The organism is Bacillus sp. TH22 (genome assembly GCF_016651015.1).
GTDB lineage: Bacteria > Bacillota > Bacilli > Bacillales > Bacillaceae_G > Bacillus_A > Bacillus_A mycoides.
The window spans coordinates 2940130-2997800 of sequence record NZ_JAEKER010000001.1 but is presented as its reverse complement, the minus strand read 5'-3'; the positions used below and the strand labels follow the sequence as shown (position 1 = coordinate 2997800).

The 57671-nt window shown below is 41.1% G+C and carries 56 protein-coding genes, 9 tRNA genes, 6 rRNA genes and 2 other annotated features (2 of these 73 only partly in view); all 71 genes read left to right on the top strand.

The window, feature by feature from the left end; all coding sequences use genetic code 11:
* Positions 1 to 294 carry the final stretch of an aminodeoxychorismate/anthranilate synthase component II gene (pabA, locus tag JFU18_RS15225; RefSeq protein WP_002029312.1) on the top strand. Its footprint begins 294 nt before the window's first position, so only the last 294 of its 588 coding nucleotides appear in the window; its start codon lies off the left edge, out of view; its stop codon occupies positions 292 to 294.
* Positions 288 to 1160 (top strand): aminodeoxychorismate lyase, encoded by an 873-nt coding sequence (gene pabC / locus JFU18_RS15220; protein WP_002091560.1) that lies wholly within the window; start codon positions 288 to 290, stop codon positions 1158 to 1160. The genes pabA and pabC overlap by 7 nt, the downstream gene beginning before the upstream one ends.
* Positions 1135 to 1995: a dihydropteroate synthase gene (gene folP / locus JFU18_RS15215; RefSeq protein WP_061689485.1), complete on the top strand. Its 861-nt coding sequence runs from the start codon at positions 1135 to 1137 to the stop codon at positions 1993 to 1995. The genes pabC and folP overlap by 26 nt, the downstream gene beginning before the upstream one ends.
* Positions 1996 to 2358: a dihydroneopterin aldolase gene (folB, locus tag JFU18_RS15210; protein WP_000358063.1), complete on the top strand. Its 363-nt coding sequence runs from the start codon at positions 1996 to 1998 to the stop codon at positions 2356 to 2358.
* Positions 2355 to 2870 (top strand): 2-amino-4-hydroxy-6-hydroxymethyldihydropteridine diphosphokinase, encoded by a 516-nt coding sequence (gene folK / locus JFU18_RS15205; protein WP_002138868.1) that lies wholly within the window; start codon positions 2355 to 2357, stop codon positions 2868 to 2870. The genes folB and folK overlap by 4 nt, the downstream gene beginning before the upstream one ends.
* The gene (locus JFU18_RS15200; protein WP_002009706.1) at positions 2822 to 3025 is read left to right on the top strand and encodes a helix-turn-helix domain-containing protein; all 204 of its coding nucleotides are present in this window, start codon (positions 2822 to 2824) and stop codon (positions 3023 to 3025) included. The genes folK and JFU18_RS15200 overlap by 49 nt, the downstream gene beginning before the upstream one ends.
* Before the next feature lie 23 nt (positions 3026 to 3048).
* The gene (dusB, locus tag JFU18_RS15195; RefSeq protein ID WP_002009708.1) at positions 3049 to 4047 is read left to right on the top strand and encodes a tRNA dihydrouridine synthase DusB; all 999 of its coding nucleotides are present in this window, start codon (positions 3049 to 3051) and stop codon (positions 4045 to 4047) included.
* Positions 4048 to 4207: 160 nt separating this feature from the next.
* Positions 4208 to 5707: a lysine--tRNA ligase gene (gene lysS / locus JFU18_RS15190; RefSeq protein ID WP_002009709.1), complete on the top strand. Its 1500-nt coding sequence runs from the start codon at positions 4208 to 4210 to the stop codon at positions 5705 to 5707.
* A 401-nt stretch (positions 5708 to 6108) separates the two neighbouring features.
* Positions 6109 to 7660 (top strand): 16S ribosomal RNA (locus JFU18_RS15185).
* A gap of 146 nt (positions 7661 to 7806) precedes the next feature.
* Positions 7807 to 10728 (top strand): 23S ribosomal RNA (locus JFU18_RS15180).
* A gap of 101 nt (positions 10729 to 10829) precedes the next feature.
* Positions 10830 to 10945 (top strand): 5S ribosomal RNA (gene rrf, locus JFU18_RS15175).
* 5 nt (positions 10946 to 10950) lie between these two features.
* A tRNA-Val gene (locus tag JFU18_RS15170) sits at positions 10951 to 11026 on the top strand.
* Between the two features lie 4 nt (positions 11027 to 11030).
* Positions 11031 to 11106: transfer RNA gene (locus JFU18_RS15165), tRNA-Thr, on the top strand.
* 13 nt (positions 11107 to 11119) lie between these two features.
* Positions 11120 to 11195 (top strand) — tRNA-Lys (locus JFU18_RS15160).
* Between the two features lie 14 nt (positions 11196 to 11209).
* Positions 11210 to 11290: transfer RNA gene (locus JFU18_RS15155), tRNA-Leu, on the top strand.
* Between the two features lie 29 nt (positions 11291 to 11319).
* A tRNA-Gly gene (locus tag JFU18_RS15150) sits at positions 11320 to 11394 on the top strand.
* Between the two features lie 16 nt (positions 11395 to 11410).
* Positions 11411 to 11499, top strand: a tRNA-Leu gene (locus JFU18_RS15145).
* Positions 11500 to 11502: 3 nt separating this feature from the next.
* Positions 11503 to 11576 (top strand) — tRNA-Arg (locus JFU18_RS15140).
* An 8-nt stretch (positions 11577 to 11584) separates the two neighbouring features.
* Positions 11585 to 11658: transfer RNA gene (locus JFU18_RS15135), tRNA-Pro, on the top strand.
* Between the two features lie 9 nt (positions 11659 to 11667).
* Positions 11668 to 11743, top strand: a tRNA-Ala gene (locus JFU18_RS15130).
* Between the two features lie 77 nt (positions 11744 to 11820).
* Positions 11821 to 13373 (top strand): 16S ribosomal RNA (locus JFU18_RS15125).
* Positions 13374 to 13519: 146 nt separating this feature from the next.
* Positions 13520 to 16442, top strand: a 23S ribosomal RNA gene (locus tag JFU18_RS15120).
* Between the two features lie 49 nt (positions 16443 to 16491).
* Positions 16492 to 16607 (top strand): 5S ribosomal RNA (gene rrf / locus JFU18_RS15115).
* Together the 16S, 23S and 5S rRNA genes with 9 tRNA genes alongside form the textbook arrangement of a ribosomal RNA operon.
* Before the next feature lie 213 nt (positions 16608 to 16820).
* Positions 16821 to 17282: a transcriptional regulator CtsR gene (gene ctsR, locus JFU18_RS15110; RefSeq protein ID WP_002029353.1), complete on the top strand. Its 462-nt coding sequence runs from the start codon at positions 16821 to 16823 to the stop codon at positions 17280 to 17282.
* Between the two features lie 169 nt (positions 17283 to 17451).
* Positions 17452 to 18000 (top strand): protein-arginine kinase activator protein McsA, encoded by a 549-nt coding sequence (gene mcsA, locus JFU18_RS15105; protein WP_085308579.1) that lies wholly within the window; start codon positions 17452 to 17454, stop codon positions 17998 to 18000.
* A 4-nt stretch (positions 18001 to 18004) separates the two neighbouring features.
* Positions 18005 to 19069, top strand: a complete 1065-nt coding sequence (mcsB, locus tag JFU18_RS15100) for a protein-arginine kinase McsB (RefSeq protein ID WP_002167152.1) — start codon at positions 18005 to 18007, stop codon at positions 19067 to 19069.
* Between the two features lie 22 nt (positions 19070 to 19091).
* Complete coding sequence (gene clpC / locus JFU18_RS15095) at positions 19092 to 21527, top strand: ATP-dependent protease ATP-binding subunit ClpC (RefSeq protein WP_002009819.1); 2436 nt, start codon at positions 19092 to 19094, stop codon at positions 21525 to 21527.
* Positions 21528 to 21621: 94 nt separating this feature from the next.
* Positions 21622 to 22998, top strand: a complete 1377-nt coding sequence (radA, locus tag JFU18_RS15090) for a DNA repair protein RadA (protein ID WP_002169331.1) — start codon at positions 21622 to 21624, stop codon at positions 22996 to 22998.
* A 3-nt stretch (positions 22999 to 23001) separates the two neighbouring features.
* Entirely contained in the window at positions 23002 to 24075 is a 1074-nt protein-coding gene (disA, locus tag JFU18_RS15085; RefSeq protein WP_000392162.1) for a DNA integrity scanning diadenylate cyclase DisA, read from the top strand.
* Between the two features lie 160 nt (positions 24076 to 24235).
* Positions 24236 to 25339 (top strand): PIN/TRAM domain-containing protein, encoded by a 1104-nt coding sequence (locus JFU18_RS15080; protein ID WP_002063406.1) that lies wholly within the window; start codon positions 24236 to 24238, stop codon positions 25337 to 25339.
* Between the two features lie 16 nt (positions 25340 to 25355).
* Entirely contained in the window at positions 25356 to 26036 is a 681-nt protein-coding gene (gene ispD / locus JFU18_RS15075; RefSeq protein WP_201032301.1) for a 2-C-methyl-D-erythritol 4-phosphate cytidylyltransferase, read from the top strand.
* Positions 26037 to 26149: 113 nt separating this feature from the next.
* Positions 26150 to 26626: a 2-C-methyl-D-erythritol 2,4-cyclodiphosphate synthase gene (ispF, locus tag JFU18_RS15070; protein ID WP_201033559.1), complete on the top strand. Its 477-nt coding sequence runs from the start codon at positions 26150 to 26152 to the stop codon at positions 26624 to 26626.
* An 89-nt stretch (positions 26627 to 26715) separates the two neighbouring features.
* Positions 26716 to 28173 (top strand): glutamate--tRNA ligase, encoded by a 1458-nt coding sequence (gene gltX, locus JFU18_RS15065; protein WP_002091496.1) that lies wholly within the window; start codon positions 26716 to 26718, stop codon positions 28171 to 28173.
* 47 nt (positions 28174 to 28220) lie between these two features.
* Positions 28221 to 28466: a binding site (T-box leader), on the top strand.
* A gap of 137 nt (positions 28467 to 28603) precedes the next feature.
* Positions 28604 to 29269, top strand: a complete 666-nt coding sequence (gene cysE, locus JFU18_RS15060; RefSeq protein WP_002091498.1) for a serine O-acetyltransferase — start codon at positions 28604 to 28606, stop codon at positions 29267 to 29269.
* Entirely contained in the window at positions 29250 to 30647 is a 1398-nt protein-coding gene (gene cysS, locus JFU18_RS15055) for a cysteine--tRNA ligase (RefSeq protein WP_002091500.1), read from the top strand. Before cysE ends, cysS begins: the two co-directional genes overlap by 20 nt.
* A gap of 2 nt (positions 30648 to 30649) precedes the next feature.
* Positions 30650 to 31057: a Mini-ribonuclease 3 gene (locus JFU18_RS15050; RefSeq protein ID WP_002009804.1), complete on the top strand. Its 408-nt coding sequence runs from the start codon at positions 30650 to 30652 to the stop codon at positions 31055 to 31057.
* On the top strand, positions 31054 to 31797 hold the full coding sequence (gene rlmB, locus JFU18_RS15045; protein WP_002091503.1) for a 23S rRNA (guanosine(2251)-2'-O)-methyltransferase RlmB: 744 nt from the start codon (positions 31054 to 31056) through the stop codon (positions 31795 to 31797). Before JFU18_RS15050 ends, rlmB begins: the two co-directional genes overlap by 4 nt.
* A gap of 3 nt (positions 31798 to 31800) precedes the next feature.
* A complete protein-coding gene (locus tag JFU18_RS15040; protein WP_002009801.1) occupies positions 31801 to 32313 on the top strand; it encodes an NYN domain-containing protein in 513 nt (170 codons plus the stop codon).
* A gap of 67 nt (positions 32314 to 32380) precedes the next feature.
* Positions 32381 to 33040: an RNA polymerase factor sigma-70 gene (locus JFU18_RS15035; RefSeq protein WP_002009799.1), complete on the top strand. Its 660-nt coding sequence runs from the start codon at positions 32381 to 32383 to the stop codon at positions 33038 to 33040.
* A 128-nt stretch (positions 33041 to 33168) separates the two neighbouring features.
* Positions 33169 to 33315 (top strand): 50S ribosomal protein L33, encoded by a 147-nt coding sequence (gene rpmG / locus JFU18_RS15030; protein ID WP_012260172.1) that lies wholly within the window; start codon positions 33169 to 33171, stop codon positions 33313 to 33315.
* Positions 33316 to 33347: 32 nt separating this feature from the next.
* Positions 33348 to 33527 (top strand): preprotein translocase subunit SecE, encoded by a 180-nt coding sequence (gene secE, locus JFU18_RS15025; RefSeq protein ID WP_002009797.1) that lies wholly within the window; start codon positions 33348 to 33350, stop codon positions 33525 to 33527.
* A 131-nt stretch (positions 33528 to 33658) separates the two neighbouring features.
* Positions 33659 to 34192, top strand: a complete 534-nt coding sequence (gene nusG, locus JFU18_RS15020) for a transcription termination/antitermination protein NusG (protein ID WP_002009795.1) — start codon at positions 33659 to 33661, stop codon at positions 34190 to 34192.
* A 168-nt stretch (positions 34193 to 34360) separates the two neighbouring features.
* Complete coding sequence (gene rplK, locus JFU18_RS15015; RefSeq protein WP_001085872.1) at positions 34361 to 34786, top strand: 50S ribosomal protein L11; 426 nt, start codon at positions 34361 to 34363, stop codon at positions 34784 to 34786.
* A 180-nt stretch (positions 34787 to 34966) separates the two neighbouring features.
* Positions 34967 to 35659 carry a 50S ribosomal protein L1 gene (gene rplA, locus JFU18_RS15010; RefSeq protein ID WP_002009792.1) on the top strand — a complete coding sequence of 231 codons (693 nt, stop codon included), beginning with the start codon at positions 34967 to 34969 and terminating at the stop codon, positions 35657 to 35659.
* 49 nt (positions 35660 to 35708) lie between these two features.
* Positions 35709 to 35854, top strand: a sequence feature (ribosomal protein L10 leader region).
* Positions 35855 to 35893: 39 nt separating this feature from the next.
* The gene (gene rplJ / locus JFU18_RS15005) at positions 35894 to 36394 is read left to right on the top strand and encodes a 50S ribosomal protein L10 (RefSeq protein ID WP_002009790.1); all 501 of its coding nucleotides are present in this window, start codon (positions 35894 to 35896) and stop codon (positions 36392 to 36394) included.
* Between the two features lie 67 nt (positions 36395 to 36461).
* Positions 36462 to 36821 carry a 50S ribosomal protein L7/L12 gene (rplL, locus tag JFU18_RS15000; protein WP_002009788.1) on the top strand — a complete coding sequence of 120 codons (360 nt, stop codon included), beginning with the start codon at positions 36462 to 36464 and terminating at the stop codon, positions 36819 to 36821.
* A gap of 76 nt (positions 36822 to 36897) precedes the next feature.
* Positions 36898 to 37497 (top strand): class I SAM-dependent methyltransferase, encoded by a 600-nt coding sequence (locus JFU18_RS14995; RefSeq protein ID WP_201032303.1) that lies wholly within the window; start codon positions 36898 to 36900, stop codon positions 37495 to 37497.
* A 291-nt stretch (positions 37498 to 37788) separates the two neighbouring features.
* Positions 37789 to 41322 (top strand): DNA-directed RNA polymerase subunit beta, encoded by a 3534-nt coding sequence (gene rpoB, locus JFU18_RS14990; RefSeq protein ID WP_002113316.1) that lies wholly within the window; start codon positions 37789 to 37791, stop codon positions 41320 to 41322.
* Positions 41323 to 41359: 37 nt separating this feature from the next.
* A complete protein-coding gene (gene rpoC, locus JFU18_RS14985) occupies positions 41360 to 44971 on the top strand; it encodes a DNA-directed RNA polymerase subunit beta' (RefSeq protein ID WP_002063415.1) in 3612 nt (1203 codons plus the stop codon).
* Between the two features lie 113 nt (positions 44972 to 45084).
* A complete protein-coding gene (locus tag JFU18_RS14980) occupies positions 45085 to 45333 on the top strand; it encodes a 50S ribosomal protein L7ae-like protein (RefSeq protein WP_000121833.1) in 249 nt (82 codons plus the stop codon).
* 114 nt (positions 45334 to 45447) lie between these two features.
* On the top strand, positions 45448 to 45870 hold the full coding sequence (gene rpsL, locus JFU18_RS14975; RefSeq protein WP_001142341.1) for a 30S ribosomal protein S12: 423 nt from the start codon (positions 45448 to 45450) through the stop codon (positions 45868 to 45870).
* 29 nt (positions 45871 to 45899) lie between these two features.
* Positions 45900 to 46370, top strand: a complete 471-nt coding sequence (rpsG, locus tag JFU18_RS14970) for a 30S ribosomal protein S7 (RefSeq protein ID WP_002063416.1) — start codon at positions 45900 to 45902, stop codon at positions 46368 to 46370.
* A 206-nt stretch (positions 46371 to 46576) separates the two neighbouring features.
* Positions 46577 to 48655 carry an elongation factor G gene (gene fusA / locus JFU18_RS14965; RefSeq protein ID WP_002139943.1) on the top strand — a complete coding sequence of 693 codons (2079 nt, stop codon included), beginning with the start codon at positions 46577 to 46579 and terminating at the stop codon, positions 48653 to 48655.
* Positions 48656 to 48772: 117 nt separating this feature from the next.
* Positions 48773 to 49963 carry an elongation factor Tu gene (gene tuf, locus JFU18_RS14960; RefSeq protein WP_002009778.1) on the top strand — a complete coding sequence of 397 codons (1191 nt, stop codon included), beginning with the start codon at positions 48773 to 48775 and terminating at the stop codon, positions 49961 to 49963.
* 400 nt (positions 49964 to 50363) lie between these two features.
* On the top strand, positions 50364 to 50672 hold the full coding sequence (gene rpsJ, locus JFU18_RS14955) for a 30S ribosomal protein S10 (protein WP_001040595.1): 309 nt from the start codon (positions 50364 to 50366) through the stop codon (positions 50670 to 50672).
* Between the two features lie 34 nt (positions 50673 to 50706).
* Positions 50707 to 51339 (top strand): 50S ribosomal protein L3, encoded by a 633-nt coding sequence (rplC, locus tag JFU18_RS14950; protein WP_000160209.1) that lies wholly within the window; start codon positions 50707 to 50709, stop codon positions 51337 to 51339.
* 25 nt (positions 51340 to 51364) lie between these two features.
* A complete protein-coding gene (gene rplD, locus JFU18_RS14945) occupies positions 51365 to 51988 on the top strand; it encodes a 50S ribosomal protein L4 (protein ID WP_001127261.1) in 624 nt (207 codons plus the stop codon).
* The gene (rplW, locus tag JFU18_RS14940; RefSeq protein ID WP_001205557.1) at positions 51988 to 52278 is read left to right on the top strand and encodes a 50S ribosomal protein L23; all 291 of its coding nucleotides are present in this window, start codon (positions 51988 to 51990) and stop codon (positions 52276 to 52278) included. Before rplD ends, rplW begins: the two co-directional genes overlap by 1 nt.
* Before the next feature lie 28 nt (positions 52279 to 52306).
* Positions 52307 to 53137 (top strand): 50S ribosomal protein L2, encoded by an 831-nt coding sequence (gene rplB / locus JFU18_RS14935; RefSeq protein WP_002063418.1) that lies wholly within the window; start codon positions 52307 to 52309, stop codon positions 53135 to 53137.
* Between the two features lie 60 nt (positions 53138 to 53197).
* Positions 53198 to 53476 (top strand): 30S ribosomal protein S19, encoded by a 279-nt coding sequence (gene rpsS / locus JFU18_RS14930; protein ID WP_000124452.1) that lies wholly within the window; start codon positions 53198 to 53200, stop codon positions 53474 to 53476.
* Positions 53477 to 53493: 17 nt separating this feature from the next.
* Positions 53494 to 53835, top strand: coding sequence for a 50S ribosomal protein L22 (rplV, locus tag JFU18_RS14925; protein WP_002009773.1), 342 nt, complete (start codon positions 53494 to 53496; stop codon positions 53833 to 53835).
* Between the two features lie 3 nt (positions 53836 to 53838).
* Positions 53839 to 54498, top strand: a complete 660-nt coding sequence (gene rpsC / locus JFU18_RS14920) for a 30S ribosomal protein S3 (protein WP_002009771.1) — start codon at positions 53839 to 53841, stop codon at positions 54496 to 54498.
* Position 54499: 1 nt separating this feature from the next.
* Complete coding sequence (gene rplP / locus JFU18_RS14915; protein ID WP_002063419.1) at positions 54500 to 54934, top strand: 50S ribosomal protein L16; 435 nt, start codon at positions 54500 to 54502, stop codon at positions 54932 to 54934.
* A complete protein-coding gene (gene rpmC / locus JFU18_RS14910) occupies positions 54924 to 55124 on the top strand; it encodes a 50S ribosomal protein L29 (RefSeq protein WP_002091523.1) in 201 nt (66 codons plus the stop codon). Before rplP ends, rpmC begins: the two co-directional genes overlap by 11 nt.
* Positions 55125 to 55144: 20 nt before the next feature.
* Positions 55145 to 55408, top strand: a complete 264-nt coding sequence (gene rpsQ / locus JFU18_RS14905) for a 30S ribosomal protein S17 (protein WP_002091526.1) — start codon at positions 55145 to 55147, stop codon at positions 55406 to 55408.
* A gap of 43 nt (positions 55409 to 55451) precedes the next feature.
* A complete protein-coding gene (gene rplN, locus JFU18_RS14900; protein ID WP_002063420.1) occupies positions 55452 to 55820 on the top strand; it encodes a 50S ribosomal protein L14 in 369 nt (122 codons plus the stop codon).
* A gap of 38 nt (positions 55821 to 55858) precedes the next feature.
* Positions 55859 to 56170 carry a 50S ribosomal protein L24 gene (gene rplX, locus JFU18_RS14895; RefSeq protein ID WP_000558201.1) on the top strand — a complete coding sequence of 104 codons (312 nt, stop codon included), beginning with the start codon at positions 55859 to 55861 and terminating at the stop codon, positions 56168 to 56170.
* Between the two features lie 26 nt (positions 56171 to 56196).
* Positions 56197 to 56736 carry a 50S ribosomal protein L5 gene (rplE, locus tag JFU18_RS14890; protein WP_002091528.1) on the top strand — a complete coding sequence of 180 codons (540 nt, stop codon included), beginning with the start codon at positions 56197 to 56199 and terminating at the stop codon, positions 56734 to 56736.
* A 33-nt stretch (positions 56737 to 56769) separates the two neighbouring features.
* Entirely contained in the window at positions 56770 to 56955 is a 186-nt protein-coding gene (gene rpsN, locus JFU18_RS14885; protein ID WP_001085700.1) for a 30S ribosomal protein S14, read from the top strand.
* A 29-nt stretch (positions 56956 to 56984) separates the two neighbouring features.
* Positions 56985 to 57383: a 30S ribosomal protein S8 gene (rpsH, locus tag JFU18_RS14880; protein ID WP_002091529.1), complete on the top strand. Its 399-nt coding sequence runs from the start codon at positions 56985 to 56987 to the stop codon at positions 57381 to 57383.
* Positions 57384 to 57415: 32 nt separating this feature from the next.
* On the top strand, positions 57416 to 57671 hold the start of the coding sequence (rplF, locus tag JFU18_RS14875; RefSeq protein ID WP_002063425.1) for a 50S ribosomal protein L6. The gene runs 284 nt beyond the window's last position; only the first 256 of its 540 coding nucleotides appear in the window; its start codon is at positions 57416 to 57418; the stop codon falls past the right edge of the window.

Below are 57671 nucleotides of genomic sequence, written 5' to 3'. Positions count from 1 at the left end.
TTGATGCATGGAAAAACATCTTTAATGCATCATGATGGGCAGACGATTTTTTCTGATATCCCAAATCCATTTACCGCGACACGTTATCACTCTCTTATCGTTAAAAAAGAGACGTTACCGAATTGTTTAGAGATAACATCTTGGACTGAAGAAGGTGAAATTATGGCGCTTCGTCATAAAACGTTGCCGATTGAAGGGGTACAATTCCATCCGGAATCTATTATGACTTCTCACGGGAAAGAATTGCTACAGAATTTCATTCGCAAATATAGCCCAAGTGTGACATCGTGTTAATTTACGTAAATGGCGCGTATGTAGAAGCGAGTGAAGCGAAAATTTCTCCTTATGACCACGGTTACCTATATGGACTTGGGGTTTTTGAGACATTTCGTATTTATAATGGTCATCTCTTTTTATTGGATGATCATTATGAACGCTTAATGGATGCGCTCGATATATTGCAAATCAAATGGACAATGACAAAAGATGAAGTGATGCTTATTTTAAAGAATCTACTTGTTAAGAATGGGTTAAAGCATGCATATGTGCGCTTAAATGTATCGGCGGGTATAGATGAAATAGGATTACAAACGGAAGTATATGAAGAACCGTCTGTTATTGTTTTTATAAAACCTTTAGCAGCTCCAGGGAATGTAGTGGAAAAAGAAGGAGTTATTTTAAAGCAAGTGAGAAATACACCAGAGGGTGCATTTCGCTTGAAGTCCCATCATTATTTAAATAATATTTTAGGGAAACGCGAAATTGGAAATGTTGTGAATAAGGAAGGTATTTTTCTTACCGAAACAGGTTATGTTGCAGAGGGTATTGTTTCGAATCTCTTTTTTGTTAAAGGAGATATTTTATATACTCCTTCATTAGAAACAGGGATTTTAAACGGAATCACTCGTGCGTTTATTATAAAGGCTGCTGAAGAGCTAGATATAGAAGTAAAGGAAGGTTTCTTTACAAAAGATGAATTGCTTTCAGCGGATGAAGTGTTCGTAACGAACTCTATTCAAGAGATTGTCCCCCTTTATCGTATAGAGGAGAAAGATTTCCCGGGTAAAGTGGGAGTGGTTACAAAAAGACTTATGGATCTTTATGGAGTGCAGAGAGAGAAATTGTGGAGCAGAAATGAATTGCGAAGAGGAGATGTGTAGTTTGAAGTGGGATTATGATTTGCGCTGCGGCGAATATACATTGAACTTAAATGAAAAGACATTAATTATGGGGATTTTAAATGTAACGCCAGATTCATTTTCTGATGGTGGGAGTTACAACGAAGTAGATGCTGCGGTGCGACATGCGAAAGAAATGAAAAGTGAAGGTGTCCATATTATTGATATTGGCGGCGAATCTACCCGTCCGGGTTTCGCTAAAGTTTCAGTAGAAGAGGAAATAAAGCGAGTTGTTCCAATGATTCAGGCAGTGTCAAAAGAAGTAAAGCTACCTATTTCTATTGATACGTATAAAGCTGAGGTTGCGAAACAAGCGATTGAAGCTGGTGCTCATATTATTAATGATATTTGGGGAGCGAAGGCGGAACCGAGGATTGCTGAAGTTGCAGCCTATTATGATGTGCCTATTATCTTAATGCATAACCGAGATAATATGAATTACCGCAATTTAATGGCCGATATGATTGCTGATTTGTATGAAAGTATTAAAATTGCTAAAGATGCTGGTGTGCGAGATGAGAATATTATTTTAGACCCAGGTATCGGTTTTGCGAAAACACCTGAGCAAAATTTAGAAGCGATGCGCAATTTAGAACAGTTAAATGTACTGGGTTACCCAGTTCTCTTAGGTACTTCAAGAAAGTCCTTTATTGGCCATGTGTTAGATTTACCAGTGGAGGAACGTCTTGAAGGAACGGGAGCTACCGTTTGTCTTGGTATTGAAAAGGGCTGTGAGTTTATCCGTGTTCATGATGTGAAAGAAATGGCGCGTATGGCTAAGATGATGGACGCGATGATTGGTAAGGGGGTAAAGTAATTGGATAAAATTTATATCCATGATATGGAGTTTTACGGTTATCATGGTGTATTCCCAGAAGAGAATAAATTAGGTCAGAGATTTAAAGTAGATTTAACGGTGGAGTTGGATTTAAAACGCGCAGGAGAAAGTGACGACTTAGAGCATTCTGTCAATTACGGGGAACTTTTTGAGCTGTGTAGAAAAGTTGTTGAAGATAGAACGTATAAGCTTGTAGAGAGTATCGCTGAAAATATCGCTACAGATATATTGAAACAATATGAGAGTATTTCACGGTGTACAATTAAGGTAATTAAACCGGATCCGCCAATACCAGGACATTATCGTGCTGTAGCGGTAGAAATTACGAGAGAGCGTCCATGAATAATATAGCGTACATTGCATTAGGTTCCAATATTGGGGAGCGTTATACTTATTTAACTGAAGCAATTCAGTTTTTAAATAAAAACCAGCATATCCAAGTTGATGATGTTTCGTCTGTATATGAAACTGATCCGGTTGGCTATACTGACCAAAATTGCTTTTTAAATTTAGTTATAAAAATTTCTACCAATTTATCACCGCAAGAATTATTGAAAGTAACACAAAGGGTAGAGAATGACCTAGGAAGAAAAAGGGAAATTAGATGGGGCCCGAGGACCATCGACCTTGACATTTTACTATATAATCAAGAAAATATTGAAGCAGAGAATCTTATTGTTCCGCATCCGCGGATGTTCGAAAGAGCTTTTGTTATCGTTCCGTTGTTAGAAATCAATCAAGATATAAAACAAGACATTTCACGTTCACAAGTAGAAGAAATGAAAAGGCGAGAGGGAGTAACGGTATGGAAGCAGAAAAATGGGGAAGACGCATTCGTGCTTTTCGAAAGCTAAAAGGCTATACGCAAGAAGGTTTTGCGAAAGAATTAGGGGTATCTGTATCGGTTTTAGGTGAAGTTGAGAGGGGCAATAGATCACCTTCCCAAGATTTTGTAGTAGAAGTCGCTAAAACATTAAACGTTTCAATAGACGAATTGATGCCAAAGTGACCGTAAAGGAAGGAGTAAGTCGGGTGTTAAAGATTGCAAATATTGAGATGAAAAATCCAGTTGTACTAGCACCGATGGCGGGAGTGTGTAACTCTGCATTCCGTTTGACGGTAAAAGAATTTGGTGCAGGTTTAGTTTGTGCTGAAATGGTAAGTGATAAGGCAATATTACTTAATAACAAAAGAACATTAGATATGTTATATATCGATGAGAGAGAAAAGCCATTAAGTTTACAAATTTTTGGTGGAGAGAAAGAAACTCTTGTAGATGCTGCGAAATACGTAGATAAATATACGACAGCAGACATTATTGATATTAATATGGGGTGCCCAGTACCAAAAATCACTAAGTGTGATGCAGGAGCAAAGTGGCTTTTAGACCCAAATAAAATATATGAGATGGTAGCGGCGGTTGTAGATGCTGTTGAAAAGCCAGTTACAGTTAAAATGCGTATTGGTTGGGATGAAGAACATATTTTCGCAATAGAAAATGCTAGAGCTGTTGAGCGTGCTGGTGGACAAGCGATAGCTGTTCATGGGCGTACACGAGTGCAAATGTATGAAGGTAAAGCGGATTGGAATATTATTAAACAAGTAAAGCAGGCTGTAAATATTCCGGTTATCGGAAATGGTGATGTCGAAACACCACAAGATGCAAAGCGTATGCTTGATGAAATTGGTGTAGATGGTGTTATGATTGGTCGCGCTGCTCTTGGAGATCCGTGGATGATTTATCGTACGGTAAAGTATTTAGAGACAGGTGAGTTAATGCCGGAACCAACAGTGCGTGAGAAAATTGATGTATGTATGTTGCATCTAGATCGTCTTATCGATTTAAAGAACGAAAATGTTGCCGTAAGAGAGATGAGAAAGCATGCAGCTTGGTATTTAAAAGGTGTTCGTGGTAATGCGAGTGTGCGTAATGGTATCAATACTTGCGACACACGTGAAGACCTTGCGAATGTATTAGGTGCATTTGTAGAAGAAGTAGAAGCGAAACAACAAACAATTTATGTTGGTTAATAAGGGGGCATAGGAGATTGACATTCTTCTATACACTTCCTATAATTACGTGAAAGAAAGAAGAACTGCCAGTTAGTTGCTGGCAGTTTTTCTAGTTGAGTAGAAAATGCTATACTGTATATATTGTAAAAATTAATAGAGCTGGAGTGATATTAATATCATGGATAACATGAACCACGAAGAATTAAACGACCAATTGCTTGTTCGTCGTGAAAAGCTACATAATTTACGTGAGCAAGGAATCGATCCGTTCGGTAAACGATTTGAACGCACAAATTCAACAACTGACTTAGTAAGTCTATATGGAGAATTCTCTAAAGAAGAATTAGAAGAGAAAGAAATCACTGTTTCTATCGCTGGTCGTATTATGACAAAACGCGGTAAAGGAAAAGCGGGATTTGCGCATATTCAAGATTTACAGGGGCAAGTTCAAATTTATGTTCGTAAAGATACTGTTGGAGATGAAGAGTACGAGTTATTTACGACAGCAGATTTAGGTGACTTAGTAGGTATTGAAGGTAAAGTGTTCAAAACAAACGTTGGAGAACTTTCAGTAAAAGCAATAGGATTTACACTTTTAACGAAATCCCTTCGTCCATTACCGGATAAATACCATGGATTAAAAGATGTTGAACAACGCTATCGTCAACGTTACTTGGATTTAATTACAAGTATGGAAAGCCGTGAAACGTTCGTTACCCGTAGTAAAATCATTCGTGAAATGAGAAGATATTTAGATGACAACGGTTATCTTGAAGTGGAAACGCCTATGATGCACGCGATTGCAGGTGGAGCGTCTGCTCGTCCTTTCACTACACACCATAATGCGTTAGATATGGAATTATATATGCGTATCGCAATTGAACTTCATTTAAAACGTCTTATTGTGGGTGGATTAGAAAAGGTTTATGAGATCGGCCGTGTATTCCGTAATGAGGGTGTATCAACTCGTCATAACCCTGAGTTTACGATGATTGAATTATATGAAGCGTACGCTGATTATAATGATATTATGAAACTAACAGAAAATATGGTTGCTCATATCGCGAAAAAAGTATTGGGTACAACAACAATCCAATATGGTGATTATGAAATTAATCTAGAGCCAGAATGGACACGTCTTCATATGGTAGATGCAATTAAGCAACACTCTGGAGCAGATTTCTGGAATCCAATGAGTGTAGAAGAAGCGCGTGAACTTGCAAAAGAACATAATGTGGAAATTAAGAATACAATGGAAGTTGGTCATATTATTAATGAGTTCTTCGAACAAAAAGTAGAAGATAAATTAATCCAACCAACATTTATTTACGGTCATCCGGTAGAAATTTCGCCACTTGCGAAAAAGAATGACGAAGATCCACGATTCACAGATCGTTTCGAGTTATTTATCGTTGCGCGTGAACATGCAAATGCATTCACTGAGTTAAATGATCCAATCGATCAAAAAGAACGTTTTGAAGCTCAACTAAAAGAGCGCGAGCAAGGTAATGACGAAGCTCACATGATGGATGATGATTATATCGAAGCTCTTGAGTACGGTATGCCTCCTACGGGTGGGTTAGGAATCGGTATTGATCGTCTTGTTATGTTATTAACAAACGCACCATCTATTCGTGACGTACTATTATTCCCAGCTATGCGCCATAAACAAGACTAAGCTTTGGAGATTTCTCCAAAGCTTTTTTTATTTCTTTATTTGAGGGGAGAGAAACCTTCTATTAAAAGGAAAGCGAGATTATTGCTCGTTAAGTGGATGCCAGATTAAAAAACTATATTTATATAGAAGAAAGTTGCTGTTTTTATGCTTTTTTACTAAGTTAAAAATTTTATTAGAAAAACTATTGCATTTCATTTTTCTACATGATATATTAATAACCGTCGCTGATGCGGAAACGCAGAAAACGACAAAAAAGAAATTGAAAAACTTAGTTGACATCGAAAAATGAAGATGTTAACATAAGGAAGTCGCAAATGAGCGACTAAGTAGTTCTTTGAAAACTGAACGAAACAAACAACGTAAACGTCAATTTTTATTTTTAGATGCTAGACAAACTAACTTTATTGGAGAGTTTGATCCTGGCTCAGGATGAACGCTGGCGGCGTGCCTAATACATGCAAGTCGAGCGAATGGATTAAGAGCTTGCTCTTATGAAGTTAGCGGCGGACGGGTGAGTAACACGTGGGTAACCTACCCATAAGACTGGGATAACTCCGGGAAACCGGGGCTAATACCGGATAATATTTTGAACTGCATAGTTCGAAATTGAAAGGCGGCTTCGGCTGTCACTTATGGATGGACCCGCGTCGCATTAGCTAGTTGGTGAGGTAACGGCTCACCAAGGCGACGATGCGTAGCCGACCTGAGAGGGTGATCGGCCACACTGGGACTGAGACACGGCCCAGACTCCTACGGGAGGCAGCAGTAGGGAATCTTCCGCAATGGACGAAAGTCTGACGGAGCAACGCCGCGTGAGTGATGAAGGCTTTCGGGTCGTAAAACTCTGTTGTTAGGGAAGAACAAGTGCTAGTTGAATAAGCCGGCACCTTGACGGTACCTAACCAGAAAGCCACGGCTAACTACGTGCCAAGAGCCGCGGTAATACGTAGGTGGCAAGCGTTATCCGGAATTATTGGGCGTAAAGCGCGCGCAGGTGGTTTCTTAAGTCTGATGTGAAAGCCCACGGCTCAACCGTGGAGGGTCATTGGAAACTGGGAGACTTGAGTGCAGAAGAGGAAAGTGGAATTCCATGTGTAGCGGTGAAATGCGTAGAGATATGGAGGAACACCAGTGGCGAAGGCGACTTTCTGGTCTGTAACTGACACTGAGGCGCGAAAGCGTGGGGAGCAAACAGGATTAGATACCCTGGTAGTCCACGCCGTAAACGATGAGTGCTAAGTGTTAGAGGGTTTCCGCCCTTTAGTGCTGAAGTTAACGCATTAAGCACTCCGCCTGGGGAGTACGGCCGCAAGGCTGAAACTCAAAGGAATTGACGGGGGCCCGCACAAGCGGTGGAGCATGTGGTTTAATTCGAAGCAACGCGAAGAACCTTACCAGGTCTTGACATCCTCTGAAAACTCTAGAGATAGAGCTTCTCCTTCGGGAGCAGAGTGACAGGTGGTGCATGGTTGTCGTCAGCTCGTGTCGTGAGATGTTGGGTTAAGTCCCGCAACGAGCGCAACCCTTGATCTTAGTTGCCATCATTAAGTTGGGCACTCTAAGGTGACTGCCGGTGACAAACCGGAGGAAGGTGGGGATGACGTCAAATCATCATGCCCCTTATGACCTGGGCTACACACGTGCTACAATGGACGGTACAAAGAGCTGCAAGACCGCGAGGTGGAGCTAATCTCATAAAACCGTTCTCAGTTCGGATTGTAGGCTGCAACTCGCCTACATGAAGTCGGAATCGCTAGTAATCGCGGATCAGCATGCCGCGGTGAATACGTTCCCGGGCCTTGTACACACCGCCCGTCACACCACGAGAGTTTGTAACACCCGAAGTCGGTGGGGTAACCTTTATGGAGCCGACCGCCTAAGGTGGGACAGATGATTGGGGTGAAGTCGTAACAAGGTAGCCGTATCGGAAGGTGCGGCTGGATCACCTCCTTTCTATGGAGAATTGATGAACGCAGTTCATCAATAAACGTTGACTTGTTTTGTTTCGTTCAGTTTTGAGAGAACTATCTCTCAAGTTTAAATGTATGTTCTTTGAAAACTAGATAACAGTGTAGCTCATATTTTTTTAATTTTAGTTTGGTTAAGTTAGAAAGGGCGCACGGTGGATGCCTTGACACTAGGAGTCGATGAAGGACGGGACTAACGCCGATATGCTTCGGGGAGCTGTAAGTAAGCTTTGATCCGAAGATTTCCGAATGGGGAAACCCACTATACGTAATGGTATGGTATCCTTACCTGAATACATAGGGTATGGAAGACAGACCCAGGGAACTGAAACATCTAAGTACCTGGAGGAAGAGAAAGCAAATGCGATTTCCTGAGTAGCGGCGAGCGAAACGGAATCTAGCCCAAACCAAGAGGCTTGCCTCTTGGGGTTGTAGGACATTCTATACGGAGTTACAAAGGAACGAGGTAGACGAAGCGACCTGGAAAGGTCCGTCACAGAGGGTAATAACCCCGTAGTCGAAACTTCGTTCTCTCTTGAATGTATCCTGAGTACGGCGGAACACGTGAAATTCCGTCGGAATCTGGGAGGACCATCTCCCAAGGCTAAATACTCCCTAGTGATCGATAGTGAACCAGTACCGTGAGGGAAAGGTGAAAAGCACCCCGGAAGGGGAGTGAAAGAGATCCTGAAACCGTGTGCCTACAAATAGTCAGAGCCCGTTAATGGGTGATGGCGTGCCTTTTGTAGAATGAACCGGCGAGTTACGATCCCGTGCGAGGTTAAGCTGAAGAGGCGGAGCCGCAGCGAAAGCGAGTCTGAATAGGGCGTTTAGTACGTGGTCGTAGACCCGAAACCAGGTGATCTACCCATGTCCAGGGTGAAGTTCAGGTAACACTGAATGGAGGCCCGAACCCACGCACGTTGAAAAGTGCGGGGATGAGGTGTGGGTAGCGGAGAAATTCCAATCGAACCTGGAGATAGTCGGTTCTCCCCGAAATAGCTTTAGGGCTAGCCTTAAGTGTAAGAGTCTTGGAGGTAGAGCACTGATTGAACTAGGGGTCCTCATCGGATTACCGAATTCAGTCAAACTCCGAATGCCAATGACTTATCCTTAGGAGTCAGACTGCGAGTGATAAGATCCGTAGTCAAGAGGGAAACAGCCCAGATCGCCAGCTAAGGTCCCAAAGTGTGTATTAAGTGGAAAAGGATGTGGAGTTGCTTAGACAACTAGGATGTTGGCTCAGAAGCAGCCACCATTTAAAGAGTGCGTAATAGCTCACTAGTCGAGTGACTCTGCGCCGAAAATGTACCGGGGCTAAATACACCACCGAAGCTGCGAATTGATACCAATGGTATCAGTGGTAGGGGAGCGTTCTAAGTGCAGTGAAGTCAGACCGGAAGGACTGGTGGAGCGCTTAGAAGTGAGAATGCCGGTATGAGTAGCGAAAGACGGGTGAGAATCCCGTCCACCGAATGCCTAAGGTTTCCTGAGGAAGGCTCGTCCGCTCAGGGTTAGTCAGGACCTAAGCCGAGGCCGACAGGCGTAGGCGATGGACAACAGGTTGATATTCCTGTACCACCTCTTTATCGTTTGAGCAATGGAGGGACGCAGAAGGATAGAAGAAGCGTGCGATTGGTTGTGCACGTCCAAGCAGTTAGGCTGATAAGTAGGCAAATCCGCTTATCGTGAAGGCTGAGCTGTGATGGGGAAGCTCCTTATGGAGCGAAGTCTTTGATTCCCCGCTGCCAAGAAAAGCTTCTAGCGAGATAAAAGGTGCCTGTACCGCAAACCGACACAGGTAGGCGAGGAGAGAATCCTAAGGTGTGCGAGAGAACTCTGGTTAAGGAACTCGGCAAAATGACCCCGTAACTTCGGGAGAAGGGGTGCTTTCTTAACGGAAAGCCGCAGTGAATAGGCCCAAGCGACTGTTTAGCAAAAACACAGGTCTCTGCGAAGCCGTAAGGCGAAGTATAGGGGCTGACACCTGCCCGGTGCTGGAAGGTTAAGGAGAGGGGTTAGCGTAAGCGAAGCTCTGAACTGAAGCCCCAGTAAACGGCGGCCGTAACTATAACGGTCCTAAGGTAGCGAAATTCCTTGTCGGGTAAGTTCCGACCCGCACGAAAGGTGTAACGATTTGGGCACTGTCTCAACCAGAGACTCGGTGAAATTATAGTACCTGTGAAGATGCAGGTTACCCGCGACAGGACGGAAAGACCCCGTGGAGCTTTACTGTAGCCTGATATTGAATTTTGGTACAGTTTGTACAGGATAGGCGGGAGCCATTGAAACCGGAGCGCTAGCTTCGGTGGAGGCGCTGGTGGGATACCGCCCTGACTGTATTGAAATTCTAACCTACGGGTCTTATCGACCCGGGAGACAGTGTCAGGTGGGCAGTTTGACTGGGGCGGTCGCCTCCTAAAGTGTAACGGAGGCGCCCAAAGGTTCCCTCAGAATGGTTGGAAATCATTCGTAGAGTGCAAAGGCATAAGGGAGCTTGACTGCGAGACCTACAAGTCGAGCAGGGACGAAAGTCGGGCTTAGTGATCCGGTGGTTCCGCATGGAAGGGCCATCGCTCAACGGATAAAAGCTACCCCGGGGATAACAGGCTTATCTCCCCCAAGAGTCCACATCGACGGGGAGGTTTGGCACCTCGATGTCGGCTCATCGCATCCTGGGGCTGTAGTCGGTCCCAAGGGTTGGGCTGTTCGCCCATTAAAGCGGTACGCGAGCTGGGTTCAGAACGTCGTGAGACAGTTCGGTCCCTATCCGTCGTGGGCGCAGGAAATTTGAGAGGAGCTGTCCTTAGTACGAGAGGACCGGGATGGACGCACCGCTGGTGTACCAGTTGTTCTGCCAAGGGCATAGCTGGGTAGCTATGTGCGGAAGGGATAAGTGCTGAAAGCATCTAAGCATGAAGCCCCCCTCAAGATGAGATTTCCCATAGCGTAAGCTAGTAAGATCCCTGAAAGATGATCAGGTTGATAGGTTCGAGGTGGAAGCATGGTGACATGTGGAGCTGACGAATACTAATAGATCGAGGGCTTAACCATATAATATGAAGCGCTGTTATCTAGTTTTGAAAGAATATAAAAAACTTATTGACTTTCAAAAGTAAATAAGTTATAATAATTCTTGTCTTAAATGAATACAGTCTGGTAATGATGGCAGAGAGGCCACACCCGTTCCCATACCGAACACGGAAGTTAAGCTCTCTAGCGCCGATGGTAGTTGGGACCTTGTCCCTGTGAGAGTAGGACGTTGCCAGGCAATTCGGAGGATTAGCTCAGCTGGGAGAGCACCTGCCTTACAAGCAGGGGGTCGGCGGTTCGATCCCGTCATCCTCCACCATTTAGCCGACTTAGCTCAATTGGTAGAGCAACTGACTTGTAATCAGTAGGTTGGGGGTTCAAGTCCTCTAGTCGGCACCAGTTTTTATTGCAAGAGCCATTAGCTCAGTTGGTAGAGCATCTGACTTTTAATCAGAGGGTCGAAGGTTCGAATCCTTCATGGCTCACCATTTTAATGAAATATGCGGGTGTGGCGGAATTGGCAGACGCACTAGACTTAGGATCTAGCGCCTTTGGCGTGGGGGTTCGACTCCCTTCACCCGCACTTTTAATAAAATAACTCAAACATGTCTTGCGGAAGTAGTTCAGTGGTAGAATACAACCTTGCCAAGGTTGGGGTCGCGGGTTCGAATCCCGTCTTCCGCTCCAATTTTCAGTATGACATGCCGGGGTGGCGGAACAGGCAGACGCACAGGACTTAAAATCCTGCGGTGGGTGACCACCGTGCGGGTTCGACCCCCGCCCTCGGCACCATATGCGCCCGTAGCTCAATTGGATAGAGCGTTTGACTACGGATCAAGAGGTTAGGGGTTCGACTCCTCTCGGGCGCGTTTTCTTTCGGGAAGTGGCTCAGCTTGGTAGAGCACCTGGTTTGGGACCAGGGGGTCGCAGGTTCAAATCCTGTCTTCCCGATACTTGTTTGGGGCCTTAGCTCAGCTGGGAGAGCGCCTGCCTTGCACGCAGGAGGTCAGCGGTTCGATCCCGCTAGGCTCCACCAAAAAAGTTCTTTGAAAACTGAACGAAACAAACAACGTAAACGTCAATTTTTATTTTTAGATGCTAGACAAACTAACTTTATTGGAGAGTTTGATCCTGGCTCAGGATGAACGCTGGCGGCGTGCCTAATACATGCAAGTCGAGCGAATGGATTAAGAGCTTGCTCTTATGAAGTTAGCGGCGGACGGGTGAGTAACACGTGGGTAACCTACCCATAAGACTGGGATAACTCCGGGAAACCGGGGCTAATACCGGATAATATTTTGAACTGCATAGTTCGAAATTGAAAGGCGGCTTCGGCTGTCACTTATGGATGGACCCGCGTCGCATTAGCTAGTTGGTGAGGTAACGGCTCACCAAGGCGACGATGCGTAGCCGACCTGAGAGGGTGATCGGCCACACTGGGACTGAGACACGGCCCAGACTCCTACGGGAGGCAGCAGTAGGGAATCTTCCGCAATGGACGAAAGTCTGACGGAGCAACGCCGCGTGAGTGATGAAGGCTTTCGGGTCGTAAAACTCTGTTGTTAGGGAAGAACAAGTGCTAGTTGAATAAGTCGGCACCTTGACGGTACCTAACCAGAAAGCCACGGCTAACTACGTGCCGAAGAGCCGCGGTAATACGTAGGTGGCAAGCGTTATCCGGAATTATTGGGCGTAAAGCGCGCGCAGGTGGTTTCTTAAGTCTGATGTGAAAGCCCACGGCTCAACCGTGGAGGGTCATTGGAAACTGGGAGACTTGAGTGCAGAAGAGGAAAGTGGAATTCCATGTGTAGCGGTGAAATGCGTAGAGATATGGAGGAACACCAGTGGCGAAGGCGACTTTCTGGTCTGTAACTGACACTGAGGCGCGAAAGCGTGGGGAGCAAACAGGATTAGATACCCTGGTAGTCCACGCCGTAAACGATGAGTGCTAAGTGTTAGAGGGTTTCCGCCCTTTAGTGCTGAAGTTAACGCATTAAGCACTCCGCCTGGGGAGTACGGCCGCAAGGCTGAAACTCAAAGGAATTGACGGGGGCCCGCACAAGCGGTGGAGCATGTGGTTTAATTCGAAGCAACGCGAAGAACCTTACCAGGTCTTGACATCCTCTGAAAACTCTAGAGATAGAGCTTCTCCTTCGGGAGCAGAGTGACAGGTGGTGCATGGTTGTCGTCAGCTCGTGTCGTGAGATGTTGGGTTAAGTCCCGCAACGAGCGCAACCCTTGATCTTAGTTGCCATCATTAAGTTGGGCACTCTAAGGTGACTGCCGGTGACAAACCGGAGGAAGGTGGGGATGACGTCAAATCATCATGCCCCTTATGACCTGGGCTACACACGTGCTACAATGGACGGTACAAAGAGCTGCAAGACCGCGAGGTGGAGCTAATCTCATAAAACCGTTCTCAGTTCGGATTGTAGGCTGCAACTCGCCTACATGAAGTCGGAATCGCTAGTAATCGCGGATCAGCATGCCGCGGTGAATACGTTCCCGGGCCTTGTACACACCGCCCGTCACACCACGAGAGTTTGTAACACCCGAAGTCGGTGGGGTAACCTTTATGGAGCCAGCCGCCTAAGGTGGGACAGATGATTGGGGTGAAGTCGTAACAAGGTAGCCGTATCGGAAGGTGCGGCTGGATCACCTCCTTTCTATGGAGAATTGATGAACGCAGTTCATCAATAAACGTTGACTTGTTTTGTTTCGTTCAGTTTTGAGAGAACTATCTCTCAAGTTTAAATGTATGTTCTTTGAAAACTAGATAACAGTGTAGCTCATATTTTTTTAATTTTAGTTTGGTTAAGTTAGAAAGGGCGCACGGTGGATGCCTTGACACTAGGAGTCGATGAAGGACGGGACTAACGCCGATATGCTTCGGGGAGCTGTAAGTAAGCTTTGATCCGAAGATTTCCGAATGGGGAAACCCACTATACGTAATGGTATGGTATCCTTACCTGAATACATAGGGTATGGAAGACAGACCCAGGGAACTGAAACATCTAAGTACCTGGAGGAAGAGAAAGCAAATGCGATTTCCTGAGTAGCGGCGAGCGAAACGGAATCTAGCCCAAACCAAGAGGCTTGCCTCTTGGGGTTGTAGGACATTCTATACGGAGTTACAAAGGAACGAGGTAGACGAAGCGACCTGGAAAGGTCCGTCACAGAGGGTAATAACCCCGTAGTCGAAACTTCGTTCTCTCTTGAATGTATCCTGAGTACGGCGGAACACGTGAAATTCCGTCGGAATCTGGGAGGACCATCTCCCAAGGCTAAATACTCCCTAGTGATCGATAGTGAACCAGTACCGTGAGGGAAAGGTGAAAAGCACCCCGGAAGGGGAGTGAAAGAGATCCTGAAACCGTGTGCCTACAAATAGTCAGAGCCCGTTAATGGGTGATGGCGTGCCTTTTGTAGAATGAACCGGCGAGTTACGATCCCGTGCGAGGTTAAGCTGAAGAGGCGGAGCCGCAGCGAAAGCGAGTCTGAATAGGGCGTTTAGTACGTGGTCGTAGACCCGAAACCAGGTGATCTACCCATGTCCAGGGTGAAGTTCAGGTAACACTGAATGGAGGCCCGAACCCACGCACGTTGAAAAGTGCGGGGATGAGGTGTGGGTAGCGGAGAAATTCCAATCGAACCTGGAGATAGTCGGTTCTCCCCGAAATAGCTTTAGGGCTAGCCTTAAGTGTAAGAGTCTTGGAGGTAGAGCACTGATTGAACTAGGGGTCCTCATCGGATTACCGAATTCAGTCAAACTCCGAATGCCAATGACTTATCCTTAGGAGTCAGACTGCGAGTGATAAGATCCGTAGTCAAGAGGGAAACAGCCCAGATCGCCAGCTAAGGTCCCAAAGTGTGTATTAAGTGGAAAAGGATGTGGAGTTGCTTAGACAACTAGGATGTTGGCTCAGAAGCAGCCACCATTTAAAGAGTGCGTAATAGCTCACTAGTCGAGTGACTCTGCGCCGAAAATGTACCGGGGCTAAATACACCACCGAAGCTGCGAATTGATACCAATGGTATCAGTGGTAGGGGAGCGTTCTAAGTGCAGTGAAGTCAGACCGGAAGGACTGGTGGAGCGCTTAGAAGTGAGAATGCCGGTATGAGTAGCGAAAGACGGGTGAGAATCCCGTCCACCGAATGCCTAAGGTTTCCTGAGGAAGGCTCGTCCGCTCAGGGTTAGTCAGGACCTAAGCCGAGGCCGACAGGCGTAGGCGATGGACAACAGGTTGATATTCCTGTACCACCTCTTTATCGTTTGAGCAATGGAGGGACGCAGAAGGATAGAAGAAGCGTGCGATTGGTTGTGCACGTCCAAGCAGTTAGGCTGATAAGTAGGCAAATCCGCTTATCGTGAAGGCTGAGCTGTGATGGGGAAGCTCCTTATGGAGCGAAGTCTTTGATTCCCCGCTGCCAAGAAAAGCTTCTAGCGAGATAAAAGGTGCCTGTACCGCAAACCGACACAGGTAGGCGAGGAGAGAATCCTAAGGTGTGCGAGAGAACTCTGGTTAAGGAACTCGGCAAAATGACCCCGTAACTTCGGGAGAAGGGGTGCTTTCTTAACGGAAAGCCGCAGTGAATAGGCCCAAGCGACTGTTTAGCAAAAACACAGGTCTCTGCGAAGCCGTAAGGCGAAGTATAGGGGCTGACACCTGCCCGGTGCTGGAAGGTTAAGGAGAGGGGTTAGCGTAAGCGAAGCTCTGAACTGAAGCCCCAGTAAACGGCGGCCGTAACTATAACGGTCCTAAGGTAGCGAAATTCCTTGTCGGGTAAGTTCCGACCCGCACGAAAGGTGTAACGATTTGGGCACTGTCTCAACCAGAGACTCGGTGAAATTATAGTACCTGTGAAGATGCAGGTTACCCGCGACAGGACGGAAAGACCCCGTGGAGCTTTACTGTAGCCTGATATTGAATTTTGGTACAGTTTGTACAGGATAGGCGGGAGCCATTGAAACCGGAGCGCTAGCTTCGGTGGAGGCGCTGGTGGGATACCGCCCTGACTGTATTGAAATTCTAACCTACGGGTCTTATCGACCCGGGAGACAGTGTCAGGTGGGCAGTTTGACTGGGGCGGTCGCCTCCTAAAGTGTAACGGAGGCGCCCAAAGGTTCCCTCAGAATGGTTGGAAATCATTCGTAGAGTGCAAAGGCATAAGGGAGCTTGACTGCGAGACCTACAAGTCGAGCAGGGACGAAAGTCGGGCTTAGTGATCCGGTGGTTCCGCATGGAAGGGCCATCGCTCAACGGATAAAAGCTACCCCGGGGATAACAGGCTTATCTCCCCCAAGAGTCCACATCGACGGGGAGGTTTGGCACCTCGATGTCGGCTCATCGCATCCTGGGGCTGTAGTCGGTCCCAAGGGTTGGGCTGTTCGCCCATTAAAGCGGTACGCGAGCTGGGTTCAGAACGTCGTGAGACAGTTCGGTCCCTATCCGTCGTGGGCGCAGGAAATTTGAGAGGAGCTGTCCTTAGTACGAGAGGACCGGGATGGACGCACCGGCCGGTGTACCAGTTGTTCTGCCAAGGGCATAGCTGGGTAGCTATGTGCGGAAGGGATAAGTGCTGAAAGCATCTAAGCATGAAGCCCCCCTCAAGATGAGATTTCCCATAGCGTAAGCTAGTAAGATCCCTGAAAGATGATCAGGTTGATAGGTTCGAGGTGGAAGCATGGTGACATGTGGAGCTGACGAATACTAATAGATCGAGGACTTAACCATATAATATGAAGCAACGTTATCTAGTTTTGAAGGAATATACCTTCATCAGTTTGGTGATGATGGCAGAGAGGTCACACCCGTTCCCATACCGAACACGGAAGTTAAGCTCTCTAGCGCCGATGGTAGTTGGGACCTTGTCCCTGTGAGAGTAGGACGTCGCCAAGCAAAATAAAAACACAAGTCTTTTGACTTGTGTTTTTTCGTGTTTCTTTTTACAATTCATAGTAATTTAAAAAATCTTTACTTAAAGAATCGTCCTTTTGATTAAAGACAGGGAAATGTGGCTAGGATAGTGAATAAGCAAAAGAGTTGCAAATTTTTTTAATACGTATATAATTAAAGTCAAAGATAGTCAAAGTCAATAAAGGTGGCGGATAAATGAGAAATATATCTGATATCATTGAGAAATATCTAAAGCAAGTTATTGACTTAAGCAATAATAATGCGATTGAAATCAAGAGGAATGAGGTCGCTGATCGATTCGATTGTGTGCCGTCTCAAATCAACTATGTAATCAATACCCGTTTTACGTTAGAAAGAGGATTCGTAGTAGAAAGTAAACGAGGTGGAGGAGGTTACATTCGCATTATAAAAGTCAAACTGCATGATGATATAGACATTATTGATCAAATGCTTCATATGATTGATCATAGCGTTGCACAAGGAAATGCAGAAAGCATGATTATACGTTTAATAGAAGAGGGTATTATAACAAATCGTGAAGCTAAACTTATGTTAAGCGTACTAGATCGTTCTGTATTATTAATGGATGTTCCTTCTCGAGATGAACTTAGGGCTCGAATATTATGCGCAATGTTAAGAACACTGAAATATAAATAAATATAACTTTTGTTAAGAATGATAGCTAAGATAATGCAGTTTAATATTGTAGGGATTTTGAAAGATGACATGTGCTTTTACTAAATGGATTAAGGAAAGAGAACAATCTAGTAATGTATGAAAAGTATCATGAGATAGATCGTTCCTGTTGTAAAGGTGGGGGATAGCGATGACTTGTCAAAACTGTAATATAAGACCAGCAACTTTACATTATACAAAAGTAATCAACGGAAAAAAGGCGGAAGTTCATCTTTGCGAGCAATGTGCAGAACAAAGTGGCTATACGTCTTTCTTTCAATCACCGCAGTCTAATTTTTCATTCCATGACCTATTAGCCGGATTATTGCATAGTGAACCGGCAATGTTTGAAGAAGGGCAAGATGCATTTTCAAATACAAATATATCAAGATGTCCGAATTGTAAGATGACATATGAACAATTTACAAAAGTGGGACGCTTTGGATGTGCTTCTTGTTACGATACATTTAAGGGGCATTTAAAACCGTTGTTAAAACGTCTTCACGGTGGGCATACGGATCATTGTGGAAAAATTCCTGAACTTATAGAAGGAAATATCTACTTAAAGAAAGAATTAGATGAACTAAAACTCAATCTGAAACAATATGTACAGAAAGAGGAATTTGAGAAAGCGGCTGAAGTACGAGATAAAATTCGAGGTCTTGTAAATCAGCTTAGTGAGCATAGAGAGGGGGAATAGTTCTATGTCACTGGACAGAATCATGAATGAAGCGATTAGTCCATGGATGAAGGGAGATGGCCCTGATTCTGATATTGTTTTAAGTAGTCGAATTCGTTTGGCTCGTAATTTTAAAAAATATCAATTCTCTACTATGCAAAACGAGGAAGAAGCTAAGCAGATTCATGAGTTATTTAAGAAGAAGTTTATAAAAAAAACTGTAGAACCTTTTGGGGAGTTTGAACTATTAAAAATGAATGAATTAAATCCTCTTCAAAGGAGAGTTTTAGTTGAGAAGCATTTAATTAGTCCAAATCTTGCAGGAACAGAATACGGAGCATGCCTACTATCAGAAAGTGAACATATAAGTATCATGCTTAATGAAGAGGATCATGTTAGGATTCAGTGCCTATTTTCAGGTTTACAGTTATCAGAGGCGCTTCAAAGTGCCAATCAAATAGATAATTGGATCGAGGAGCAGGTTGAATATGCTTTTGATGAATCGCTTGGATATATTACGAGTTGCCCCACTAACGTCGGTACAGGATTAAGGGCTTCGGTAATGATTCATTTGCCGGGACTGGTTTTAACGAAAAGAATTAACCGTATTATACAAGTAATTCAAAAATTAGGGTTAGTAGTAAGAGGAATATACGGTGAAGGTAGCGAAGCGTTAGGTAATATATTTCAAGTGTCAAATCAAATGACACTAGGGAAATCAGAAGAAGATATTATTGCAGATTTAAAGAGTGTCATTCAACAAATCATCCATCAAGAAAAAACGGCTAGAGAATTAATTGTACAAAATTCAAGCATTGAGCTTGAAGATAAAGTATATCGTTCTTACGGAATACTAGCTAACAGTCGTTTAATTCAATCTGCAGAAGCAGCCACTTGTTTATCAGATGTACGGCTTGGTATTGACTTAGGATATATACAAGGTATATCGAGAAATATTTTAACTGAGTTAATGGTTCTTACTCAGCCAGGCATTTTGCAACAATATGCAGGAGGACCTTTAGGACCAGAAGAAAGAGATTATCGAAGAGCAACCTTAATCCGTGAGCGATTACGAATTGAACAAAATTAAGCGCAAGTAGGAGGCGATTTCTATGATGTTTGGAAGATTTACAGAACGAGCACAGAAAGTATTAGCTTTATCTCAAGAGGAAGCAATTCGCATTGGGCATAATAATATTGGAACAGAACATATTTTACTTGGGCTTGTACGCGAAGGTGAAGGAATTGCAGCAAAAGCGTTAATTGCTCTTGGATTAAGTCCAGAGAAAGTTCAAAAAGAGGTAGAAGCATTAATTGGACGTGGAACAGAAGCTTCTCAAACAGTACATTACACACCTCGTGCTAAAAAAGTTATTGAGTTGTCTATGGACGAAGCTCGTAAGCTAGGCCATTCCTACGTTGGAACAGAACATATTTTACTTGGTTTAATCCGTGAAGGTGAAGGTGTAGCAGCACGCGTTTTAAATAATTTAGGTGTAAGCCTAAATAAAGCAAGACAACAAGTGTTACAACTCCTTGGAAGTAATGAAGCTAGTTCAGGTCACCAGGGTGGTTCATCAACAAATGCGAATACACCTACACTTGACAGTCTAGCACGTGATTTAACAGTTGTTGCACGTGAAAATCGTTTAGATCCTGTTATTGGACGTAGTAAAGAAATTCAACGTGTAATTGAAGTGTTAAGCCGTAGAACAAAAAACAATCCAGTATTAATTGGAGAACCTGGTGTAGGTAAGACAGCAATTGCGGAAGGATTAGCACAGCAAATTGTAAATAATGAAGTTCCTGAAACTTTAAGAGATAAGCGTGTTATGACATTAGATATGGGTACAGTTGTTGCTGGAACAAAATATCGTGGTGAATTTGAGGATCGTTTAAAGAAAGTGATGGATGAGATTCGCCAAGCTGGTAACATCATTCTATTTATTGATGAGCTTCATACGTTAATTGGTGCAGGCGGGGCGGAAGGTGCAATTGATGCATCGAATATTTTAAAACCATCTTTAGCACGTGGTGAATTACAATGTATTGGTGCAACAACTTTAGACGAATATCGTAAATATATTGAAAAGGATGCGGCATTAGAAAGACGTTTCCAACCAATTCATGTTGATGAACCAAACTTAGAAGAATCAGTTCAAATTTTAAAAGGTTTACGTGACCGTTATGAGGCGCATCACCGCGTATCTATTACAGATGATGCAATCGATGCGGCTGTAAAACTTTCAGATCGTTACATTACAGACCGTTTTTTACCTGATAAAGCAATCGATTTAATTGATGAGGCTGCATCAAAAGTGCGCTTACGTTCTTATACAACACCGCCAAACTTAAAAGAGCTTGAAGTGAAGCTTGAGGAAATTAGAAAAGAAAAAGATGCAGCTGTACAAAGCCAAGAATTTGAAAAAGCTGCTTCCTTACGTGATATGGAACAACGTTTACGTGAAAAGTTAGAAGATACAAAGCGTCAGTGGAAAGAGAAACAAGGACAAGAAAACTCAGAAGTAACAGTAGAAGATATTGCAAATGTCGTTTCCACATGGACACGTATTCCAGTTTCTAAACTTGCACAAACAGAGACAGATAAATTATTAAACTTGGAATCAATTTTACATGATCGTTTAATTGGGCAGGATGAAGCAGTTGTAGCTGTGGCAAAAGCTGTTCGTCGTGCGAGAGCGGGATTAAAAGATCCGAAACGTCCAATTGGCTCATTTATTTTCCTAGGACCTACTGGTGTAGGTAAAACGGAACTAGCAAGGGCATTAGCAGAATCTATGTTCGGTGATGAGGATGCAATGATCCGCATCGATATGTCTGAGTACATGGAAAAGCATTCTACTTCTCGTTTAGTTGGATCTCCTCCAGGATATGTTGGATATGAAGAAGGTGGACAATTAACAGAGAAAGTTCGTCGTAAGCCATATTCAGTTGTCTTATTAGATGAAGTAGAGAAAGCTCATCCTGATGTGTTTAATATTTTACTACAAGTATTAGAAGATGGCCGTTTAACAGATTCTAAAGGACGTACAGTTGATTTCCGTAATACAATTGTTATTATGACGTCTAATGTTGGTGCAGACGCATTAAAACGTAATAAACATCTTGGATTTAACGTACAAGATGAGAGCCGTGATTATTCAGATATGAAAGGTAAAGTAATGGATGAATTGAAAAAAGCATTTCGTCCAGAATTCTTAAACCGTATTGATGAAATTATCGTGTTCCATATGCTTGAGAAAAAACATATTCAAGAAATTGTAACTCTTATGGTGAATCAGTTAGTGAAACGCTTAAAAGAACAAGAGATTGAATTGCACTTAACAGAAGGAGCAATTTCAGCAATTGCTGATAAAGGATTTGATCGAGAGTACGGTGCTCGTCCGCTTCGTAGAGCAATTCAAAAACATGTAGAAGATAGACTATCAGAAGAACTGTTAAAAGGTGCTATTGAGAAAGGACAAAAAGTTATCTTTGATATAGAAGGAGAATCATTTGTCATTCATAGTGCGGAAAAGGTAAAATAAGTATAGACAAACAAAGAGGGCTACGCGATAGCCCTCTTTCTTGTACGAGAAGGATAAACGTTTGTAGATGAAAGTGAAGTGAACTATAAAAGATATGGCTAAAAAGAAAACAAAATTTACATGTCAAGAATGTGGTTATCAGTCGCCAAAATATATGGGGAAATGTCCTGGATGTGGTCAATGGAATACGCTTGTTGAAGAGATGGAACCAGTTGTATCATCAAGACGCCTTAATTATGCCAATGCAATTCAATCAGAAGTAACAAAACCAAGACGCTTAACAGAGGTAGAAACAAAGTCTGAGGCGCGTATTGAAACGAAATTTCAAGAGTTTAACCGTGTACTTGGTGGCGGGATTGTAGATGGATCTTTAGTACTTATTGGTGGAGACCCTGGGATTGGGAAATCAACATTGTTATTACAAATTTCATCGCAATTAGCAGATTCTTTATATGATGTACTATACATATCAGGTGAGGAGTCAGCAAAGCAGATCAAACTGCGTGCAGATCGTTTGCATGTAAAGGGTAGTAATCTATTTGTTGTAGCAGAGACTGATTTACAGAGAATTGCAGCGCACATTGAAGAGATGAATCCAGCTTTTGTTGTTATTGACTCCATTCAGACGATACATTTACCTGAAGTGACGTCAGCCCCAGGGAGTGTAACGCAAGTACGTGAATGTACAGCGGAATTAATGAAACTTGCAAAGACGAAAGGGATTCCTATTTTTATCGTCGGACATGTGACAAAAGAAGGGGCAATTGCAGGACCACGTATGCTAGAACATATGGTTGATGCAGTTCTTTACTTTGAAGGAGATCGTCACCATACATATCGTATTTTGCGAGCTGTGAAGAACCGTTTTGGTTCCACAAATGAAATGGGTATCTTTGAAATGAAGGAACTAGGTCTTGCAGAAGTACTAAATCCTTCTGAAATTTTCCTTGAGGAACGTCCGGTTGGAGTTGCAGGATCCACAGTGGTTGCTTCAATGGAAGGAACAAGGCCGGTTTTAGTAGAAATACAAGCATTAATCTCCCCTACTAGTTTTGGAAATCCTCGAAGAATGGCGACGGGAATTGATCATAACCGCGTTTCACTTATTATGGCAGTGCTAGAAAAAAGAACAGGTTTATTGTTGCAAAATCAAGACGCATATTTAAAAGTTGCGGGTGGCTTGAAATTAGATGAACCAGCAATCGATTTAGCTGTCGCCTTAAGTATTGCTTCAAGTTTCAGAGATAAAGCTACTGCACCAGCCGATGCGGTAATAGGAGAAGTAGGCCTAACTGGAGAAATAAGAAGAGTATCAAGAATTGAACAACGTGTACAAGAAGCAGCGAAATTAGGATTTCAACGTGCTATTATTCCTAGAAAAAATTTGGGAGGATGGACAATTCCAGATGGGATTGAGGTAGTAGGTGTTTCTAATTTAGGAGAAGCGCTTCGTTTGACATTAGGAGGCTAGGCTATGGAGGAAAACAAGCAACGTGTCAAAAGTATGATTAATATTCTACAGCTTGTTGCCCCAGGAACACCACTACGCGAAGGGATAGATAACGTACTTCGTGCGCAAACTGGAGGGCTAATTGTTCTTGGGTATAATGAGCAGATTAAAAGTATTGTTGATGGAGGATTTCACATTAATTGTGCATTCTCACCGGCTAGTTTATATGAATTAGCAAAAATGGATGGGGCACTTATTTTAAATGAAACTGGGAGCAAAATTTTAATTGCAAATGCACAATTAGTTCCAGATCCATCCATTGATTCTATTGAAACAGGTATGCGTCACCGAACGGCAGAGCGTGTAGCAAAGCAGACGGCTAGCCTTGTTGTGGCTATTTCACAAAGACGTAACGTAATTACACTATATCAAGGGAACTTACGTTATACACTAAAAGATATAGGTGTAATTTTAACAAAGGCAAACCAAGCTATTCAAACGTTAGAAAAATATAAAGCTGTATGGAATGATGGGATTACGAATTTGGGCATTCTAGAATTTGAAGAGGTCGTTACAATGTCCGAGGTAGTTCACGTTTTACATAGTGTTGAAATGGTACTGCGTATTAAAAATGAAATAGTAAGCTACATTCATGAGTTAGGAACGGAAGGAAGGTTAATTCGTTTACAACTTACAGAATTACTAGCCGACTTAGAAGCAGAGGCAGCGTTATTAATTAAGGATTATTATCAAGAAAAAACGCAGGATCACCATCAAATTTTGAAAAAGTTACAAGATCTTGCAAATACACAGCTTTTAGAGGATAGCGATTTAGTTAAATTGCTCGGCTATCCAGGGCAAATGAGCTTAGAAGAAAGCGTGACACCGAGGGGATACCGAATCGCAAGCAAAATTTCTCGTGTTCCACCACTTATCATTGAAAATTTAATTAATCGATTTAAAACATTGCAAGGTGTTTGTCGTGCAACTATTAATGAATTGGATGATGTGGAAGGAATTGGGGAAGTTAGGGCGAAGAAAATACGAGAGGGCCTAAAAAGAATTCAAGAGCATCTCTATATGAGTAGACACAATTAAGAATATTACATTGATTCCATAATATAACGACACTAGAACATTTTTGTTATATGATATGGTATATTGGTAAATAAAACTATTTACAAAAAAACACGTCCGCTTTTGCATTCGGCGTTTTGATTAGCAAAACAATGGTTAATAATGAGTAGGAGGTGGTTGGATGTTAAAAAGGATCGTACAGCTCTTCTTTTTAGTGATCGGGGGAGCGTTAGGGATTTTTCTAATCCCAAAAGTTATTAATGTATTGGACGTTGGTGCTGTTCCTTTGCTTGAGGGATCGTACGTTCGTGCAATTATTGGTGCAATTATTTTATTTTTAACAACATTTTGGCTTGTGGATTATATTGTTCAACTTATTAAACATATCGAAGAAGCCCTTGTAAAGGCACCGGTAGCGGATGTTTTATTTGGTACATTAGGGTTGATCTCTGGTCTTATTGTTGCATATTTAATTTTGATACCAATTCGTGAATTCACGATTCCAGTCATTAGTACAGTATTACAAGTGTTCTTTACTCTTTTACTTGGTTATTTAGGATTCCAAGTAGGATTTAAAAAGAGAAATGAATTGCTAGGATTATTTACATTACCCCAGCGTGGAGGTAAGAAGAAAAACAATAGCGAGAACGAAGAGGTAGAGGTAGAAAAATCTACAACTCATTGGAAAATTCTCGATACAAGCGTAATTATTGATGGACGTATTGCGGATATTTGCCAAACGAAGTTTTTAGAAGGAACAATTGTGATTCCACAATTCGTATTAGAAGAGCTTCAGCATATTGCCGATTCTTCTGATGCTTTAAAGCGTAATCGTGGTCGCAGAGGATTAGATATTTTAAATCGTATTCAAAAAGAGCTACCAATTCCGGTGGAAATTTATGAAGGCGATTTTGAGGATATCCAAGAGGTGGATAGCAAGCTTGTAAAGTTAGCTAAAATCACTGGTGGAACTGTTGTAACAAATGATTTCAACTTAAACAAAGTTTCTGAATTACAAGGAGTAACAGTATTAAACATTAACGATTTAGCAAATGCAATTAAACCAGTCGTACTCCCTGGCGAAGAATTAAGTGTTTATGTTGTGAAAGATGGTAAAGAACAAAATCAAGGTGTGGCATATTTAGATGATGGCACGATGATTGTAGTAGAAGACGGTAGAGAATATGTCGGTTCGCAACTTAATGTACTAGTTACAAGTGTGTTGCAAACATCGGCTGGTCGTATGATTTTCGCAAAACGTAAATTATTAGAAAAAGCATTATAAGTAGAGGATTATTAATATGTATACGTTAATTATTCCAGCAGCGGGTCAAGGGAAACGGATGGGTGCTGGCAAAAACAAGTTGTTCTTACTTATAAATGGAGTACCTATCATTGTGCATACATTACGTGCTTTTGAAAAAGATAAAGCATGTAAACGTATTATCATGGCAATTAACGAAGAGGAACGCCCTTATTTTGAGGAGTTAATGCAGAAGTACCCGGTTGAAAAGCAGGTGCAATTTATTCAAGGCGGGGCCGAAAGACAAGATAGTGTGTATAATGCGCTTCAGTATGTGAGTGGTGTTGAATATGTTCTCGTACACGATGGTGCGCGCCCGTTCGTAACGAATAAGATGATGCAAGATGTATTAACTGCAGCAGAGAAATATGGTGCTTCCATTTGTGCGGTGCCAGTGAAGGATACCATTAAGAAAGTAGAACAGGGTGTTGTTGTTGAAACGGTAGAACGTTCTCAGCTTAAAGCGGTTCAAACACCGCAAGGATTTTCTGTTCCTCTTTTATTAGAAGCTCATAGAAGTGCAAAGCAAAGTTATTTTCTTGGTACAGATGACGCAAGTCTCGTAGAACGTGTAGGGAAGAAAGTAGGCGTAGTAGAGGGGAGTTACTATAATATTAAAGTGACGACTCCAGAGGACTTACTAATTGCTGAAAGTTTCCTTCATGTTCAGAAGAAATAGAAGTGATGGTATTATAGTAAAGAAAAGCTCGGCAGTTGCCGGGCTTTTCTTTATAGAGATAGCAATATAATATAGAATTCATAAAGTAGTTTAGATTGAGGAGGATGTAAAGAATGTTTCGAATTGGACAAGGTTTTGATGTACATGAATTTGCGGAAGGTAGACCGTTAATTATCGGTGGAATTACAATTCCTCATGAAAAAGGATTAATCGGTCACTCGGATGCAGATGTATTGTTACATACGATTGCTGACGCATGTCTAGGAGCAATTGCAGCAGGAGATATTGGAAAACATTTTTCCGATACAGATCCTGCCTTCAAAGATGCGGATTCAGCTGTATTGTTACAAAAGGTTTGGGAATTTGTGCGTGAACAAGGTTATGAGCTAGGGAACCTAGATTGTACAATTATTGCCCAAAAGCCAAAAATGGCACCGCATATTGAAAGCATGCGTAAACGCATTAGTGAACTATTAGAAACGTCTATTTATAATATTAATGTAAAGGCAACAACAACAGAAAAATTAGGATTTACAGGTAGAGAAGAAGGGATTGCTTCTCAAGCGGTTGTTTTATTACAGAAAAAATAGTGGTTTTTAATTCGTAAGATGGATAATCACGTTTTTTTGGTGTACAATTATAGAATGTGTTGACATTAAGATTGGAAGGTGTACCAACTATGGAAAAGCAAGTGAGAGTGCGCTATGCGCCAAGTCCAACAGGACACTTACATATCGGAAATGCGCGTACGGCATTATTTAATTATTTATTTGCTCGTCATCAAGATGGTAAGTTTATTATTCGTATTGAAGATACTGATGTGAAACGTAATGTTGCTGGTGGAGAAGAAAGCCAATTAAAATACTTGAAATGGCTCGGTATGGACTGGGATGAAGGTGTTGATGTTGGTGGTGAATTTGGACCATATCGTCAAACAGAGCGTTTAGATATTTATAAAAAATTATATAAAGATTTATTAGAGCGTGATTTAGCTTACAAATGTTATATGACAGAAGAAGAGCTAGAAGCAGAGCGTGAAGGTCAAATCGCTCGTGGTGAAACACCGCGTTATGCAGGAAACCACCGTGATTTAACTGAGGAGCAAATTAAAGGATTTGAGGCTGAAGGCCGTATTCCAAGTATTCGCTTCCGTGTGCCGGCTGATAGCGACTACACGTTTAAAGATCTCGTAAAAGATGAAGTTGCATTCCATTCAAATGATTTTGGTGATTTCGTTATCGTGAAAAAAGATGGAATTCCAACTTATAACTTTGCGGTAGCGGTAGATGATCACTTAATGGAGATTACACACGTACTTCGTGGTGATGATCATATTTCAAACACGCCAAAACAAATGATGATTTACGAAGCTTTCGGTTGGGATATCCCGAAGTTCGGTCATATGACTTTAATTGTAAACGAAAGCCGTAAAAAGCTAAGTAAGCGTGACGAATCTATTATTCAATTTATTGAGCAATATAAAGAGCTTGGATATCTTCCAGAAGCAATCTTTAACTTTATTGCATTACTAGGCTGGTCACCAGTAGGTGAAGAAGAAGTCTTCTCTCAAGATGAGTTCATCAAAATGTTTGATGCAGCTCGTTTATCAAAATCACCTGCATTATTTGATTCCCAAAAACTAAAATGGATGAACAACCAATATATGAAAAAACAAGATTTAGATACGGTTGTTGAACTAAGCTTACCGCATTTAGTGAAAGCGGGTCGCGTAGGTGAAAACTTAAGTGAACAAGAACAAGCGTGGGTTCGTGATGTAATTGCTTTATATCATGACCAAATGAGCTTTGGAGCTGAAATTGTAGAGCTTTCTGAAATGTTCTTTAAAGATCATGTTGATCATGAAGAAGAGGGACAAGAAGTATTGAAAGGTGAACAAGTACCTGAAGTACTTCGTGCATTTGCCGATCAATTAGAAGCTTTAGAAGCAATGGAGCCAGCGGCAGTTAAGGCGGCTATTAAAGCAGTTCAAAAAGAAACAGGACATAAAGGTAAAAACCTATTTATGCCAATCCGTGTTGCTACTACTGGACAAACACATGGTCCAGAGCTTCCTAACGCTATTGCTCTTCTTGGAAAAGAAAAAGTTTTAAATCGTATTCAAAAAGTAATTGGTTAACATTTTCTAGGTTTAGCAATATAATAAGTATATCTAAAATCTAATAAGGAAAAGCGACGAGAAGGAGAAGTAGAAAATCAGGCTTTTTACAGAGAGAACCACCCTTAGGCTGGAAGTGGTTTATAAGCGGATTTTTGAAATGCCCCTTCGAGTCTTCTGTTGAACAGCGAAGTATTTCGCGGAACGTCTTAGGGCGCAAAGTAAACAGAAGCGGTGTAAACCGTTATCATGGATGAGTTTGAGGCTTCTTTAGCCTAAACAGAGTGGAACCGCGCTTATAAGGCGTCTCTGTCTATATGACAGAGGCGTCTTTTTTTTATACCATGTAAATGGTGTGAGTATAAGTTTTATCCCCTTGTATAAAGATTTAGGGGGAAGTGGGGAGTTAGTTCACTCGAAAAAAGCAGCCCATAAAGGGGAGGGAACATCGATGTTTAAGAGGCTTCGGGAAGATATTGAAGTCGTTTTTGAACAGGATCCAGCGGCAAGAAGTTATTTCGAAGTCATTTTAACTTACTCTGGATTACATGCAGTTTGGGCCCATCGAATTGCACATGCTTTTTATAAAAGGAATTTTTTCTTTATGGCACGTTGGATTTCGCAAGTTAGCCGTTTTTTTACTGGCATTGAGATTCATCCAGGAGCAACTATTGGTCGTCGTTTTTTCATTGATCATGGAATGGGGGTTGTAATTGGAGAAACGTGTGAAATTGGCGAAAACGTAACAATTTATCAAGGTGTCACATTAGGTGGTACAGGTAAAGAAAAAGGAAAGAGGCACCCTACAATTCAGGATAATGTATTAATTGCAACAGGTGCTAAAGTACTAGGTTCTATTACTATTGGAGAGAATTCTAAAATTGGAGCAGGATCTGTCGTGTTAAAGGAAGTTCCTGCGCATTCTACAGTTGTAGGTATACCTGGCCGAGTCGTTATTCAAAATGGAGTAAAAATTGGTCAAGAATTAAATCATTCTGATCTTCCGGATCCGATTTTTGATAAATTAAAGGTTATGGAAGTAGAACTTGATAAATTGAGAAAGCAACTTGAAGTAAAGGTAGGAAGGAAGGATAAAAATGACTATTCACATTTATAATACGTTAACGCGTCAAAAAGAAGAGTTTATGCCATTAGAAGAAAATAAGGTAAAGATGTATGTGTGCGGACCTACAGTGTATAACTACATTCACATTGGGAATGCAAGACCACCTATGGTGTTTGATACAGTACGTCGTTACTTAGAATATAAAGGATATGATGTGCAGTATGTATCTAACTTTACTGACGTGGATGATAAATTAATTAAGGCGGCAAACGAATTAGGTGAAGATGTGCCAACAATTGCAGATCGTTTTGTTGAAGCTTACTTTGAAGATGTAACGGCACTAGGTTGCAAACATGCAACGGTTCATCCACGTGTAACGGAAAATATGGATATCATTATTGAATTTATTCAAGAACTTGTGAATAAAGGGTATGCATATGAATCAGAAGGTGATGTGTACTTTAAAACGAAAGAATTCGAAGGTTACGGTAAATTATCACATCAACCGATTGCAGACTTACGTCACGGTGCACGTATTGAAGTAGGAGAAAAGAAACAAGACCCTCTTGATTTTGCTTTATGGAAAGCTGCGAAAGAAGGAGAAATCTTCTGGGAAAGCCCTTGGGGGAAAGGACGCCCAGGGTGGCATATTGAATGCTCAGCAATGGCGCGTAAATATTTAGGGGATACAATTGATATTCATGCTGGTGGTCAAGATTTAGCATTTCCTCATCATGAAAATGAAATTGCGCAGTCTGAGGCGTTGACAGGAAAAACATTTGCACGTTATTGGATGCATAACGGATATATTAATATTAATAACGAGAAGATGTCTAAGTCGCTTGGAAACTTCATTTTAGTTCACGATATCATTAAACAATATGATCCACAGTTAATCAGGTTCTTTATGCTATCGGTACATTACCGTCACCCAATTAACTTTAGCGAGGATTTATTGCAAAGTACTAATAATGGACTAGAAAGAATTAAAACAGCTTACGGTAACTTAAAGCATCGTATGGAAAGTAGTACGGATTTAACGGACCATAATGAAAAATGGTTAGCTGAAATGGAAAAGTTCCAGGTTGCATTCGAAGAAGCGATGGATGATGATTTCAATACGGCTAATGCGATTACTGAATTATATAACGTAGCAAATCACGCAAATCAATATTTGTTAGAAGAACATACTTCTAAAGTTGTAATTGAAGCGTATGTAAAACAACTTGAAACATTATTTAGTATTTTAGGATTAGAATTAGCACAAGAAGAGTTGCTTGATGAAGAAATTGAAGCACTAATCCAAAAGCGTATTGAAGCTCGTCAAAATCGTGACTTCGCACTATCTGATCAAATTCGTGATGATTTAAAAGGACGTAATATTATTTTAGAAGATACCGCTCAAGGTACAAGATGGAAAAGAGGATAAGAATGATTGATGCAAAGCAATTGAACAGCTTAGCTTTAGCATATATGGGTGATGCGGTATATGAGCAATATATCCGCTATCACCTCCTTCAAAAGGGGACAGTTCGCCCTAATCAATTACATCGCTTAGGGACGGGCTTTGTTTCGGCAAAAGCACAGGCGAAAGTTGTTTATCATTTATTAGAAACGGCATTTTTGACAGAAGAGGAAGAGGCGGTATTAAGAAGAGGGCGTAATGCGAATTCGGGTACTGTTCCAAAAAATACAGATGTACAAACATATCGACACAGTACAGCCTTTGAAGCACTAATCGGTTATCATCACTTGTTGAATAATCGTGAAAGATTGGACGAGATTGTATATAAGGCGATTGACGTTTTGGAAGAAAAGGAAGGGAGCACATCATCATGAGTAGTGAATATATTATCGGACGTAACCCTGTAATTGAAGCTTTAAGAGCGGGGAGAGATATTAATAAAATTTTGGTAGCGGAAGGTGCTGCCAAAGGACAAGTGCAAATTGTACTAGCATTAGCAAAAGAGAATAAGGTTATTTTGCAACACGCACCAAAGAAGAAATTAGATCAATTGGTTGAGGGTAATCATCAAGGTGTAATTGCTCAAGTAGCTGCATATCAATATGCTGAGTTAGAGGATTTGTTTAAATTAGCAGAAAAACGCAATGAAGATCCGTTCTTCTTGATTTTAGATGAAATTGAAGACCCGCATAACTTAGGCTCTATTATGCGTACTGCGGATGCAACAGGGGCTCATGGGGTTATTATTCCAAAAAGAAGAGCTGTGGGGCTTACAGCGTCAGTTGCGAAAGCGTCGACTGGGGCAATTGAATATATTCCTGTTGCACGTGTAACAAATTTATCGCGTACAATTGATGAATTAAAAGAACGTGGACTTTGGATTGCTGGTACAGATGCCAAAGGGAAAACAGATTACCGTAATTTAGATGGTAATATGCCAATCGGACTAGTAATTGGTAGTGAAGGAAAAGGTATGAGTCGTATTATTGGTGAAAAGTGTGATTTCCTAATTACTTTACCGATGGTCGGTAAAGTTACATCCTTAAATGCTTCAGTAGCCGCAAGTTTGTTAATGTATGAGGTATATCGTAAACGTCACGAAATTGGTAAATAAAAAATGAACGATATTTTAATCGTTGACGGTTACAACATTATCGGGGCTTGGGGAGACTTGAAGAAACTGCGGGATGTAGATTTACAGTCATCAAGAGACGCACTTATTGATAAGATGGCGGATTATCAAGGGTATACAGGCACAAAGGTAATGATTGTCTTTGATGCCTATACAGTCTATGGTATTGAAAAAAAGATGAAACAATCACGGGTGGAAGTAATATTCACGAGAAAAAATCAAACTGCAGATGAAAAGATAGAACAACTTGCGATTGAGCTTAGAAATATAAATACACAAATATACGTTGCAACTTCGGATTATACGGAGCAATGGATTATATTTGCGCAAGGTGCACTTCGAAAATCTGCGCGTGAATTAGAGTTAGAAGTGCAAGCGATGGAACAACAAGTAAGAAGGTGTACAAAAGACACGAAAGAAAAGCAACCCGCCATGCGAAAGATATTTAGTGAAGATATTACAGAAAAATTAGAAAAATTAAGAAGAGGAGAGCGTTGAAGCATTGACGCTCTTTATCTTTTTACTGTATAATATTGCTAAATATATAGCGGTCGGAGGGATCAGGGTGGAAGCAGGCTTCGTAAGTGTAGGCGACGTTACATTTCGTGATTTAGAGGATGAGGCAATCGTTGAGTTAGTTCGAAAAGGTAATACTGACGCTCTAGAATATTTAATTCACAAATATAAGAACTTTGTTCGCGCGAAATCAAGATCTTATTTCTTAGTTGGTGCCGATCGAGAAGATATTGTTCAAGAAGGCATGATTGGATTGTTTAAAGCTATTCGTGATTATAAAGGGGACAAGCTGTCTTCGTTCAAAGCATTTGCTGAACTGTGTATCACTCGACAAATTATTACCGCTATTAAAACAGCAACAAGGCAAAAACATATTCCGTTAAATTCGTATGTGTCTTTAGATAAGCCAATTTACGATGAGGAATCTGATCGAACATTATTAGATGTTATTTCGGAATCGAAAGTAACTGATCCAGAAGAGATGATTATAAGTCAGGAAGAATATACAGACATAGAATCTAAAATATCTGAATTATTAAGCGATTTAGAAAGAAAAGTGCTCTCTTTATACTTAGATGGTCGTTCCTATCAAGAAATTTCAGAACAGTTAAACAGGCACGTGAAATCTATTGATAACGCATTGCAGCGTGTAAAAAGGAAATTAGAAAGATATATGGAGATGAGAGAGAGCACAACTTTAAATTCATAGCAAGTGCCGCAGGTGTAAAATAATTCACCTGTTTTCTTTTTGTTAAGAGAGTGAAAGTCATGACATTGACATTGTCTTTTGTTGTATGATACATTTTTAGGGACAATGTTACAAGGTTGGTGTAACTAATGAGGAAAAAAGTTGTACTCTCATGTGAAGAGTGTAAAAATCGAAACTACTCTACGATGAAAGATACGAGCTCAGTAGAGCGACTTGAGATAAAGAAGTTTTGTAAAACATGCAATAAGCATACAGTTCACAAAGAAACAAAATAAATAATTGAAATAATAAACTGGAGGTCCCGTAGATGCGTTTAACGAACTTTTTCGGCGATGTAGGTCGCGAAATGAAAAAAGTAAGTTGGCCTAAAAAAGATGAATTACTCCGATCAACAACGACTGTTATCGCGACAGTTGTGTTCTTTGCGATTTTCTTCGCAGTGGTTGATATGGGCATTTCTTCTTTAATTCGGTTAATTCTTGGTTAATTCTTGAATAAGAAGCACTTATCCATGATATAATGTTATTTATAAGAACTGTGTAAAAGCCCGGTGAACGGGTTTTTTCATTTGCGCAAAAAAATGTACGTCAGGGAGGGAAGGACGCTCGTCCTAAATGAATGGAAAAAAGTTGGTATGTTGTCCATACTTATTCTGGATATGAAAATAAAGTAAAAGCAAACCTAGAGAAACGTGTAGAATCAATGGGTATGCAAGATAAAATTTTCCGTGTTGTTGTCCCGGAAGAAGTAGAAGTAGAAATGAAAAATGGTAAAGAAAAAATAACGAAAAGAAAAGTGTTCCCAGGTTACGTATTAGTAGAACTAATCATGACTGATGATTCTTGGTATGTTGTTCGTAATACGCCAGGTGTAACAGGCTTTGTCGGTTCTTCTGGTTCAGGATCTAAACCATCGCCTCTATTAGAAGAGGAAGTTGTTACCATCATGAAGCATATGGGAATGGACAATGAAGTGGTTGATTTCGAATTTGAACTTCATGAAACAGTGCGTGTAAATGAGGGGCCATTCGCGGATTATACAGGTGCGATTGAAGAAATTGATGTGGAAAAGAAAAAAGTTAGCGTGCTTGTAGACATGTTCGGTCGCGAGACTCCGGTTGAACTTGATTTCCATCAAATTGAAAAATTATAAAATGAAACTTGAAATGAATTGTAAAAAGTGATAATATCTTTTAAGTCAGTACGTCTTCGGTAACGGAGACGTTTTTTGAAAAAGATTTTATCATTATGATAAAATATGAAGTGGGAGGGCAAATCACTGCCCAATTGACCACATCACGGACTTAAGGAGGTGTGTCTCGTGGCTAAAAAGGTAATTAAAATGGTAAAACTTCAGATTCCTGCAGGTAAAGCTAATCCAGCTCCGCCGGTTGGTCCAGCATTAGGACAAGCAGGTGTTAACATCATGGGCTTCTGTAAAGAGTTTAACGCTCGTACAGCTGATCAAGCTGGTCTTATCATCCCTGTTGAAATTACGGTATTTGAGGACCGTTCATTCACTTTCATTACTAAAACTCCTCCTGCTGCTGTTCTTCTTAAGAAAGTAGCTGGTATTGAGTCTGGTTCTGGTGAACCAAACCGTAATAAAGTGGCAACTGTTAAGCGTGATAAAGTACGCGAAATCGCTGAAACTAAAATGCCTGACCTAAACGCTGCTAGCGTAGAAGCTGCAATGCGTATGGTTGAAGGTACTGCGCGCAGTATGGGCATCGTTATCGAAGACTAATTCGATTTGTTTTTTGTAAAAAAGGTTGCGGGTCTGGAATTCCAATTCGCAACCTTTATTATCGTAAATGATCATCATTTTTAAATAAATGGATGGGCGCACATCCTCGGGGGTTCCCGGAATGAAGGCGTAAACGTGGGAGGTTATTCCGCTAAAACCACATTCAAGGAGGAAACAAACATGGCTAAAAGAGGTAAAAAGTACGTTGAAGCTGCGAAGCTTGTTGATCGTGCATCTGCTTACTCTGCAACAGAAGCAGTAGAATTAGTAAAGAAAACAAACACAGCTAAATTTGATGCAACTGTAGAAGCTGCATTCCGTTTAGGTGTTGACCCTAAGAAAGCTGACCAACAAATTCGTGGTGCAGTTGTTCTTCCACACGGTACTGGTAAAGTGCAACGTGTATTAGTGTTTGCTAAAGGCGAAAAAGCAAAAGAAGCTGAAGCTGCTGGCGCTGAATTCGTAGGCGATGCTGATTACATCGGTAAAATCCAAAAAGGTTGGTTTGATTTCGATGTAGTAGTAGCAACTCCTGACATGATGGGTGAAGTTGGTAAACTTGGTCGTGTATTAGGACCTAAAGGTTTAATGCCAAACCCTAAAACTGGAACAGTTACTTTCGATGTAACTAAAGCTGTTAACGAAATCAAAGCTGGTAAAGTTGAATACCGCGTTGATAAAGCTGGTAACATCCACGTTCCAATCGGTAAAGTATCTTTCGAAGATGCTAAATTAGTAGAAAACTTCAAAACAATTGCTGACACGCTACAAAAAGCTAAGCCAGCTGCTGCAAAAGGTACTTACATGAAGAACGCAACTGTTGCTTCTACAATGGGACCTGGCGTACGCGTAGACGTTTCTACACTTGCGTAAAAATTGGAAGTTGACTTCATAAAGAAGTTTTAATATAATCATTTATGTTGTGAATTTTAATAGTGTACCGTAGACAGTAGGAGTCGATTCGACTTAATTTCCTACCTAGGTGTTAATATACGAAGCGGAATCTTTTTTCTGTGACTATATGCCTCCATGTCTACAAGTTGGGCATGGAGGTTTTTAGTGCACTTTCGGTACATCTTCTATATAATCTACAGGAGGTGTAATAACATGAGCAAAGTAATCGAAACTAAACAACAAGTTGTAACTGAAATCGCTGAAAAACTTCGCGCCAGTAAATCTACAATTGTTGTTGACTACCGTGGTTTAACAGTTTCTGAAGCAACAGAATTACGTAAAAACTTACGTGAAGCTGGCGTTGAGTTCAAAGTTTACAAAAACTCTTTAACTCGTCGTGCTGCAGAGTCTGCTGAAATGGCTGAGTTAAACGAATTCTTAACAGGACCAAACGCAATCGCGTTCAGTAACGAGGATGTAGTTGCTCCTGCGAAAGTATTAAACGACTTCGCTAAAAATCATGAAGCTTTAGAAATTAAAGCGGGCGTAATCGAAGGTAAACTTGTAACACTTGATGAGGTTAAAGCTATCGCTACTCTTCCATCACGTGAAGGCTTACTTTCTATGCTTCTTAGCGTTCTTCAAGCTCCAATCCGTAACCTTGCACTTGCTACTAAAGCAGTTGCAGATCAAAAGGAAGAGCAAGGCGCTTAATTTTTTAAAAGATAATTACTTGTTATCTATAAAACAATACAAACCTATTTAAGGGAGGATATTTACAATGACTAAAGAACAAATCATTGAAGCAGTTAAATCTATGACTGTATTAGAACTTAACGACTTAGTAAAAGCTATCGAGGAAGAATTCGGCGTAACTGCTGCTGCTCCTGTAGCTGTAGCTGGTGGCGCTGGTGAAGCTGCTGCTGAGCAAACTGAATTTGACGTAGTACTTGCAAGTGCTGGCGCTCAAAAAATCAAAGTTATCAAAGCTGTACGTGAAATCACTGGTCTTGGCTTAAAAGAAGCTAAAGAATTAGTTGACAACACTCCAAAAGCAATCAAAGAAGGCGTTACTAAAGAGGAAGCTGAAGAAATGAAAGCTAAACTTGAAGAAGTTGGCGCTGCTGTAGAAGTTAAGTAATTAACTTTTGGTGCTTTAAAAAAAGCTCGCTCTTATGCGAGCTTTTTTTTTAACTGTAAAGAAAAGAGGTGGCCATATGGCAGACCATTATTTTTCTAACGACCCTTCTAGTAAAAGTGATCGAAAACGATGGGAAGTTACACTTCGTGAATCTCGATTTACTTTTTTATCTGACCATGGGGTGTTCTCGAAAAACGAAGTGGACTTTGGTTCTCGTCTTTTAATTGAAGCGTTTCAAATGCCAGATGTTAAAGGTAATGTGTTAGACGTAGGATGTGGGTACGGTCCAATCGGTTTGTCGTTAGCGAAAGAGTTTCAAAAACGTGAAATTCACATGGTGGATGTGAATGAAAGGGCCTTGGGACTTGCAAAAGAAAATGCCGCTAATAACAGAATTGAAAATATACGTATTTTGCAAAGTAGTGTCTATGAAAATGTAGATGGCAAGTATGCTGTTATTCTATCTAATCCTCCAATTCGTGCTGGTAAAGATATCGTGCATGAGATTTTAGAAAAGGCTGTGGAGTATTTAGTTTCAGGTGGAGAATTGTGGATTGTTATTCAAAAGAAACAAGGTGCGCCATCTGCGATGAAAAAACTAGAAGAAGTATTTTCTGAAGTTGAAGTTGTAGAAAAGAAAAAAGGATATTATATCATAAAATCAAAAAAGCGTTGACGGTTATTTTTGGCTATGTTAACATTATACAATGCCAATATATGATTTTCTGCGTTGAGAAAGATGTATATTTTTGCTTCTCTTGGAAAAGATAGTAAAATCAGCAGATTATGAAACAGAATGATGGTTTTCTTATAGAAGCCATTTTTCTTTTTTGAGCAGGTAGAAAGACTCAACGTATCTATCTTTAAGAGAAAAAAACTACGCTAATAGCAGTAGTTGTATTTATTTGTGATTTTGCACAAATTTTTTTGTGCATTTATAATACTCATGATTTGAGGGGTGAAGCAGTTGACAGGTCAACTAGTTCAATACGGACGCCACCGCCAACGAAGAAGTTATGCCCGTATTAGTGAAGTATTAGAGTTACCAAATCTTATCGAAATTCAAACCTCTTCTTATCAGTGGTTTCTTGATGAGGGTTTGCGAGAAATGTTCCAAGACATTTCTCCGATCGAAGACTTTACGGGAAATCTATCGCTTGAATTTATCGACTACAGCTTGGGTGAACCTAAATACTCTGTAGAAGAATGCAAAGAGCGTGATGTGACGTATGCAGCACCACTTCGTGTAAAAGTGCGTCTAATCAACAAGGAAACTGGTGAAGTAAAAGAACAAGATGTGTTCATGGGAGATTTCCCACTCATGACAGAGACTGGAACATTCGTAATTAACGGTGCAGAACGTGTTATCGTTTCCCAGTTAGTTCGCTCTCCAAGCGTATACTATAGTGGCAAAGTGGATAAAAACGGAAAACGTGGTTTTACTGCTACTGTAATTCCAAACCGCGGAGCTTGGTTAGAGTATGAAACAGATGCTAAGGATGTTGTATATGTGCGTATTGACCGTACGCGTAAACTTCCTGTAACTGTTTTGTTACGCGCATTAGGGTTTGGCTCTGATCAAGAAATCACCGAGCTTTTAGGTGATAACGAATACTTAAGCAATACGTTAGAAAAAGACAACACAGATAGCACAGAGAAAGCATTGCTTGAAATTTATGAGCGTCTACGCCCTGGTGAACCACCAACAGTAGAAAATGCAAAGAGCTTACTTGTGTCTCGTTTCTTTGATCCGAAGCGCTACGATTTAGCAAATGTAGGTCGCTATAAGATCAACAAAAAGCTACACATTAAAAACAGATTGTTTAACCAACGTTTAGCTGAAACACTGGTGGATCCAGAAACTGGTGAAATTTTAGCGGCAGAAGGAACAGTCTTAGATCGTCGTACACTGGATCGCATTCTACCTTACTTAGAGAAAAACATTGGATTCAAAACAGCGAAACCAATGGGTGGAGTGGTAGCAGGCGATGTTGAGCTGCAATCTATTAAGATTTATGCTCCAGAATCAGAAGGCGAACGATCTATAAACGTAATTGGGAATGCAAATATTACTCGTGATATAAAACACATCACACCAGGTGATATTCTTGCTTCTATTAGCTACTTCTTTAACTTGCTATATAAAGTAGGGGATACAGATGATATTGACCACTTAGGGAATCGTCGTCTGCGTTCTGTAGGAGAGTTACTACAAAACCAATTCCGTATCGGTCTTTCTCGTATGGAACGTGTTGTTCGTGAGAGAATGTCGATTCAAGATACAAATGCAATTACACCACAAGCGTTAATTAACATTCGCCCGGTTATTGCATCTATTAAAGAGTTCTTCGGAAGTTCTCAGTTATCTCAGTTCATGGATCAAACAAACCCATTAGCAGAGTTAACTCACAAACGAAGACTATCTGCATTAGGACCCGGTGGTTTAACGCGTGAGCGCGCAGGCTTTGAAGTACGTGACGTTCACTACTCTCACTATGGTCGTATGTGTCCAATTGAAACGCCAGAGGGACCAAACATCGGTTTGATTAACTCATTATCTTCGTTTGCGAAAGTAAATGAGTTTGGTTTCATTGAAACGCCATACCGTCGTGTTGACCCAGAAACTGGTCTTGTAACAGGGCAGGTTGATTATTTAACAGCAGATGAAGAAGATAACTATGTTGTAGCCCAAGCGAATATGAAATTATCTGAAGTAGGGGAATTCCTTGATGAAGATATCGTAGCTCGTTTCCGTGGTGAAAACATTGTCACAAATAAAGAACGCATCGACTACATGGATGTATCTCCAAAACAAGTAGTGTCGGCAGCGACAGCTTGTATTCCGTTCTTAGAAAACGATGACTCTAACCGCGCACTTATGGGAGCGAACATGCAACGTCAGGCGGTTCCGTTAATAAATCCGGAATCTCCGATTGTAGGTACAGGTATGGAGTACGTATCAGCAAAAGACTCAGGTGCTGCAGTAATCTGTAAACAGCCTGGTGTTGTTGAGCGCGTAGAAGCACGTGAAGTTTGGGTACGTCGCTATGTAGACGTTGACGGTCAAACAGTAAAAGGCGACTTAGATCGCTACAAAATGCAAAAATTCATTCGTTCTAACCAAGGAACTTGCTACAACCAACGTCCAATCGTAAGTGTTGGAGACCAAGTTGTAAAAGGTGAAATCCTTGCGGATGGTCCTTCTATGGAACTAGGTGAACTGGCGCTTGGACGTAACGTGCTTGTTGGCTTTATGACATGGGACGGTTATAACTATGAGGATGCGATCATCATGAGTGAGCGCCTTGTAAAAGATGATGTGTACACTTCTATCCATATTGAAGAATATGAATCAGAAGCTCGTGATACGAAGCTTGGACCAGAAGAAATTACACGTGATATCCCGAATGTTGGAGAAGATGCACTTCGTAATCTTGACGAGCGCGGTATTATTCGCGTCGGTGCTGAAGTAAAAGATGGAGATCTACTTGTTGGTAAAGTAACGCCAAAAGGTGTAACAGAATTAACGGCAGAAGAACGTCTATTACATGCAATCTTCGGTGAAAAAGCACGTGAAGTACGTGATACATCACTACGTGTACCACACGGTGGTGGCGGTATTATCTTAGACGTAAAAGTGTTTAACCGTGAAGATGGCGATGAATTGCCACCAGGCGTGAATCAACTTGTACGTGCATATATCGTTCAAAAGCGTAAAATTTCTGAAGGTGACAAAATGGCCGGTCGTCATGGTAACAAAGGTGTTATCTCCCGTATTTTACCGGAAGAAGATATGCCTTACTTACCAGATGGTACGCCAATCGATATCATGTTAAACCCATTAGGGGTACCATCTCGTATGAATATCGGTCAGGTATTAGAGCTTCATCTTGGTATGGCAGCAAGATACCTTGGTATTCACATTGCAACACCGGTATTCGATGGTGCTCGTGAGGAAGATGTATGGGGCACAATTGAAGAAGCTGGTATGGCAAATGACGCGAAAACAATCCTGTATGACGGACGTACTGGTGAGCCATTCGATAACCGTGTATCTGTTGGTGTCATGTATATGATCAAACTTGCGCACATGGTTGACGATAAACTTCATGCTCGTTCTACTGGACCATACTCACTTGTAACGCAGCAACCTCTTGGAGGTAAAGCTCAGTTCGGTGGACAGCGTTTCGGTGAGATGGAGGTTTGGGCACTTGAAGCTTATGGTGCTGCTTATACTCTTCAAGAAATCTTAACAGTGAAGTCTGATGATGTTATTGGACGTGTTAAGACGTATGAAGCAATTGTTAAAGGTGAAAATGTTCCAGAACCAGGCGTTCCTGAATCATTCAAAGTATTGATTAAAGAACTGCAAAGTTTAGGTATGGACGTTAAAATGATGTCTATCAACGATACAGAAATTGAAATGCGTGATACGGAAGATGACGATGATCATCAATCAGCAGATAAATTGAATGTTGAAGTTGAGACAACTAAGGAATAATTGGGATAACCTGTAGACTAAAAGGGAGGTAGGCCCCTTGATAGATGTAAATAACTTTGAATATATGAAGATTGGACTTGCTTCACCTGACAAGATTCGTTCTTGGTCATACGGTGAAGTTAAGAAACCAGAAACAATTAACTATCGTACGTTAAAGCCTGAAAAAGATGGCTTGTTCTGTGAGCGTATTTTCGGACCACAAAAGGACTGGGAATGTCATTGCGGGAAATATAAACGTGTACGTTATAAAGGTGTAGTTTGTGATCGATGTGGCGTTGAAGTAACGCGTGCAAAAGTTCGTCGTGAACGTATGGGTCATATCGAATTAGCTGCTCCTGTATCTCATATTTGGTATTTCAAAGGTATCCCGAGCCGCATGGGACTTGTCTTAGACATGTCCCCTCGCGCGCTTGAAGAAGTAATTTATTTCGCTTCTTATGTTGTAACAGAAAGTGGAGATACACCACTTGATAAGAAGCAATTACTTTCTGAAAAAGAATACCGTGCATATCGTGATCGATATGGCAGTACATTCCATGCTGCTATGGGTGCAGAAGCGATTAAAAAATTACTGCAAGACATCGATTTAGATAAAGAAGTAGACTTCTTAAAAGAAGAATTAAAAACAGCACAAGGACAACGCCGTACTCGTGCTATTAAACGTCTAGAAGTATTAGAAGCATTCCGTAACTCTGGAAATCACCCATCTTGGATGATCTTAGAGGTTCTTCCAGTTATCCCACCAGAACTACGCCCGATGGTACAGTTAGATGGTGGACGTTTTGCTACTTCTGACTTAAACGACTTATATCGTCGTGTAATTAACCGTAACAACCGTTTAAAACGTCTATTGGACTTAGGTGCACCAAGCATCATCGTTCAAAACGAAAAACGTATGTTACAAGAAGCTGTAGACGCATTAATCGATAATGGTCGCCGTGGCCGTCCAGTTACTGGACCAGGTAACCGTCCATTAAAATCACTATCTCACATGCTTAAAGGTAAACAAGGACGTTTCCGTCAAAACTTATTAGGTAAACGTGTTGACTACTCTGGCCGTTCTGTAATCGTTGTAGGACCGAACTTAAAGATGTACCAATGTGGATTACCGAAAGAAATGGCACTGGAATTGTTTAAACCTTTCGTTATGAAAGAGTTAGTTGGAAAAGGATTAGCACACAACATTAAGAGTGCTAAACGTAAAATCGAGCGTGTACACCCTGAAGTTTGGGACGTTTTAGAATCTGTGATCAAAGAGCATCCAGTACTTCTAAACCGCGCACCAACACTTCACCGTCTTGGTATCCAGGCGTTTGAACCTACACTAGTAGAAGGTCGTGCAATCCGTCTTCACCCACTTGTATGCACTGCATACAACGCGGACTTTGACGGTGACCAAATGGCGGTTCACGTTCCGTTATCATCAGAGGCACAAGCAGAAGCTCGTATTCTTATGTTAGCGGCACAAAACATCTTGAATCCAAAAGACGGAAAACCAGTTGTTACTCCATCTCAGGATATGGTATTAGGTAACTATTACTTAACACTTGAGCGCGAGGGTGCAATCGGTGAAGGTATGGTCTTCAAAGATGCAAACGAAGCAATACTTGCATACCAAAATGGATATGTACATCTGCACACACGTGTTGCAGTTGCTGCGAGTTCGGTAAATAATGTAACATTTACTGAAGAGCAAAAGAGTAAGCTTCTATTAACAACAGTTGGTAAATTAATATTTAACGAAATCTTACCAGAGTCGTTCCCTTATATTAATGAACCAACAAACTCAAACCTTGAAAAAGAAACACCAGCGGAATATTTCGTTGAAAAAGGTGCGAACATTAAAGAAATTATTGCTAGTCGCGAAGAAGTGGCGCCATTTAGCAAGAAAATCCTTGGTAACATTATTGCGGAAGTATTCAAACGTTTCCAAATTACGGAAACATCTCGCATGCTTGACCGTATGAAAAACTTAGGATTTAAATACTCTACAAAAGCTGGTATTACAGTTGGGGTATCAGACATTCTTGTATTAGGCGAAAAAAATGAAATTCTCCATGAAGCACAAGCAAAAGTAGATAATGTAATTAAACAATTCCGTCGCGGTTTAATCACGGAAGAAGAACGTTACGATCGCGTTATCTCTATTTGGAGTAATGCAAAAGATGTTATCCAAGGAAAACTGATGAAATCCTTGAATAAACGCAACCCAATCTTCATGATGAGTGATTCCGGTGCCCGTGGTAATGCATCGAACTTTACTCAGCTTGCTGGTATGCGTGGTCTGATGGCCAATCCATCTGGTCGTATCATTGAGCTTCCGATCAAATCAAGTTTCCGTGAAGGTTTAACAGTACTTGAATACTTCATCTCTACGCATGGTGCGCGTAAAGGTCTTGCCGATACAGCACTTAAAACTGCCGATTCTGGTTACTTAACACGTCGTCTTGTAGACGTTGCACAAGATGTAATTGTTCGTCAAGATGATTGTGGAACAGATCGTGGTTTACTAATTGGTGCGATTAAAGAGGGTAATGAAGTTATTGAGTCACTATATGATCGTCTTGTTGGACGTTTTGCGAGAAAAACTGTAAAACATCCTGAAACAGGTGAAGTATTAATTGCTGAAAATCAATTAATTACTGAAGACATTGCTCATATCGTTGAAAAGTCGGGTGTTGAAACTGTAAACATTCGTTCAGCGTTTACGTGTAATACTCGCCATGGTGTATGTAAGAAGTGTTACGGTCGTAACTTAGCAACTGGTACAGACGTAGAAGTAGGAGAAGCGGTAGGTATTATCGCAGCTCAATCTATCGGTGAGCCAGGTACACAGTTAACGATGCGTACGTTCCATACAGGTGGGGTTGCCGGAGATGACATCACACAAGGTTTACCTCGTATCCAAGAGATCTTCGAAGCTCGTAATCCGAAGGGTCAGGCAGTTATCAGTGAAATTGACGGTGTTATCGCAGCGATCAACGATGTTAAAGATCGCCAAGAAGTAGTTGTACAGGGTGAAGTTGAAGCTCGTACGTATGCTATTCCTTACGGTGCTCGTCTGAAAGTAACTCTAGGACAGCCAATTAGCCACGGTAAAGAGTTAACAGAAGGTTCTATTGATCCGAAGGAATTACTAAAAGTAACGGACATTACAGCAGTTCAAGAATACTTATTACGTGAAGTTCAAAAAGTATACCGTATGCAAGGGGTAGAAATTGGTGACAAACACGTAGAAGTAATGGTACGTCAAATGCTACGTAAAGTTCGTGTAAGTGATGCGGGTGAAACAGATGTATTACCAGGAACGTTACTAGATATCCATCAGTTTACTGATGCGAATGCGAAGGTGTTACTGAAAGGTAAACAACCAGCAACGGCTAGACCGGTTCTACTTGGTATTACAAAAGCTTCACTTGAGACAGATTCGTTCTTATCTGCGGCGTCATTCCAAGAAACAACTCGTGTTCTAACAGATGCAGCAATTAAGGGTAAACGCGATGAGCTTCTAGGATTGAAAGAGAATGTTATTATCGGTAAGCTTGTTCCTGCTGGAACAGGTATGAATCGTTATCGCAAAGTGGATCTTGTAAAAACAACACAAGATAACATGAATGTAGAAAACGATGAAGTTTATGTGGAACAGTAAAATTTTCCGTCGTAAATTTTGTATAAAAACAGCTAATCCTAGTTGACATTGTATGAGACAAAATGTTACTATAATCAAGGTTGCTCCTGAACGATGCTTTGGAGGATATTTATATGTCTTATCAAAAAGTGTCAAATGCTGAAAATGTAGTCGTTGGTCATAAACGAACATTGGAAGCAATCAAAAATGGTATAGTTAAAGAAGTTGTTATTGCGGAAGATGCTGATGTGCGGTTAACCCATGTTATCATTCGTACTGCCTTGCAACATAACATACCCATAACAAAAGTTGAATCAGTTCGTAAGCTTGGAAAAGTTTCGGGGATTCAAGTGGGAGCTTCAGCAATAGGAATAATAAGTTAAAACTGTTTTTGTGAGGAGAGAGCATTTGCTCTTCCTTGCAAAAACTTTGTTTTCAACTAATAATGAACCACCTGGATATGTGGTCATACAAACATGCGAAGGGAGGATAATCAAATGCCTACTATTAACCAATTAGTGAGAAATGGTCGTACTGATAAAGTATGGAAGTCTAAATCACCTGCGTTAAACAAAGGTTTTAATTCTTTAAAGAAAAAATCAACTGATATCTCTGCACCTCAAAAACGTGGTGTGTGTACTCGTGTTGGTACAATGACTCCGAAGAAACCTAACTCAGCGTTACGTAAATACGCTCGTGTACGTTTAACAAATGGTATTGAAGTTACAGCTTACATCCCAGGTATCGGTCATAACCTACAAGAGCATAGCGTAGTATTAATTCGCGGTGGTCGAGTAAAGGATTTACCAGGGGTACGTTACCACATCGTTCGTGGTGCGCTTGATACAGCTGGTGTTGACAAACGTATGCAAGGACGTTCTAAATATGGTACTAAGCGACCAAAACCTGCTAAAAAATAATAAATTTATAATGAAAGGAGGAACTCAATATGCCTCGTAAAGGACCTGTTGCGAAACGTGACGTGTTACCAGATCCAATGTACAATTCTAAGCTTGTAACACGCCTAATCAACAAAATGATGGTTGACGGTAAAAAAGGTAAATCTCAAACAATTCTTTATAACGCTTTCGAGATCGTTCGTGAACGTTCAGATAAAGAACCAATGGAAGTATTCGAGCAAGCTCTTAAGAACATCATGCCTGTTCTTGAAGTACGCGCTCGTCGTGTTGGTGGTGCTAACTACCAAGTTCCAGTTGAGGTTCGTCCAGAACGCCGTACAACTTTAGGTCTTCGCTGGTTAGTAAACTATGCTCGTCTTCGTGGTGAAAAAACTATGGAAGAGCGTCTAGCTTACGAAATCTTAGATGCATCTAACAACGCTGGTGCAGCTGTTAAGAAACGTGAAGATACTCATAAAATGGCAGAAGCTAACAAAGCATTTGCTCATTACCGTTGGTAGGATTCAACGTAAAATAAATGTAAGCATAAACCGCTTTATTTGTCGCTTATGGAAGTGTGGAGAGGGAGAATGCCTCTCCCTTTCGTTGGGCGCTCGTTTTACATAATGAGGGTACTGGACACTGGCATATGTAACAATATAAAGTGGCTTTTTTGCTACTTAAAATAAAATAATCCAATCCATATATGGAAGGAGCAAGACACCAAATGACTAGAGAGTTCTCTTTAGAAAACACTCGTAATATTGGTATCATGGCTCACATCGATGCTGGTAAAACAACAGCAACTGAGCGTATTCTGTATTATACAGGACGTATTCATAAAATCGGTGAAACTCATGAAGGTGCATCTCAGATGGACTGGATGGAGCAAGAGCAAGAACGTGGTATCACAATTACTTCTGCTGCAACTACAGCACAATGGAAAGGTCACCGTGTAAATATCATTGACACTCCAGGACACGTAGATTTCACAGTAGAAGTAGAACGTTCTTTACGCGTACTTGATGGCGCAGTAGCAGTACTTGATGCACAATCTGGTGTAGAACCACAAACAGAAACTGTTTGGCGTCAGGCTACTACTTATGGTGTACCTCGTATCGTATTCGTTAACAAAATGGATAAGATTGGTGCAGATTTCTTATACTCTGTAGGAACAATCCACGATCGTTTACAAGCAAACGCACATCCAATTCAGTTACCAATCGGTGCTGAAGACGAGTTCAATGGTATTATTGACCTTGTTGAAGAGTGTGCTTACATGTACAGTAACGATTTAGGAACAGACATCGAGCGTGTTGAAATTCCTGAAGAGCACAAAGAATTAGCTGAAGAATACCGTGGGAAACTTATTGAAGCGGTAGCTGAGCTTGATGAAGAAATGATGATGAAGTACCTAGAAGGTGAAGAAATCACTGTAGAAGAGCTTAAAGCTGGTATCCGTAAGGCTACAACTTCTGTTGAATTCTTCCCAGTAATCTGTGGTTCTGCATTCAAAAATAAAGGTGTTCAAATTCTGTTAGACGCAGTTATTGACTACCTACCATCTCCATTAGATGTACCCGCTATTAAAGGTACTCTTCCGGATACGGAGGAAGCTATCGAGCGTAAGTCTAGCGATGAAGAACCATTCGCAGCTCTAGCATTCAAAATCATGACTGACCCTTATGTTGGTAAGTTAACGTTCTTCCGTGTGTACTCTGGTGTGTTAAACTCTGGATCATACGTGAAAAACTCAACTAAAGGTAAGCGTGAGCGTGTAGGTCGTATCCTACAAATGCACGCTAACAGCCGTGAAGAGATTTCAACAGTTTACGCTGGTGATATCGCTGCTGCTGTAGGTTTAAAAGATACTACTACTGGTGATACTCTTTGTGATGAGAAGAGTCTTGTTATCCTTGAGTCTATGGAATTCCCAGAACCAGTTATCTCTGTAGCTATCGAACCAAAATCTAAAGCTGACCAAGATAAAATGGGTACAGCATTATCTAAGCTTTCTGAAGAAGATCCAACATTCCGTGCTCACACTGACCAAGAAACTGGCCAAACAATCATCGCTGGTATGGGTGAACTTCACCTTGATATCATTGTTGACCGTATGCGCCGTGAATTCAAAGTGGAAGCAAACGTTGGTGCTCCTCAGGTAGCATACCGTGAGACTTTCCGCGCTGCTGCGAAAGTTGAAGGTAAGTTCGCTCGTCAATCTGGTGGTCGTGGACAATTCGGTCACGTTTGGATTGAGTTTGAACCTAATGAAGAAGGTAAAGGATTCGAATTCCAAAACAAGGTTGTCGGTGGTGTAGTTCCACGTGAATACATCCCAGCTGTTGGAGCGGGTCTTGAAGACGCACTTAAAAATGGTGTACTAGCTGGTTATCCACTAGTTGATATTAAAGCTGCGTTAGTTGACGGATCTTACCATGATGTCGATTCATCTGAGATGGCGTTCAAAATCGCTGCATCTATGGCGCTTAAAGCTGCGGTTTCTAAATGTAGCCCAGTAATTCTTGAGCCAATGATGAAAGTTGAAGTTGTAATTCCTGAAGAGTACATGGGTGACATTATGGGCGACGTAACATCTCGTCGTGGACGTGTAGAAGGTATGGAAGCTCGCGGTAACGCACAAGTTGTTCGCGCTATGGTTCCACTTTCTGAAATGTTCGGTTATGCAACAGCATTACGTTCTAACACTCAAGGACGCGGAACATTCTCAATGACATTTGATCATTATGAAGAAGTACCGAAGTCTGTTTCTGAAGAAATTATTAAAAAAAATAAAGGTGAATAATTGATTTTTATCGATTGTTCAAGTATAACTACTTATGTAAGCTTAGAAAGTGAGACGCAAGTTTCACTTTCTAGTCTAAATATAAAATAACCTATATAAACTAAGGAGGAATTTAGAATGGCTAAAGCTAAATTCGAACGTTCTAAACCCCATGTTAACATCGGTACAATCGGCCACGTTGACCATGGTAAAACTACATTAACTGCTGCGATCACTACAGTTCTTGCAAAAGCTGGTGGTGCTGAAGCACGCGGATACGATCAAATCGACGCTGCTCCAGAAGAAAGAGAGCGCGGAATCACAATCTCAACTGCACACGTTGAGTACGAAACTGAAACTCGTCACTATGCACACGTTGACTGCCCAGGTCATGCTGACTATGTTAAAAACATGATCACTGGTGCTGCTCAAATGGACGGCGGTATCTTAGTAGTATCTGCTGCTGATGGTCCAATGCCTCAAACACGTGAGCACATCCTTCTTTCTCGTCAAGTAGGTGTTCCTTACATCGTTGTATTCTTAAACAAATGCGACATGGTAGATGACGAAGAATTATTAGAATTAGTAGAAATGGAAGTTCGCGACCTATTATCTGAATACGGATTCCCAGGCGACGATATTCCTGTAATTAAAGGTTCTGCTCTTAAAGCTCTTCAAGGAGAAGCTGAGTGGGAAGAAAAAATCATCGAATTAATGACTGAAGTTGATGCTTACATCCCAACTCCAGAACGTGAAACTGACAAACCATTCTTAATGCCTATCGAGGATGTATTCTCTATCACAGGTCGTGGTACAGTTGCAACTGGTCGTGTTGAGCGTGGAATCGTTAAAGTTGGTGACGTAGTAGAAATCATCGGTCTTGCTGAAGAGAATGCTACTACAACTGTAACTGGTGTAGAAATGTTCCGTAAGCTTCTTGACCAAGCTCAAGCTGGAGACAACATCGGTGCTCTACTTCGTGGGGTTGCTCGTGAAGACATCCAACGTGGACAAGTTCTTGCTAAAACTGGCTCTGTAAAAGCACACGCTAAATTCAAAGCTGAGGTTTTCGTATTATCTAAAGAAGAAGGTGGACGTCATACTCCATTCTTCGCTAACTACCGTCCGCAGTTCTACTTCCGTACAACTGACGTAACTGGTATCATCCAATTACCAGAAGGTACTGAAATGGTAATGCCTGGTGACAACATCGAAATGACTATCGAACTTATCGCTCCAATCGCTATCGAAGAGGGAACTAAATTCTCTATTCGTGAAGGTGGACGTACAGTAGGTTACGGTGTAGTTGCTACAATCGTTGCTGAGTAGTCTTTAATTAGATTATTAAAAACTCAAGGGATTCTCCCTTGAGTTTTTTTATTGCTTATTACTATAGAAGAAAGAGATGTATTTTCTATTTTTGGATGAGTTTCTTCTATAGTATATAAAACGAAAACAACACCCAAAAACTGTAAGGTGAATAAGAGTAGATGAAAACTTGATATTCTTTAAAGTGCCATGTATAATAGCAAAAGTAGAGAAAAGCAGATGCGAACAAAAAGATGCTTGCATCTAGACGAATAACATTGTATAATAGACAATGTTGGTCTTTGACTGCGATGAAGTGGAAGGTTGCTGACACACCCGGCCGCTTTGCCATGGCATGGTGTGGGGAAATTTCCATGGAGAAGGTCTATTTTAGAAATAGGCGAACGAAGGAGGGAAAATAATGGCAAAAGAAAAAATTCGTATCCGTTTAAAAGCTTATGATCACCGTATTCTTGATCAATCAGCTGAGAAAATTGTAGAAACAGCTAAGCGTTCTGGGGCAACAGTTTCTGGTCCGATCCCATTACCAACTGAGAAGACTATTTACACAATTCTTCGTGCTGTTCATAAGTACAAAGATTCTCGTGAACAATTCGAAATGCGCACACACAAACGTCTAATCGACATCGTGAGTCCTACTCCGCAAACAGTAGATTCATTAATGCGTTTAGATTTACCATCTGGTGTAGATATCGAAATCAAACTATAATTCATATAACTTAAAAATGTAGGAGGTGTAACTCATGACCAAAGGAATCTTAGGAAGAAAGATCGGTATGACTCAAGTATTTGCTGAGAACGGTGAGTTAATCCCAGTAACGGTAATCGCTGCTAATCCAAACGTTGTTCTTCAAAAGAAAACAACTGAAACTGATGGCTACAACGCAATTCAGTTAGGATTTGAAGATAAACGTGAAAAGTTAACTAACAAACCTGAACAAGGCCACACTGCTAAAGCATCTACAACTCCTAAGCGCTTCATTCGCGAAATCCGCGATGCAGACGTGGACGGATTAGAGGTTGGTCAAGAGGTAAAAGTTGAAGTTTTCGCTGCAGGTGAAATCGTTGACGTAACAGGAATTTCTAAAGGTAAAGGTTTCCAAGGTGTTATTAAACGCCACGGACAATCTCGCGGACCTATGTCTCATGGTTCTCGCTATCACCGTCGTCCAGGTTCAATGGGGCCAGTTGCTCCGAACCGTGTATTCAAAGGCAAAAAACTTGCTGGACGTATGGGTGGAGACCAAGTTACTATCCAAAACTTAGAAATCGTTCAAGTTGACACTGAGCGCAACTTATTACTAGTAAAAGGTAACGTTCCAGGTGCTAAGAAATCTCTTGTAGTTGTTCAAGGCGCTGTGAAGGTTAGCAAATAATTCACAATAGGAAGGAGGAATTCCAATGCCAAAAGTTACTGTATATAACCAAACTGGTTCACAGGTTGGTGAAATCGAATTAGCTGAAGCTATTTTCGGTATCGAACCAAATGAAGCTGTACTATTTGAAGCTGTAATGATGCAACGTGCATCTTTACGTCAAGGTACACATAAAGTAAAAACTCGCTCTGAAGTTCGTGGTGGTGGTCGTAAACCATGGCGTCAAAAAGGAACTGGACGTGCTCGTCAAGGTTCTATCCGCTCTCCTCAATGGCGTGGTGGTGGTACGGTATTCGGACCTACACCAAGAAGCTATGCGTACAAACTTCCTAAGAAAGTTCGTCGTTTAGCAATCAAATCTGCATTAGCTACTAAAGTAGTTGAGAACAACATTGTAGTTCTTGAGGACCTAGTGTTAAATGCACCAAAAACAAAAGACATGGTAGCAGTACTTAAAGGATTAACTGTTGAGAAGAAAGCTCTTATCGTAACTGCTGATGCAAACGAATCTGTAGAGTTATCTGCTCGCAATATCCCTGGAGTAACAGTAATCACTGCTGATGGCGTAAACGTGCTAGATGTGCTTCATCATGATAAGCTAATCATGACAAAAGCGGCAGTGGAAAAAGTAGAGGAGGTGCTTGCATAATGAGAGATCCTCGTGATATCATTAAGCGCCCAGTTATCACTGAACGTTCTATGGAAATGATGGCTGAAAAAAAATACACGTTCGACGTGGACGTTAAATCTAATAAAACAGAGGTTAAAGACGCTATAGAAGCGATCTTTGGTGTTAATGTAGACAAAGTAAATATCATGAACTACAAGCCGAAAGCAAAACGTGTTGGTCGTCACGCTGGTTTTACTAGCCGTCGTCGTAAAGCAATCGTTAAGCTAACTGCTGACAGCAAAGAAATCGAAATCTTCCAAGGCGTTTAATTCTTACTAAAGAAGGAGGGAAATTGAGATGGGAATTAAAAAGTATAATCCAACTACTAACGGTCGTCGTAACATGACTACGAATGATTTCGCTGAAATCACGACCGACAGACCGGAAAAGTCTTTACTTGCTCCTTTAAGCAAAAAGGCTGGTCGTAATAACCAAGGTAAAATTACTGTACGTCATCAAGGTGGCGGACATAAGCGTCAATACCGTATCATCGACTTTAAGCGTAACAAAGATGGAATTCCAGGACGCGTTGCTACGATCGAATATGATCCAAACCGCTCTGCGAATATCGCATTAATTAACTACGTTGACGGTGAAAAACGTTACATTCTTGCTCCTAAAACTTTAGAAGTGGGTATGGAAGTTATGTCTGGTCCTGAATCTGACATTAAAATCGGTAACGCATTACCATTAATCAACATTCCAGTAGGTACTGTTGTTCATAACATCGAGCTTAAGCCTGGTCGTGGCGGACAATTAGTTCGTTCTGCTGGTACATCTGCTCAAGTACTTGGTAAAGAAGGAAAATACGTACTTGTACGTTTAACTTCTGGTGAAGTACGTTTAGTATTATCTGCTTGTCGCGCTTCAATCGGTCAAGTTGGTAACGAACAACACGAACTTATCAAAATCGGTAAAGCAGGTCGCTCTCGCTGGTTAGGTAAGCGCCCAACAGTTCGTGGTTCTGTAATGAACCCGGTTGATCACCCACACGGTGGTGGTGAAGGTCGCTCTCCAATCGGACGTAAGTCTCCAATGTCTCCATGGGGTAAACCAACTCTTGGATTCAAGACTCGTAAGAAAAACAAAGCGTCTGATAAATTTATCGTTCGTCGTCGTAAAAAATAATGGGATTGTAGTACGGTTCGCTTCAAGAACCGTACGCCAATCACGAAGGGAGGCACCAAAATGGCTCGTAGCTTAAAAAAAGGACCATTTGTCGATGATCACTTAATGAACAAAATGGAAAAATTAGTTGCATCTGAGCAAAAACAAGTTGTTAAAACTTGGTCTCGCCGTTCAACAATCTTCCCTCAGTTCATCGGACATACAATTGCTGTATATGATGGTCGTAAACACGTACCTGTGTACATCACTGAGGATATGGTTGGCCATAAGTTAGGTGAATTCGCACCAACTCGTACGTATAAAGGTCACCTTGCTGACGATAAGAAAACTAGAAGATAATGAGAGGAGGCACTTCAATGCAAGCTAAAGCAGTAGTGAGAACAGTTCGTATTGCTCCTCGTAAGGTTCGTTTAGTAGTAGACTTAATCCGAGGTAAGCAAGTGGGTGAAGCGATTGCTATCCTTAACCACACACCAAAAACTGCTTCTCCAGTTGTAGAAAAAGTTTTAAAATCTGCAATCGCAAATGCAGAGCACAATTATGAGATGGATATTAACAACCTAGTTGTTGAAAAAGTCTTCGTTGACGAAGGTCCAACGTTGAAACGTTTCCGTCCACGTGCAATGGGTCGTGCAAGCCAAATTAACAAACGCACAAGCCACATCACAGTTGTGGTATCAGAAAAGAAGGAGGGATAATCGATGGGTCAGAAGGTTAATCCAATTGGTCTTCGTGTCGGTATTATCCGCGACTGGGAATCTCGTTGGTTCGCTGAGAAAGATTATGCTACGTTATTACATGAAGACATCAAAATCCGTGAGTACATTACTGTACGCTTAAAAGATTCTGCTGTTGCTAAAGTAGAAATCGAACGTGCAGCAAATCGTGTAAATGTTACAATTCACACTGCAAAACCTGGTATGGTAATTGGTAAAGGTGGTACTGAAGTTGAAGCACTTCGTAAAGCTCTTAACCAATTAACAGGCAAGCGTGTACACATTAACATTTTAGAAGTTAAGAGAGCTGATCTTAACGCTAAATTAGTAGGCGAAAACATCGCTCGTCAATTAGAAAACCGTGTATCATTCCGTCGTGCACAAAAGCAAGTTATTCAACGTGCTATGCGTGCAGGAGCAAAAGGTATTAAAACACAGGTTTCTGGTCGTCTTGGCGGAGCTGATATCGCTCGTGCAGAATCTTACAGTGAAGGAACTGTTCCACTTCATACACTTCGCGCTGATATTGACTATGCAGCAGTTGAAGCTGATACAACATACGGTAAATTAGGCGTAAAAGTATGGATCTACCGTGGAGAAGTCCTTCCTACAAAAAAGAAAGCTTCTGAGGAAGGAGGAAAATAATATGTTAATGCCTAAACGCGTAAAATATCGTAGAGAGCATCGTGGTAAAATGCGTGGTCGTGCAAAAGGTGGAACTGAAATCGCTTTTGGTGAATTTGGTTTACAAGCACTAGCTGCTTCATGGATTACAAACCGTCAAATCGAAGCTGCTCGTCGTGCAATGACTCGTCACATGAAACGTGGCGGTAAAGTATGGATTAAAATTTTCCCTTCTAAACCTTACACTGCAAAACCTCTAGAAGTACGTATGGGTTCCGGTAAAGGGGCACCAGAAGGCTGGGTAGCAGTAGTAAAACCTGGGAAAATTATGTTTGAAATTGCGGGTGTATCTGAAGAGGTAGCACGCGAAGCATTACGTCTTGCAGCTCACAAGTTACCTGTGAAATGTAAATTCGTAAAACGTGAAGAAAATGGTGGTGAATCTAATGAAAACTAATGATATTCGTGAATTAACCACTGCCGAAATCGAAACAAAAGTTAAAGCTTTAAAGGAAGAGTTGTTTAATCTTCGCTTCCAACTTGCTACAGGACAATTAGAGAACCCAACTCGCATCCGTGAAGTACGTAAAGCGATTGCTCGTATGAAAACTGTAGTTTGTGAAAGAGAGATCGGAATTAATCGATAAATTGAGGGGAGGTTTGCATAGTGAGCGAACGTAACCAACGCAAAGTTTATACTGGTCGTGTTGTTTCTGACAAAATGGACAAAACGATTACAGTTTTAGTTGAAACTTACAAAACTCATTCCTTATACGGAAAACGTGTTAAGTATTCTAAAAAGTATAAAGCCCATGATGAGCAAAACCAAGCGAAACTTGGCGATATCGTTAAAATCATGGAAACTCGCCCGCTTTCTGCTACTAAGCGTTTCCGTTTAGTTGAAATCGTTGAAGAAGCGGTTGTTATCTAAATAGACGAATCGGAATTTTTAGTCCGAAGGGAGGTTTCATAACATGATCCAACAAGAATCTCGTTTGAAAGTTGCTGACAACTCTGGTGCACGTGAACTTTTAACAATTAAAGTATTAGGCGGCTCTGGTCGTAAATATGCTTATATTGGTGATATTATCGTTGCTACGGTAAAACAAGCAACACCAGGTGGCGTTGTTAAAAAAGGTGACGTTGTTAAGGCAGTAGTGGTACGTACGAAGAGCGGAGCTCGTCGTCCGGACGGTTCTTACATTAAATTTGATGAAAACGCAGCGGTTATCATCAAAGACGATAAGAGCCCACGTGGTACTCGTATCTTCGGACCAGTAGCTCGTGAATTACGTGATAGCAACTTCATGAAGATCGTTTCTTTAGCTCCAGAAGTTCTATAATTTAAGGTATTGCCTTGCTAAGGAGGTGCAGAATTAAGATGCATGTAAAAAAAGGTGATAAAGTTCAGGTAATCACTGGTAAAGACAAAGGAAAACAAGGTGTTATCCTTGTGGCTTTCCCAAAGCAAAACCGTGTTATCGTTGAGGGTGTTAACATCGTTAAAAAACACTCTAAGCCATCTCAATTAAATCCACAAGGTGGAATTATTACGAAAGAAGCACCTATTCACGTTTCTAATGTTATGGTATTAGATCCGAAAACAGGCGAACCTACTCGCGTAGGCTTCAAAGTAGAAGATGGTAAAAAAGTGCGTATTGCAAAAAAATCTGGTGAATTATTAGATAAATAATTTTCTTAAGAAAGGAGGTCACTTCATTGAATCGCCTTAAAGAGAAGTTCCAAAAGGAAATTACTCCTGCTCTAATGAGCAAGTTTAACTATAAATCTGTGATGGAAGTACCGAAAATCGAAAAGATCGTAATCAACACTGGTGTTGGTGACGCGGTATCTAACTCAAAAGCTTTAGACAATGCAGTAGAAGAATTAACTCAAATCGCAGGTCAAAAACCTGTTGTAACTCGCGCTAAAAAATCAATCGCTGGTTTCCGTCTTCGTGAAGGTATGCCAATCGGTGCGAAAGTAACTTTACGCGGTCAGCAAATGTATGAGTTCTTCGACAAATTAGTATCAGTTTCTTTACCACGTGTACGTGATTTCCGTGGTGTTTCTAAGAAATCATTTGATGGTCGTGGGAACTACACATTAGGTGTTAAAGAGCAACTAATTTTCCCTGAGATTGATTATGATAAAGTAAGCAAAGTCCGAGGTATGGACATCGTAATCGTTACTACAGCGAAAACTGATGAAGAAGCTCGTGAACTTTTAACACAATTCGGTATGCCATTCCAAAAATAATGGAAGCCAACGCTAAGTAGAGGAGGCGAAAACGTGGCTAAAAAATCTATGATCGCGAAACAAAAGCGTACTCCTAAGTTTAAAGTACAAGAGTATACACGTTGCGAACGCTGCGGTCGTCCGCATTCTGTATACCGCAAATTTAAGCTTTGCCGTATTTGTTTCCGTGAACTTGCATATAAAGGTCAAATTCCTGGTGTTAAAAAAGCTAGTTGGTAAAACCCACAAATGGGAAGGAGGTAAAACACATGGTGATGACAGATCCAATTGCAGACATGCTTACTCGCATCCGTAATGCGAATATGGTACGTCATGAGAAATTAGAGGTTCCTGCTTCTAAAATCAAAAAAGAGATCGCTGATCTTTTAAAGCGTGAAGGTTTCATTCGTGATGTAGAATACATCGGGGATAACAAACAAGGTATCCTTCGTATTTTCCTGAAATATGGTGCAAACAATGAACGTGTAATCACTGGATTAAAGCGTATCAGTAAACCTGGCTTACGCGTTTACGCAAAAGCTGATGAAGTACCTCGTGTACTTAACGGATTAGGTATCGCTCTTGTTTCTACATCTAAGGGAGTAATGACAGACAAAGATGCTCGTCAATTACAAACTGGTGGAGAAGTAGTAGCATACGTTTGGTAATATATATTTAAAACGAACGGAGGTGTGACCACATGTCTCGTATTGGTAAAAAGATTCTTGAAATCCCTGCAGGTGTTACTATTACAGTTGCAGAAGACAATACTGTAACAGTAAAAGGCCCTAAAGGTGAATTAACTCGTACTTTCAAAACTGATATGTCTATCAAAATTGAAGAAAATACACTAACAGTTGAGCGTCCATCTGAACAGAAGGAACACCGTGCATTACACGGTACAACTCGTGCTTTAATCGGAAACATGGTTGAAGGTGTAACTACAGGTTTTGCAC

What these genes read in the sequence shown, in the direction of transcription:
- folP (WP_061689485.1), top strand. Translation starts at nt 1,135, where the DNA reads ATGAATTGCGAAGAGGAGATGTGTAGTTTGAAGTGGGATTATGATTTG.
- folK (WP_002138868.1), top strand. Translation starts at nt 2,355, where the DNA reads ATGAATAATATAGCGTACATTGCATTAGGTTCCAATATTGGGGAGCGT.
- JFU18_RS15200 (WP_002009706.1), top strand. Translation starts at nt 2,822, where the DNA reads ATGGAAGCAGAAAAATGGGGAAGACGCATTCGTGCTTTTCGAAAGCTA.
- lysS (WP_002009709.1), top strand. Translation starts at nt 4,208, where the DNA reads ATGGATAACATGAACCACGAAGAATTAAACGACCAATTGCTTGTTCGT.
- ctsR (WP_002029353.1), top strand. Translation starts at nt 16,821, where the DNA reads ATGAGAAATATATCTGATATCATTGAGAAATATCTAAAGCAAGTTATT.
- mcsA (WP_085308579.1), top strand. Translation starts at nt 17,452, where the DNA reads ATGACTTGTCAAAACTGTAATATAAGACCAGCAACTTTACATTATACA.
- mcsB (WP_002167152.1), top strand. Translation starts at nt 18,005, where the DNA reads ATGTCACTGGACAGAATCATGAATGAAGCGATTAGTCCATGGATGAAG.
- clpC (WP_002009819.1), top strand. Translation starts at nt 19,092, where the DNA reads ATGATGTTTGGAAGATTTACAGAACGAGCACAGAAAGTATTAGCTTTA.
- radA (WP_002169331.1), top strand. Translation starts at nt 21,622, where the DNA reads ATGGCTAAAAAGAAAACAAAATTTACATGTCAAGAATGTGGTTATCAG.
- disA (WP_000392162.1), top strand. Translation starts at nt 23,002, where the DNA reads ATGGAGGAAAACAAGCAACGTGTCAAAAGTATGATTAATATTCTACAG.
- JFU18_RS15080 (WP_002063406.1), top strand. Translation starts at nt 24,236, where the DNA reads ATGTTAAAAAGGATCGTACAGCTCTTCTTTTTAGTGATCGGGGGAGCG.
- ispD (WP_201032301.1), top strand. Translation starts at nt 25,356, where the DNA reads ATGTATACGTTAATTATTCCAGCAGCGGGTCAAGGGAAACGGATGGGT.
- ispF (WP_201033559.1), top strand. Translation starts at nt 26,150, where the DNA reads ATGTTTCGAATTGGACAAGGTTTTGATGTACATGAATTTGCGGAAGGT.
- gltX (WP_002091496.1), top strand. Translation starts at nt 26,716, where the DNA reads ATGGAAAAGCAAGTGAGAGTGCGCTATGCGCCAAGTCCAACAGGACAC.
- cysE (WP_002091498.1), top strand. Translation starts at nt 28,604, where the DNA reads ATGTTTAAGAGGCTTCGGGAAGATATTGAAGTCGTTTTTGAACAGGAT.
- cysS (WP_002091500.1), top strand. Translation starts at nt 29,250, where the DNA reads ATGACTATTCACATTTATAATACGTTAACGCGTCAAAAAGAAGAGTTT.
- JFU18_RS15050 (WP_002009804.1), top strand. Translation starts at nt 30,650, where the DNA reads ATGATTGATGCAAAGCAATTGAACAGCTTAGCTTTAGCATATATGGGT.
- rlmB (WP_002091503.1), top strand. Translation starts at nt 31,054, where the DNA reads ATGAGTAGTGAATATATTATCGGACGTAACCCTGTAATTGAAGCTTTA.
- JFU18_RS15040 (WP_002009801.1), top strand. Translation starts at nt 31,801, where the DNA reads ATGAACGATATTTTAATCGTTGACGGTTACAACATTATCGGGGCTTGG.
- rpmG (WP_012260172.1), top strand. Translation starts at nt 33,169, where the DNA reads ATGAGGAAAAAAGTTGTACTCTCATGTGAAGAGTGTAAAAATCGAAAC.
- secE (WP_002009797.1), top strand. Translation starts at nt 33,348, where the DNA reads ATGCGTTTAACGAACTTTTTCGGCGATGTAGGTCGCGAAATGAAAAAA.
- nusG (WP_002009795.1), top strand. Translation starts at nt 33,659, where the DNA reads ATGGAAAAAAGTTGGTATGTTGTCCATACTTATTCTGGATATGAAAAT.
- rplA (WP_002009792.1), top strand. Translation starts at nt 34,967, where the DNA reads ATGGCTAAAAGAGGTAAAAAGTACGTTGAAGCTGCGAAGCTTGTTGAT.
- rplJ (WP_002009790.1), top strand. Translation starts at nt 35,894, where the DNA reads ATGAGCAAAGTAATCGAAACTAAACAACAAGTTGTAACTGAAATCGCT.
- rplL (WP_002009788.1), top strand. Translation starts at nt 36,462, where the DNA reads ATGACTAAAGAACAAATCATTGAAGCAGTTAAATCTATGACTGTATTA.
- JFU18_RS14995 (WP_201032303.1), top strand. Translation starts at nt 36,898, where the DNA reads ATGGCAGACCATTATTTTTCTAACGACCCTTCTAGTAAAAGTGATCGA.
- JFU18_RS14980 (WP_000121833.1), top strand. Translation starts at nt 45,085, where the DNA reads ATGTCTTATCAAAAAGTGTCAAATGCTGAAAATGTAGTCGTTGGTCAT.
- rpsL (WP_001142341.1), top strand. Translation starts at nt 45,448, where the DNA reads ATGCCTACTATTAACCAATTAGTGAGAAATGGTCGTACTGATAAAGTA.
- rpsG (WP_002063416.1), top strand. Translation starts at nt 45,900, where the DNA reads ATGCCTCGTAAAGGACCTGTTGCGAAACGTGACGTGTTACCAGATCCA.
- fusA (WP_002139943.1), top strand. Translation starts at nt 46,577, where the DNA reads ATGACTAGAGAGTTCTCTTTAGAAAACACTCGTAATATTGGTATCATG.
- tuf (WP_002009778.1), top strand. Translation starts at nt 48,773, where the DNA reads ATGGCTAAAGCTAAATTCGAACGTTCTAAACCCCATGTTAACATCGGT.
- rpsJ (WP_001040595.1), top strand. Translation starts at nt 50,364, where the DNA reads ATGGCAAAAGAAAAAATTCGTATCCGTTTAAAAGCTTATGATCACCGT.
- rplC (WP_000160209.1), top strand. Translation starts at nt 50,707, where the DNA reads ATGACCAAAGGAATCTTAGGAAGAAAGATCGGTATGACTCAAGTATTT.
- rplD (WP_001127261.1), top strand. Translation starts at nt 51,365, where the DNA reads ATGCCAAAAGTTACTGTATATAACCAAACTGGTTCACAGGTTGGTGAA.
- rplW (WP_001205557.1), top strand. Translation starts at nt 51,988, where the DNA reads ATGAGAGATCCTCGTGATATCATTAAGCGCCCAGTTATCACTGAACGT.
- rplB (WP_002063418.1), top strand. Translation starts at nt 52,307, where the DNA reads ATGGGAATTAAAAAGTATAATCCAACTACTAACGGTCGTCGTAACATG.
- rpsS (WP_000124452.1), top strand. Translation starts at nt 53,198, where the DNA reads ATGGCTCGTAGCTTAAAAAAAGGACCATTTGTCGATGATCACTTAATG.
- rplV (WP_002009773.1), top strand. Translation starts at nt 53,494, where the DNA reads ATGCAAGCTAAAGCAGTAGTGAGAACAGTTCGTATTGCTCCTCGTAAG.
- rpsC (WP_002009771.1), top strand. Translation starts at nt 53,839, where the DNA reads ATGGGTCAGAAGGTTAATCCAATTGGTCTTCGTGTCGGTATTATCCGC.
- rplP (WP_002063419.1), top strand. Translation starts at nt 54,500, where the DNA reads ATGTTAATGCCTAAACGCGTAAAATATCGTAGAGAGCATCGTGGTAAA.
- rpmC (WP_002091523.1), top strand. Translation starts at nt 54,924, where the DNA reads ATGAAAACTAATGATATTCGTGAATTAACCACTGCCGAAATCGAAACA.
- rplN (WP_002063420.1), top strand. Translation starts at nt 55,452, where the DNA reads ATGATCCAACAAGAATCTCGTTTGAAAGTTGCTGACAACTCTGGTGCA.
- rplX (WP_000558201.1), top strand. Translation starts at nt 55,859, where the DNA reads ATGCATGTAAAAAAAGGTGATAAAGTTCAGGTAATCACTGGTAAAGAC.
- rpsH (WP_002091529.1), top strand. Translation starts at nt 56,985, where the DNA reads ATGGTGATGACAGATCCAATTGCAGACATGCTTACTCGCATCCGTAAT.